The sequence below is a fragment of the Candidatus Eisenbacteria bacterium genome (assembly GCA_035577985.1).
GTDB lineage: Bacteria > Desulfobacterota > Binatia > DP-6 > DP-6 > DATJZY01.
The window spans coordinates 1-55,468 of record DATJZY010000010.1; the positions used below are offsets into that span (position 1 = coordinate 1).

Annotated in this window: 58 protein-coding genes; 26 read left to right on the forward strand and 32 right to left on the reverse strand. The window is 71.2% G+C overall.

What is annotated here, in order from left to right; all coding sequences use genetic code 11:
* The first annotated feature begins 34 nt into the window (after positions 1 to 34).
* From VMS22_00900 to VMS22_00910, 3 genes are read left to right on the forward strand one after another with little or no spacing between them, the layout of a single operon-like run.
* Complete coding sequence (locus tag VMS22_00900) at positions 35 to 670, forward strand: hypothetical protein (GenBank protein ID HXJ32570.1); 636 nt, start codon at positions 35 to 37, stop codon at positions 668 to 670.
* Between the two features lie 13 nt (positions 671 to 683).
* Positions 684 to 2,264, forward strand: a complete 1,581-nt coding sequence (locus VMS22_00905; protein HXJ32571.1) for a glycerol-3-phosphate dehydrogenase/oxidase — start codon at positions 684 to 686, stop codon at positions 2,262 to 2,264.
* Positions 2,261 to 3,658 (forward strand): FAD-binding oxidoreductase, encoded by a 1,398-nt coding sequence (locus tag VMS22_00910; GenBank protein HXJ32572.1) that lies wholly within the window; start codon positions 2,261 to 2,263, stop codon positions 3,656 to 3,658. The genes VMS22_00905 and VMS22_00910 overlap by 4 nt, the downstream gene beginning before the upstream one ends.
* Before the next feature lie 501 nt (positions 3,659 to 4,159).
* On the opposite strand, the gene VMS22_00915 is transcribed toward VMS22_00910, so the two are convergent.
* Positions 4,160 to 5,293 carry a 3-deoxy-7-phosphoheptulonate synthase gene (locus tag VMS22_00915; GenBank protein ID HXJ32573.1) on the reverse strand — a complete coding sequence of 378 codons (1,134 nt, stop codon included), beginning with the start codon at positions 5,291 to 5,293 and terminating at the stop codon, positions 4,160 to 4,162.
* Positions 5,294 to 5,383: 90 nt separating this feature from the next.
* Here VMS22_00915 and VMS22_00920 point away from each other — a divergent pair, with 90 nt between their 5' ends.
* From VMS22_00920 to VMS22_00935, 4 genes are all read left to right on the forward strand, one after another.
* On the forward strand, positions 5,384 to 6,847 hold the full coding sequence (locus tag VMS22_00920) for an FGGY family carbohydrate kinase (protein ID HXJ32574.1): 1,464 nt from the start codon (positions 5,384 to 5,386) through the stop codon (positions 6,845 to 6,847).
* The gene (locus VMS22_00925) at positions 6,844 to 8,223 is read left to right on the forward strand and encodes an MmgE/PrpD family protein (GenBank protein ID HXJ32575.1); all 1,380 of its coding nucleotides are present in this window, start codon (positions 6,844 to 6,846) and stop codon (positions 8,221 to 8,223) included. The genes VMS22_00920 and VMS22_00925 overlap by 4 nt, the downstream gene beginning before the upstream one ends.
* 146 nt (positions 8,224 to 8,369) lie before the next feature.
* The gene (locus VMS22_00930; protein ID HXJ32576.1) at positions 8,370 to 10,187 is read left to right on the forward strand and encodes a matrixin family metalloprotease; all 1,818 of its coding nucleotides are present in this window, start codon (positions 8,370 to 8,372) and stop codon (positions 10,185 to 10,187) included.
* A gap of 19 nt (positions 10,188 to 10,206) precedes the next feature.
* Positions 10,207 to 10,926, forward strand: a complete 720-nt coding sequence (locus VMS22_00935; protein HXJ32577.1) for a hypothetical protein — start codon at positions 10,207 to 10,209, stop codon at positions 10,924 to 10,926.
* A 10-nt stretch (positions 10,927 to 10,936) separates the two neighbouring features.
* Here VMS22_00935 and VMS22_00940 read toward each other — a convergent pair whose 3' ends face one another.
* Both VMS22_00940 and VMS22_00945 read right to left on the reverse strand, forming a co-directional pair.
* Positions 10,937 to 12,748 carry a DUF1302 family protein gene (locus VMS22_00940; protein ID HXJ32578.1) on the reverse strand — a complete coding sequence of 604 codons (1,812 nt, stop codon included), beginning with the start codon at positions 12,746 to 12,748 and terminating at the stop codon, positions 10,937 to 10,939.
* Between the two features lie 154 nt (positions 12,749 to 12,902).
* On the reverse strand, positions 12,903 to 13,481 hold the full coding sequence (locus VMS22_00945; GenBank protein ID HXJ32579.1) for a TetR/AcrR family transcriptional regulator: 579 nt from the start codon (positions 13,479 to 13,481) through the stop codon (positions 12,903 to 12,905).
* Between the two features lie 119 nt (positions 13,482 to 13,600).
* On the opposite strand from VMS22_00945, the gene VMS22_00950 reads away from it, so the two are divergent.
* Genes VMS22_00950 through VMS22_00960 form a run of 3 tightly spaced genes read left to right on the forward strand, consistent with a single transcriptional unit; the run spans position 13,601 to position 14,771 of the window.
* A complete protein-coding gene (locus VMS22_00950) occupies positions 13,601 to 13,819 on the forward strand; it encodes a PGPGW domain-containing protein (protein ID HXJ32580.1) in 219 nt (72 codons plus the stop codon).
* Positions 13,809 to 14,126: a zf-TFIIB domain-containing protein gene (locus VMS22_00955; protein HXJ32581.1), complete on the forward strand. Its 318-nt coding sequence runs from the start codon at positions 13,809 to 13,811 to the stop codon at positions 14,124 to 14,126. Before VMS22_00950 ends, VMS22_00955 begins: the two co-directional genes overlap by 11 nt.
* A 15-nt stretch (positions 14,127 to 14,141) precedes the next feature.
* Positions 14,142 to 14,771, forward strand: a complete 630-nt coding sequence (locus VMS22_00960) for a riboflavin synthase (protein ID HXJ32582.1) — start codon at positions 14,142 to 14,144, stop codon at positions 14,769 to 14,771.
* Here the strand turns inward: VMS22_00960 and VMS22_00965 are convergent.
* Entirely contained in the window at positions 14,724 to 16,028 is a 1,305-nt protein-coding gene (locus VMS22_00965; GenBank protein ID HXJ32583.1) for an ABC1 kinase family protein, read from the reverse strand. The genes VMS22_00960 and VMS22_00965 overlap by 48 nt on opposite strands.
* Before the next feature lie 81 nt (positions 16,029 to 16,109).
* Here VMS22_00965 and VMS22_00970 point away from each other — a divergent pair, with 81 nt between their 5' ends.
* Positions 16,110 to 16,289, forward strand: coding sequence for a hypothetical protein (locus VMS22_00970; protein HXJ32584.1), 180 nt, complete (start codon positions 16,110 to 16,112; stop codon positions 16,287 to 16,289).
* A gap of 2 nt (positions 16,290 to 16,291) precedes the next feature.
* On the opposite strand, the gene VMS22_00975 is transcribed toward VMS22_00970, so the two are convergent.
* From VMS22_00975 to VMS22_01015, 9 genes are all read right to left on the reverse strand, one after another.
* Positions 16,292 to 17,257, reverse strand: a complete 966-nt coding sequence (locus VMS22_00975; GenBank protein HXJ32585.1) for a hypothetical protein — start codon at positions 17,255 to 17,257, stop codon at positions 16,292 to 16,294.
* Positions 17,258 to 17,315: 58 nt separating this feature from the next.
* Positions 17,316 to 18,428 (reverse strand): glycine oxidase ThiO, encoded by a 1,113-nt coding sequence (gene thiO / locus VMS22_00980; GenBank protein ID HXJ32586.1) that lies wholly within the window; start codon positions 18,426 to 18,428, stop codon positions 17,316 to 17,318.
* On the reverse strand, positions 18,425 to 20,230 hold the full coding sequence (locus VMS22_00985) for an FAD-binding protein (GenBank protein HXJ32587.1): 1,806 nt from the start codon (positions 20,228 to 20,230) through the stop codon (positions 18,425 to 18,427). The genes thiO and VMS22_00985 overlap by 4 nt, the downstream gene beginning before the upstream one ends.
* A gap of 12 nt (positions 20,231 to 20,242) precedes the next feature.
* Positions 20,243 to 21,595: an FAD-binding oxidoreductase gene (locus VMS22_00990; GenBank protein ID HXJ32588.1), complete on the reverse strand. Its 1,353-nt coding sequence runs from the start codon at positions 21,593 to 21,595 to the stop codon at positions 20,243 to 20,245.
* 153 nt (positions 21,596 to 21,748) lie between these two features.
* Positions 21,749 to 22,087 (reverse strand): P-II family nitrogen regulator, encoded by a 339-nt coding sequence (locus VMS22_00995; protein ID HXJ32589.1) that lies wholly within the window; start codon positions 22,085 to 22,087, stop codon positions 21,749 to 21,751.
* 148 nt (positions 22,088 to 22,235) lie between these two features.
* Positions 22,236 to 23,591, reverse strand: a complete 1,356-nt coding sequence (locus VMS22_01000) for an MFS transporter (protein ID HXJ32590.1) — start codon at positions 23,589 to 23,591, stop codon at positions 22,236 to 22,238.
* Complete coding sequence (locus tag VMS22_01005; protein ID HXJ32591.1) at positions 23,588 to 24,820, reverse strand: cytochrome P450; 1,233 nt, start codon at positions 24,818 to 24,820, stop codon at positions 23,588 to 23,590. Before VMS22_01005 ends, VMS22_01000 begins: the two co-directional genes overlap by 4 nt.
* Positions 24,821 to 24,906: 86 nt before the next feature.
* Positions 24,907 to 25,380, reverse strand: coding sequence for a DNA starvation/stationary phase protection protein Dps (gene dps, locus VMS22_01010; protein HXJ32592.1), 474 nt, complete (start codon positions 25,378 to 25,380; stop codon positions 24,907 to 24,909).
* Positions 25,381 to 25,404: 24 nt separating this feature from the next.
* A complete protein-coding gene (locus VMS22_01015; protein HXJ32593.1) occupies positions 25,405 to 25,944 on the reverse strand; it encodes a peroxiredoxin in 540 nt (179 codons plus the stop codon).
* Positions 25,945 to 26,059: 115 nt separating this feature from the next.
* Here VMS22_01015 and VMS22_01020 point away from each other — a divergent pair, with 115 nt between their 5' ends.
* The gene (locus tag VMS22_01020; protein HXJ32594.1) at positions 26,060 to 26,992 is read left to right on the forward strand and encodes a LysR substrate-binding domain-containing protein; all 933 of its coding nucleotides are present in this window, start codon (positions 26,060 to 26,062) and stop codon (positions 26,990 to 26,992) included.
* Positions 26,993 to 27,004: 12 nt separating this feature from the next.
* On the opposite strand, the gene VMS22_01025 is transcribed toward VMS22_01020, so the two are convergent.
* The 11 genes from VMS22_01025 to yacG are packed head-to-tail and all read right to left on the reverse strand — an operon-like array spanning position 27,005 to position 33,944.
* The gene (locus VMS22_01025; protein ID HXJ32595.1) at positions 27,005 to 27,142 is read right to left on the reverse strand and encodes a CcmD family protein; all 138 of its coding nucleotides are present in this window, start codon (positions 27,140 to 27,142) and stop codon (positions 27,005 to 27,007) included.
* The gene (gene ccsA, locus VMS22_01030; protein ID HXJ32596.1) at positions 27,139 to 27,825 is read right to left on the reverse strand and encodes a cytochrome c biogenesis protein CcsA; all 687 of its coding nucleotides are present in this window, start codon (positions 27,823 to 27,825) and stop codon (positions 27,139 to 27,141) included. The genes VMS22_01025 and ccsA overlap by 4 nt, the downstream gene beginning before the upstream one ends.
* A 9-nt stretch (positions 27,826 to 27,834) precedes the next feature.
* The gene (locus VMS22_01035) at positions 27,835 to 28,500 is read right to left on the reverse strand and encodes a heme exporter protein CcmB (protein ID HXJ32597.1); all 666 of its coding nucleotides are present in this window, start codon (positions 28,498 to 28,500) and stop codon (positions 27,835 to 27,837) included.
* Position 28,501: 1 nt separating this feature from the next.
* Entirely contained in the window at positions 28,502 to 29,224 is a 723-nt protein-coding gene (ccmA, locus tag VMS22_01040) for a heme ABC exporter ATP-binding protein CcmA (GenBank protein ID HXJ32598.1), read from the reverse strand.
* Positions 29,225 to 29,230: 6 nt separating this feature from the next.
* Positions 29,231 to 29,551 carry a methionine--tRNA ligase subunit beta gene (gene metG / locus VMS22_01045; protein HXJ32599.1) on the reverse strand — a complete coding sequence of 107 codons (321 nt, stop codon included), beginning with the start codon at positions 29,549 to 29,551 and terminating at the stop codon, positions 29,231 to 29,233.
* Complete coding sequence (locus VMS22_01050) at positions 29,548 to 29,844, reverse strand: hypothetical protein (protein ID HXJ32600.1); 297 nt, start codon at positions 29,842 to 29,844, stop codon at positions 29,548 to 29,550. Before VMS22_01050 ends, metG begins: the two co-directional genes overlap by 4 nt.
* Positions 29,841 to 30,299, reverse strand: coding sequence for a cytochrome c-type biogenesis protein CcmH (locus tag VMS22_01055; protein ID HXJ32601.1), 459 nt, complete (start codon positions 30,297 to 30,299; stop codon positions 29,841 to 29,843). The genes VMS22_01050 and VMS22_01055 overlap by 4 nt, the downstream gene beginning before the upstream one ends.
* Positions 30,300 to 30,310: 11 nt before the next feature.
* Positions 30,311 to 32,293, reverse strand: a complete 1,983-nt coding sequence (locus VMS22_01060) for a heme lyase CcmF/NrfE family subunit (GenBank protein ID HXJ32602.1) — start codon at positions 32,291 to 32,293, stop codon at positions 30,311 to 30,313.
* A gap of 1 nt (position 32,294) precedes the next feature.
* On the reverse strand, positions 32,295 to 32,705 hold the full coding sequence (locus VMS22_01065; GenBank protein ID HXJ32603.1) for a cytochrome c maturation protein CcmE: 411 nt from the start codon (positions 32,703 to 32,705) through the stop codon (positions 32,295 to 32,297).
* 53 nt (positions 32,706 to 32,758) lie between these two features.
* Positions 32,759 to 33,571, reverse strand: coding sequence for an acyl-ACP--UDP-N-acetylglucosamine O-acyltransferase (lpxA, locus tag VMS22_01070; GenBank protein HXJ32604.1), 813 nt, complete (start codon positions 33,569 to 33,571; stop codon positions 32,759 to 32,761).
* Position 33,572: 1 nt separating this feature from the next.
* The gene (yacG, locus tag VMS22_01075) at positions 33,573 to 33,944 is read right to left on the reverse strand and encodes a DNA gyrase inhibitor YacG (protein HXJ32605.1); all 372 of its coding nucleotides are present in this window, start codon (positions 33,942 to 33,944) and stop codon (positions 33,573 to 33,575) included.
* Here yacG and VMS22_01080 point away from each other — a divergent pair.
* The 3 genes from VMS22_01080 to VMS22_01090 are packed head-to-tail and all read left to right on the forward strand — an operon-like array spanning position 33,836 to position 35,702.
* On the forward strand, positions 33,836 to 34,348 hold the full coding sequence (locus VMS22_01080) for a hypothetical protein (protein ID HXJ32606.1): 513 nt from the start codon (positions 33,836 to 33,838) through the stop codon (positions 34,346 to 34,348). The two genes, yacG and VMS22_01080, sit on opposite strands and share 109 nt — an antisense overlap.
* Positions 34,349 to 34,378: 30 nt before the next feature.
* Positions 34,379 to 34,894: a hypothetical protein gene (locus VMS22_01085; GenBank protein ID HXJ32607.1), complete on the forward strand. Its 516-nt coding sequence runs from the start codon at positions 34,379 to 34,381 to the stop codon at positions 34,892 to 34,894.
* Positions 34,895 to 34,898: 4 nt separating this feature from the next.
* Positions 34,899 to 35,702: a uroporphyrinogen-III synthase gene (locus VMS22_01090; protein ID HXJ32608.1), complete on the forward strand. Its 804-nt coding sequence runs from the start codon at positions 34,899 to 34,901 to the stop codon at positions 35,700 to 35,702.
* Between the two features lie 8 nt (positions 35,703 to 35,710).
* On the opposite strand, the gene VMS22_01095 is transcribed toward VMS22_01090, so the two are convergent.
* The gene (locus VMS22_01095; protein HXJ32609.1) at positions 35,711 to 36,430 is read right to left on the reverse strand and encodes a hypothetical protein; all 720 of its coding nucleotides are present in this window, start codon (positions 36,428 to 36,430) and stop codon (positions 35,711 to 35,713) included.
* 81 nt (positions 36,431 to 36,511) lie between these two features.
* Between VMS22_01095 and hemE the strand changes: the two genes are divergently transcribed.
* From hemE to VMS22_01135, 8 genes are read left to right on the forward strand one after another with little or no spacing between them, the layout of a single operon-like run.
* Positions 36,512 to 37,537 carry a uroporphyrinogen decarboxylase gene (gene hemE / locus VMS22_01100; GenBank protein ID HXJ32610.1) on the forward strand — a complete coding sequence of 342 codons (1,026 nt, stop codon included), beginning with the start codon at positions 36,512 to 36,514 and terminating at the stop codon, positions 37,535 to 37,537.
* An 8-nt stretch (positions 37,538 to 37,545) separates the two neighbouring features.
* Complete coding sequence (hemH, locus tag VMS22_01105) at positions 37,546 to 38,454, forward strand: ferrochelatase (GenBank protein ID HXJ32611.1); 909 nt, start codon at positions 37,546 to 37,548, stop codon at positions 38,452 to 38,454.
* Positions 38,451 to 39,830, forward strand: a complete 1,380-nt coding sequence (gene hemG / locus VMS22_01110) for a protoporphyrinogen oxidase (GenBank protein ID HXJ32612.1) — start codon at positions 38,451 to 38,453, stop codon at positions 39,828 to 39,830. The genes hemH and hemG overlap by 4 nt, the downstream gene beginning before the upstream one ends.
* Positions 39,831 to 39,838: 8 nt before the next feature.
* A complete protein-coding gene (locus VMS22_01115) occupies positions 39,839 to 40,762 on the forward strand; it encodes an LLM class flavin-dependent oxidoreductase (protein HXJ32613.1) in 924 nt (307 codons plus the stop codon).
* A 49-nt stretch (positions 40,763 to 40,811) separates the two neighbouring features.
* The gene (locus tag VMS22_01120) at positions 40,812 to 41,429 is read left to right on the forward strand and encodes a DJ-1/PfpI family protein (GenBank protein ID HXJ32614.1); all 618 of its coding nucleotides are present in this window, start codon (positions 40,812 to 40,814) and stop codon (positions 41,427 to 41,429) included.
* A gap of 55 nt (positions 41,430 to 41,484) precedes the next feature.
* Positions 41,485 to 42,378 (forward strand): hypothetical protein, encoded by an 894-nt coding sequence (locus tag VMS22_01125; protein ID HXJ32615.1) that lies wholly within the window; start codon positions 41,485 to 41,487, stop codon positions 42,376 to 42,378.
* A 58-nt stretch (positions 42,379 to 42,436) separates the two neighbouring features.
* Positions 42,437 to 43,648, forward strand: a complete 1,212-nt coding sequence (locus tag VMS22_01130; protein ID HXJ32616.1) for a CoA transferase — start codon at positions 42,437 to 42,439, stop codon at positions 43,646 to 43,648.
* A 2-nt stretch (positions 43,649 to 43,650) separates the two neighbouring features.
* Positions 43,651 to 44,835 (forward strand): hypothetical protein, encoded by a 1,185-nt coding sequence (locus VMS22_01135; protein HXJ32617.1) that lies wholly within the window; start codon positions 43,651 to 43,653, stop codon positions 44,833 to 44,835.
* Positions 44,836 to 44,871: 36 nt separating this feature from the next.
* Here the strand turns inward: VMS22_01135 and VMS22_01140 are convergent, their stop codons facing one another.
* Genes VMS22_01140 through VMS22_01170 form a run of 7 tightly spaced genes read right to left on the reverse strand, consistent with a single transcriptional unit; the run spans position 44,872 to position 52,725 of the window.
* Positions 44,872 to 45,672: a shikimate dehydrogenase gene (locus tag VMS22_01140; protein ID HXJ32618.1), complete on the reverse strand. Its 801-nt coding sequence runs from the start codon at positions 45,670 to 45,672 to the stop codon at positions 44,872 to 44,874.
* A gap of 16 nt (positions 45,673 to 45,688) precedes the next feature.
* Complete coding sequence (locus tag VMS22_01145) at positions 45,689 to 47,983, reverse strand: phospholipid carrier-dependent glycosyltransferase (GenBank protein HXJ32619.1); 2,295 nt, start codon at positions 47,981 to 47,983, stop codon at positions 45,689 to 45,691.
* A 7-nt stretch (positions 47,984 to 47,990) separates the two neighbouring features.
* A complete protein-coding gene (locus tag VMS22_01150; GenBank protein ID HXJ32620.1) occupies positions 47,991 to 48,701 on the reverse strand; it encodes a glycosyltransferase in 711 nt (236 codons plus the stop codon).
* Positions 48,698 to 51,328 carry a 6-pyruvoyl-tetrahydropterin synthase-related protein gene (locus VMS22_01155; GenBank protein ID HXJ32621.1) on the reverse strand — a complete coding sequence of 877 codons (2,631 nt, stop codon included), beginning with the start codon at positions 51,326 to 51,328 and terminating at the stop codon, positions 48,698 to 48,700. The genes VMS22_01150 and VMS22_01155 overlap by 4 nt, the downstream gene beginning before the upstream one ends.
* Complete coding sequence (locus VMS22_01160) at positions 51,328 to 52,137, reverse strand: hypothetical protein (GenBank protein HXJ32622.1); 810 nt, start codon at positions 52,135 to 52,137, stop codon at positions 51,328 to 51,330. Before VMS22_01160 ends, VMS22_01155 begins: the two co-directional genes overlap by 1 nt.
* Before the next feature lie 41 nt (positions 52,138 to 52,178).
* The gene (locus VMS22_01165; GenBank protein ID HXJ32623.1) at positions 52,179 to 52,397 is read right to left on the reverse strand and encodes a hypothetical protein; all 219 of its coding nucleotides are present in this window, start codon (positions 52,395 to 52,397) and stop codon (positions 52,179 to 52,181) included.
* A 58-nt stretch (positions 52,398 to 52,455) separates the two neighbouring features.
* Positions 52,456 to 52,725, reverse strand: a complete 270-nt coding sequence (locus tag VMS22_01170) for a hypothetical protein (protein HXJ32624.1) — start codon at positions 52,723 to 52,725, stop codon at positions 52,456 to 52,458.
* A 91-nt stretch (positions 52,726 to 52,816) separates the two neighbouring features.
* Here VMS22_01170 and VMS22_01175 point away from each other — a divergent pair, with 91 nt between their 5' ends.
* The 3 genes from VMS22_01175 to VMS22_01185 all read left to right on the forward strand — a co-directional run bounded on the left by VMS22_01175 (position 52,817) and on the right by VMS22_01185 (position 54,847).
* On the forward strand, positions 52,817 to 53,173 hold the full coding sequence (locus VMS22_01175) for a YciI family protein (protein HXJ32625.1): 357 nt from the start codon (positions 52,817 to 52,819) through the stop codon (positions 53,171 to 53,173).
* Positions 53,174 to 53,235: 62 nt separating this feature from the next.
* On the forward strand, positions 53,236 to 53,757 hold the full coding sequence (locus VMS22_01180) for an SRPBCC family protein (GenBank protein ID HXJ32626.1): 522 nt from the start codon (positions 53,236 to 53,238) through the stop codon (positions 53,755 to 53,757).
* An 88-nt stretch (positions 53,758 to 53,845) separates the two neighbouring features.
* Positions 53,846 to 54,847 (forward strand): prenyltransferase, encoded by a 1,002-nt coding sequence (locus VMS22_01185; protein ID HXJ32627.1) that lies wholly within the window; start codon positions 53,846 to 53,848, stop codon positions 54,845 to 54,847.
* The last annotated feature ends 621 nt before the right edge of the window (positions 54,848 to 55,468 follow it).

A 55,468-nucleotide genomic window follows, 5' to 3' on the forward strand; every position in this document is an offset into this window, starting at 1 on the left:
CCCCGGCGACGGTCTTGCATGATTCCGCCCTCACATGCGCCAGCGCCTGCTCGTGCGCGCCACTCTGCTGGGTGTGTGCCTGCTCCTGCTCGGTCGGCCGTGTTTCGCCGAGCCCACCGCGGCCGACCTGGCGACGCAGGCCATCTCCGAATGCGAGAAGGGTCGCCTGCTCCCCGATCGTGACGAGCGCGCGGCGTCCTTCGCGCGCGGCGAGAAGCTCGCCCTGCACGCCGTCGCGCTCGACGACACCTGCGCCGATGCCCACTTCGCCGTCTTCTGCAATCGCGGCGAGACGATGCGGCTCGATGGCGAGAGCATCACGGACGTCCTCGCGCTGCGCGGTCTGCTCGCCGAGCTCGACCGCACGCTCGAGCTGCGGCCCGACGATTCGCGCGCGCTCGCGGCCAAGGGCACGTTCCTCGTGCGCCTGCCGCGCCTGCTCGGTGGCGACGTCGAGCGCGGCGAGCAGATGCTGCGCCGCGTGCTCGTGCTGGACCCCGAGACGGTGACGGCCCGCCTGGGCCTCGCGCGCGTGTGCAGCTACCGCGGCCAGCGGGACGAAGCGCTCCAGTACGCGACCCGTGCGCTCGAGGTCGCCAAAGAGCTCGGACGCGCGGACAAGGTAGCCGAGGCGCAGGCGATGCTCGCCGAGCTCGGCGTGAAGCGCTGACCGCGAGGGCGGCGTGGCCCCGTCGCTCTCGCCCGCGTCGCGCGCCGCGGCCCTGCGCGACCTCGGGGCGAGCGAGCTCGACCTGCTCGTCATCGGCGGAGGCATCACGGGCGCCGGCATCGCTCGCGACGCCGCGCTTCGCGGGGTGCGCACCGGCCTCGTCGAGGCCGTCGACTTCGCCGCCGGGACGAGCAGCCGCAGCTCGAAGCTGATCCACGGCGGCATCCGCTACCTGCAGCAGGGCGACATCGCCCTCGTGCGCGAGGCGGCGACCGAGCGCGCGGTGTTGCGTCGCATCGCGCCGCACCTGGCCGAGCCGCTCCTCATGGTGATGCCGACCTACCGGATGGCGTCGCACCTGAAGCTGCGGACGGGCCTCTTCATGTTCGAACGCGTGGCGCCGGTCGACGCCGGCGATCGCCACCAGATGTGGGATCGCGCCGAAGCGCTGAAAGAGGAGCCGCTTCTGTCCGCCCAGGGCCTCTACGGCGCCGGCACGTTCACCGAGTACCTCACCGACGACGCACGCCTCGTCCTGGCGAACGTGCAGGGTGCGCACGCTTCCGGCGCTCTGGTCGCGAACCACGCCGAGGTGGTGAGCCTCGAAGCCGGCCGGGCGACGGTGCGCGATACGCTGACCGGCGAGACGTACAGGGTGCGCGCCCGCGTGGTCGTGAACGCGGCCGGCCCGTGGGTCGACGAGCTCCGGCGGCGGGCGGGGGCGAGCGGCGGGCGGCGGCTGCAGCTCACCAAGGGCATCCATCTGGTCGTGCCCCACGCGCGCCTGCCGGTCACCCACAGCGTGATCATGACCGCGTCGGACAAGCGCTCGATCTTCGTCGTCCCGCGCGACGGCATGACGTACATCGGAACGACCGACACGTTCTATCCCGACGCGGTGCTCGTCCCGGAGGTGACGCGCGCCGACGCCGACTACCTGCTCGAGGCGACGAACCGCACCTTCCGGGGCGTCGCGATCGCGACGGCGGACGTCACCGGCACGTGGTCGGGTCTTCGCCCGCTGCTCGCGGAAGAGGGCAAGTCGCCGTCGGAGATCTCGCGCAAGGACGAGACCATGGTCGACGCCGCGACCGGGCTCGTGTCGATCGCGGGCGGAAAGCTCACGGCCTATCGCCGCATGGCCGAGCGCATCGTGGATCTCGTCGGCGAGCGGCTCGGGCGCCGCCTCGCCCCCTGCACGACGAGCGACGTCCCGCTTCCGGGCGGCGAGGCGCCGGCGCCCGCGCTGCCGGGTGGGCTCGCTCCCCACGAGCAGAGCCGGCTGCGTCGCCTCTACGGCGGGCATTGTGCGCGCCTGCTCGCGCGCGACGCGAGCGGAGCGTGCGTCGATGGTCTCCCCGGCATCCTCCGCGTCGAGATCGAGCACGCGATCGACGAGGAGATGGCCCTGACGCTCGAAGACGTCCTCGAGCGCCGGACGCGCGCGCTCCTGTTCGACGCCGGGCAGGGGCTCGGCGGTGTTGCAGCGACCGCCGCGATCATGGCACGTCGCCTCGGCTGGGACGACGCGCGGACCGCGCAGGAGATCGATCGCTACCGCAGCCTCGCCGCCGGCCTGAGGAGCTTTGCATGACGAAGATCGGTGAGGTGCTCGCGAAGGCGCTCGGCGCGGATCGGGTCTCCGAGGCCAAGGAGGCGCTGGCCGCCCATCGCGTCGACTACTGGTTCCTCGCCCACCTTCGCGAGTTCCAGGGACGCGCCGGCCGCGGTCCCGCGTGCGTGGTCACGCCGCGCAGCACCGAAGAGGTCGCGACCGCCGTGCGGACGGCGCAGCACCACGGCGTCGCGATCGTCCCGTACGGCGGCGGCTCGGGCGTGCTCGGCGGGGCGGTGCCACCCGACGGCGCGCTCGTCATCGACCTCCGCGCCATGAATGCGCTCCTCGACCTCAACGAGACGGCGCTGACCGCGCGCGTGCAGGCGGGCATGATGGGCGACGTCTACGAAGCCACCATCACGGCCCGCGGCTACACCACGGGGCACTACCCGCAGTCGATCGCGCGCGCGACGGTGGGCGGCCTCGTCGCCACGCGCTCGGCCGGGCAGTTCTCCACCAAGTACGGCAACATCGAGGACCTCCTGCTCGGCATGGAAGCGGTGCTGCCGAGCGGCAGCGTGGTGCGCCTCGACACGTTCCCGCGCTCGGCCACGGGCCCACAGCTGCGCGAGCTCTTCCTCGGGTCCGAAGGTGCCTTCGGCATCGTCACCGAGGCGACGCTGAAGGTCTTCCCGCTCCCCGAGCGCCGCGAGGTGGCGAGCTTCGCCTTCCCGACCATGGCCGACGGCCTCGAAGCCATCCGGCGCATCGTCCGTCCGGGCTGGCGGCCGGCGGTCGTGCGGCTCTACGATCAGCTCGAGAGCGCCCGGCACTTCAGCGCACATGGTGCGCCCGCGGATCGCTGCATGCTGCTCGTCGTCTGCGAGGGACCGGCGGCGCTCGCGAGCGCCGAGCTCCGCGCCTGCACCGACGTCGCCGAGGCGATGCGCGCGACGTCGGTCGGCGCCGAACCGGTGACGCACTGGCTCGGCAACCGCAACAACGTGCCGTCCTGGGACTTCTTCCTCCAGAACGGCCTCGTCGTCGACACCATCGAGGTGGCCGCCACGTGGGATCGCGTGAGCGCCCTCTACGACCGGGTGGTGGCGTCGCTCGGAAAGGTGCCCGGCCTCATCGCCGGCAGCGCGCACAGCTCGCACAGCTACGGCCAGGGCACGAACCTCTACATCACCTTCGCGATCAAGCCCGACGACTACGCGGACGCCGAGCGGCTCTACCTCGCGGCGTGGGGATGCGTGATGGAGACGACGATCGCCGCCGGCGGCACGATCGCCCACCACCACGGGATCGGACGGCTGCGCGTGCCGTGGCTCGAGCGCGAGCTGAAGACGGCGTATCCCGTCCTGCAGGCGCTCAAGCGGGCGCTCGATCCTGCGGGGCTGATGAATCCGGGGACGCTGCTGCGGTAGCGTTTGGGTGCGCGCGGCGGGGGCGGGTCGTCCTCTTCGCTCGCGGTCCTCGGGCCACGCGCGCCTCGTAGGTCGCGGCATCACAGCCGCCAACCGCTACGCGCGCAGGGCCCTGCGGGCTCGCTCCGAGCGCAACCCGCCCCCGCCGCGGCTCGCTGCGCTCCCGCAACGACCCCCCGCCGCCTCAGCCACCCGACTCGAGCTGAATCGCCGCGGAAGCGATCCCATCCATCCAGCTACACGTGAGGCGACGTCGCGCGCCGACGCGCGTGCCGCGCTCGATGCGATCGAGCGCCAGCGAGATCGCGAGCGAAGACCGAAGCGCTCGTTCGGTGCGTAGTGCACCATGCCGCGGCGGGCGTGGGGGCGTCCTCAGAGCGAGCCCGCAGGGCCCTGCGCGCGCCCCGGTTGGCGGCTGTGATGCGGCGGCCTACGAGGCGCACGTGGCCCGAGGACCGCGAGCGACGAGGACGCCCCCACGCCCGCCGCGCGCACCGCCACTCACTTCCCGAAGAACCGCTTCCGGTCCTCGATCATCCGATCCTTGTAGCCGTGCTCGAGCGCCGACGACGCGATGTACGCACCGTCCAGCTCCCGACGGAGCTTCCACGTCGCATGCGCGGCCTTGACGAGCGCCACGAGCTGCTCGCGGAAGAGCCCCTGATGCCCGTCGGACTTCGCGATCAGCGGATTCGGGTGCGCTTCGACGAGCACGACGGACGCGCCGGCCATGATGCCGGCGAGCGTCGCCGGGTGGACGAGGTCGCGGATGCCGGTGCCGTGCGAGGCGTCGACCGCGATCGGGAGCGCCGAGAGCTGGTACCGGAAGGCGGCGACGGAGCCGACGTCGAGCGTGTTGCGCGTGTAGCGGTTGGCGCTCGTGATCCCGCGCTCGCACAGGATCACGTTCTCCTTGCCGCCGGTCATCATGCGCTCGACCCAGAGGAGGTACGCTTCGGTGTCGAGCGAGTTGCCGCGCTTGTGGATCACGGGGAGCTTCGTCGTACGCAGGCGGTTGAGCAACGCCTGGTTCTTGCTGTTTGGCTCGCCGATCTGCAGGCAGTCGACGCCGGCATCCTCGTAGAGCGGGACGTCCCCCTGATCGAGGATCTCGACGACGGTCGGCAGGCCGAACTCCCGGCCCGCCTTCACGATGAGGTCGAGCCCCTTGCGGAGCGACTCGGCGTCCGACGCGCCGAGGCCCTCCCAGCCGCTGTACGGGCTCGAGCGGTACTTCACGACGCCGCCGCGGAGCGCGTCGCAGCCCGCCTCCTTCACCATGCGGGCCGCGTCCATGATCTGGCGCTCGCTCTCGACCGAGCAGGGTCCCGAGATGAACGCGAGCCGGTCACCGCCGCAGGCGACGTTGCCGATCGCGACCGTGCGGAAGATCGGCTTCTCGGGCGTGCCCTTCTGCGCGACGCGCTTGTAGGCGCGCGAGATCGGGATCAGCTGCTCGACGCCGGGGAGCTCGGCGATCTCGCCGGCCGGGAGCTTGGAGATGTCTCCGTAGACGCCGACCAGCGTGAGCTCGGTTCCCTCGAGCCGGCCCGTCTTGAAGCCGAGGTCGTGGAGCTTGCGCTCGACGGTCTTCACCTCGTCGGGCGTCGCGTCGCGGCGCATCTTCACGAGCATGGGCCCACACAACCGCGCCTTGCCCCGCGGGTCAAGGGCGAAGCCGGCGAGTTTACGAAGCTGCGCGGGATGCCATAGAAGACGACGCCGATGTCGAGAGGATCCGCGCCGCTCGTCCTCGCGCTCGACGCCGGAACCACCGGCGTCCGCGCGATCGCTGTGGACGATGCGGGCCGGCTCGTGGCGGAACGCTATCAGGAGACGCTGCCACATCATCCCGCACCGGGTCTCGTCGAGCACGACACCGAAGCGCTCTGGCGCGCGGTGGTGGCGGTCCTGGGCGGCACGCTCTCGGAGGTCGACGCGTCACGCGTGCACGGGCTCGGCATCACCACCCAGCGCGGCACGGGTGTCGTGTGGGAGCGCGCCACGGGGCGCGCGCTGCACCCGGCGATCTCCTGGTCGGACTCGCGGGCCGAGGCGCGGTGCACGGAGCTGATGAGCCAGGGCGTGTTCGTGAGCCCGCTCATGGCCGCCTCGAAGATCGAGTGGATGCTCGACCGCGTCGACGCGGACCGCGCCGGCGTCGCGTCGGGACGCATCGCCTGCGGCACGCTCGACACGTGGCTCGCCTTCCGTCTTTCGGCCGGCGGCGTGTTCGCAACCGACCCGTCCAACGGCGTGCCGAGCGGCTTCTACAATCTCGTCACGCGCGACTGGGACGATGCGATCCTCTCGGCCCTCCGGATTCCCCGCAGCGCCATCGCGACGCTCGTCGACACGAGCGGCGTCGTCGGGCGCGTCGCGACCGACGGGCTCGCCGCGGTCCCGGTCGCGTCGCTCGTCGGCGATCAGCAGTCGGCGATGATGGGCCAGCTCCGGCTCGCGCCCGGCGAGGTGAAGATCTCGTACGGCACGGCCGCGATGCTGGACCTGAACGCCGGCACCGACATCCTCTGGGGCGGCAACGGCACCTATCCGCTGGCGCTGTGGCAACGCGGCGGGGTGCTCGAGTTCTGTCTCGAAGGGACGGCGATCACGGCGGGGGCGGCGATCACGTGGTTGCGCGACGGCCTCGGCATCATCGCGACGCCCGCCGAGAGCGGCGCGCTCGCAGCGTCGGTTCCCGACAGCGGCGGCGTGTGGGCGATCCCGGCGTTCCAGGGGCTCGGGACGCCATATCTCGAGCCGACGGCGCGCGCGGTGATCGGTGGTCTCACGCGCGCCGCGACGCGGGCGCACGTCGTGCGGGCCGTGATCGAGGGCGTGGCGTGGCGGTGTCGCGAGGTGTACGACGCGCTCCGCAGGGACTGCCCCCATCCGCCGCCCGACGTCCTGCGGGTCGACGGCGGCATGGCGCGCAACGACGTCCTGCTCCAGGCGCAGGCCGACGCGCTCGGCATTCCCGTCGAGCGACCGGCGATGTTCGAAGCGGCGGCGCTCGGCGCGACGTATCTGGCGGGGCTCGCGACGGGCGTGTGGGCGACGACCGACGAGCTCGCGAGCACGTGGCATCGCGACCGGATCTTCGAGCCGCGTCTCTCGGAGGACGAACGCGAGGAGCGCTTCGCGACCTGGAAGACGCACCTGCCGGCGGCGCGGGAGCCGTCGTGAGCGAGGCCGCCGCCCACGCGATCGCAGCGCGCGTCGACCGGATCCGGACCGGGCGCCTGCCGGAGGCCGTCGCGACCCGGGCCGCCGAGCTCCTCCTCGATTACCTCGGCGTCGCGCTCGGCGGCGCGGGGGAGGAGTCGACGGTGGTCCTCCGGCGCGGCCTCGCGGCGCTCGCGACCGCCGGCGACGCGACGATCATCGGCACGAACGAGCGGATGGCGCCGCCGCACGCCGCGATCGCGAACGGCGCCGCGGCCCACGCCCTCGAGATGGACGACACGCACCTCGGCGGCTCGATCCATCTGGGAGCCAGCGTATTCTCGGCGGCGCTCGCGGCGGCCGAGATCGCTCCCGCCTCGGGCGAGACGCTGCTGCGGGCCGCCGTCGCGGGCTACGAGGTGGCGGCGCGGCTCGCCATCGCGCTCGATCCGGCCGCGCACTACCGGCGCGGCTTCCATCCCACGGGGACCTGCGGCGCGTTCGGGGCGGCGGCCGCCGCCGGAGTCGTTATCGGCCTCGACGCGGACGCGCTCACGTCCGCGTTCGGCATCGCCGGAAGCCAGGCCGCGGGCTCGATGGAGTTCCTCGCCGACGGCGCATGGACGAAGCGCCTGCACCCGGGCTGGGCGGCGTGCGCCGGGCTCCACGCCGCCGCGCTCGCGCGCGCGGGGTTTCGCGGCCCGGCGACGATCGTCGACGGCCGCTTCGGCTTCCTGCACGCGTACGGCGAGGGCGCGTCGCGAGCGACGCTCGACCGGTTCGACGACTACGAGCTCATGCACACGGGCGTGAAGCCGCACGCCTGCTGCCGCTACGCGCAGGGTCCCATCGACGCCGTGCTCGCGCTGCGCGGTGAGCACGCGATCACACCCGAGCGCGTCGCGCGCATCGAGGTCGGGATCGTGAACGCTGGCTTCGCGATCGTCTGCGAGCCGCTCGATGCGAAGCGCCGGCCCGGCTCGGTCGTGGACGCGCAGTTCAGCCTGCCCTTCAGCCTGGCCGTCGCGCTCGTACGCGGTGCGGCGTCGCCGGCGGAGTTCGTACCGCGCAACTGGGACGACCCGCTCGTTCGTCGGCTCATGGACCGCGTCGAGCCCGTACGCGACGCTGCGCTCGACGCGATGTTCCCGCGCGTCTGGCCCTGCTGGGTGCGGATCACGCTCGACGACGGCGGGCGGCACGAGGCGCGGATCACGCATCCGACGGGCGATCCCGAGCGCTTCCCGTCGCCCCCGGAGCAACGGGCAAAATTTGCCGGTCTCGCCCGCCGCGCGCTCGCGCCGGATCGGATCGATGCGCTCGCCGCTGCGGCGACGCGCATCGCCGGCGCGAGCGACGTCCGTGCGCTGCTCGCCCTCACGCGCCCCGGCATTTAGTTGCCGACATTCGGCGGGTCGCCGGCTTTTCGACGCGGCGATCCGGCACATGAGACCGTGCTGACCGCGTTTTCCTCCACTGTGCGCCTGGCACCTGCGTTGCTCATGGCCAGGCGCGCATCGCGCACATGGGAACGGAGGAAGACGTGGGGAGAGGGATCGGGCTGGCCGTCGTCGCGTTCGTCGCTCTGGGCATCGCCGCCCCGGCGGGCCACGCGACCACCTTCGTCGCCATGAGCGAGCGCACGCTCGCCCGCGCCGCCGATGCGATCGTGGTCGGCAGGATCACGCACGTCGAGACCGTCGGGGGGCGCGACGGCGCGATCGACACGCTGGTCACGGTCCACGTCGAGTCGAGCCCCAAGGGCGCCATCGACGGCGAGATCGTGCTGAAGCAGCCCGGCGGCGAGCTCGCCGAGCGCGGGCTCGTGATCCCCGGATCGCCCGTCTTCACTGTCGGCGAGCGCGATCTCCTGTTCCTGTCGGCCGGGCACGACGGCACGGCGCGGACGACCGCGCTGGGGCTCGGGCAGTTCCATCTTGCGCCCGGCGCGGGCGGCGACGACGTCGCCGAACGCTCGGTCGCGGAACCGGTCATCGGCGGCAGCCCGGTCCGGCGTCTGAAGCTGCGCCGGCTCATGCGCACCATCGCGAAGGCGATCGCGTCTGGCGGGAGCGCCGGGGCGCCGCTCGTGCGGATCCCCGCCGAGGTGACGGCACCAGGGCTCGAACGTCTCTCCCCCACGGTCGAGCGGTACACGTTCATGGACAACCCGAGCGCGCGCTGGCACGAAGCCGACCTCGGGGAGCCGGTCGTCTACGGCGTCGACGCGGCGGGCGATCCGGCGCTCGGGCAGGAAGCGTCGTTCGCGGCGCTGGACGCGGCCTTCGCCGCGTGGACGAACGTCTCGGGCGCGAGCATCGTGCTCCAGCGCGGCGGCTCCGCGCAGCTGGCGCCGCTCCTGTGCGACGGCGCCTCGCAGATCCTCTTCGGCGACCCCTTCGACGAGATGCCGAAGCCGCAGAATTGCAGCGGCGTGCTCGCCCTCGGGGGCTACTGCACGAAGGGGCGTGGGACGACCGAGACGGACATCGTGAACGGCGTGCGCTTCCGGCGGATCGCCGAGGGCAACATCACGTTCAACGCCGGGTTCGGACCGTGCGGCTTCTGGACTCAGACGAACCTCGCCGAGGTCGCGACGCACGAGATCGGTCACACGATCGGGCTCGGGCATTCCTCGGAGCGCGACGACGAGCCGTCCCCGGCCCTGAAGGACGCCACCATGTACTACCGCGCGCACTTCGACGGCCGCGGCGCAGGCGTGCGGCCCGACGACGTCGCCGCCCTGCGGTTCCTGTATCCAGACCCCTCGAACCCCGTGGGCTCCGAGGACGCGGACGGCGACGGCATCGCCGACGACAAGGACAACTGTCCCGGCGACGACCCGGCCATGGGGCTCGCGAACACCGCACAGACCGACACCGACGGCGACGGCGAAGGGGATCTCTGCGATCCATGTCCGCTCGTGCCGATGACCGGCGGCCAGCAGAATTGCCAGCCGATCCAGGACAGCGAGGCGCGCGTCCTGGACGGCACGGGGCGCGGTGCGCTCGTGTGGCGCGGCGCGATCGGGCTGCCGGACGGCGTCGACGTCGAGACGGCGCGGGTCGTGCTCACGAGCGGTGGCGGCGTCCTCGTCGACACGGCCAACCCGGCGAGCACGCTCCGTCGCGTCGGCGGCAGGTTGCGGGGGCGGCTCCTGTACCGGAGCACGTCGGCGCGGATCGTCCTGCGACGCGGGCGGCACGGTGCATACTCGGTGCGGGTCGTCGCCCGCAACGTCGCGCTCGGCTCGGACGCCATGCCGGTCGTGAGCGCGAGCCTGCAGGTGGGCGCCCAGACGTTCACGACCTCGCTCTCGTGCCCGCCGCGCGGGCGTCGCCGCTTCACCTGCCGCGGGTGAGACGCTAGAAGAGGCCGCCATGAGCGGGCCCCGCGACGGGTTCTCTGCGGGGCGGCGCGCGGCGGCGTGGGGCGTGCACCTGCTCACGGCGTCGAGCGCGCCGGCGGGACTGCTGGCCATCCTCGCGACGCTGCACGGCGACGCGCGCACGGCCTTCCTCTGGATGTCCTACACGGTCGCGATCGACGCGATCGACGGGACGCTCGCCCGCGCCGTCCGCGTGAAGGAGGTGCTGCCGTTCGTCGACGGGAGCCGCCTCGACGACATCGTCGACTACTTCACGTACGTGGCGGTCCCCGCGTTCTTCATCGTCCACATGGGGCTCCTGCCGGGCGCGGTCGCGGTTCCCGTCGCGTCGCTCGTGCTGCTCGCGAGCGGCTACGGCTTCAGCCAGGTCGCCGCCAAGACCGCCGACCACTTCTTCACGGGGTTCCCGTCGTACTGGAACGTGGTCGCGTTCTACCTCTACGTGCTCGGGTGGCCGCCGGCGTTGAACGCCGCCGTCGTCACGACGCTCGCCGTCCTCGTGTTCGTGCCGCTGCGTTATCTCTATCCGTCACGCATGACGGAGCTGCGCGCGCCGACCATCGGCCTGGGCCTCGTGTGGGGCGCGGCGATCCTCTGGGCGCTCGCCAACTTCGACTCGGCACCGCGCGGCGTGCTCACCTGGTCGCTCCTCTACCCGGCGTACTACTTCGGGCTGTCGCTGTACTTCCAGGTCCGTCGCGCAGCGGACTAGCGACGCAGGCTTAGTTGAGCTGCAGCGTCATCCGCAGCTGGAGCATGTCGTGAGCGCTGAACGTGCCGATGCCCGCTTTGCGCCCCGTCGTCTGGATGGCGATGTAGTTCGCGCCGAGCAGCACGTTGTCGGTCAGGCGGTAGCTGAGCGACGGGTTCACGGCGAACATGCCGCTGATGTCCGCGATGAAGGTGAGGCTAGGCTCGAGCTTGCCGTGCATGTAGTCCGTGCGGACCGTCGCCTGCAGGAACCCTTCGTACTGGTACGCATCCTCGTAGTCGTGGGGGTCGATCCCGACGCACAGCGTGGGAATGGAGCAGTTCCACCCCTTGTGCGGGATGATGCGCGTGTTGGGGTGCCCGGGTTTGGTGTTCGGGTAGCGGAAGTCCTTCCCGCCCTTCTCGCTCAGGTTGAACTGGCTGTTGTACGACGCGACCAGGATGAAGCTGTTCGACGGGTTGAGCGGACGGAAGAAGAAGTTCCGATCGTAGCCGAGGACCCACCGGAGGTAGTTGGCCATCGCGACGGAGTTCGAGTAGCTCTTGTTGTCGCCGATCGCTCGGCGCAGCGCGGGGGGAATCTGCACGCGCGGATTCAGGTTCTGCGTCGGGATGAACGATGCCTCGTTGTTGAAGTACTCGATCTCGGTCTTCAAGATGCCGTTCACCGGCTGGCTGAACCACGTCGCGGAGATGCCGACGACGTTCTCGAGGCGCCGGTCGAGGAGGTTGACGACGGGTGCCTTGTTGCCGCACCGGCGCCCGGCGGGCGTGAGGCCGTTCCTGCAGATGGGGGTGCGGAAACCGCGGTTGTCGACTTGCGTCGTCTGCGGCGGATCTTTGGTCGTGAGACCGATGCCCGACTGGTTCAGGATCAACGGCGCCGGCGCCTGGTTGAAGGTGCGGAAGAACCAGCCCTGCACCGTATAGTCGCGCATGAAGACACCGGCGAGGCGTGCGCCCCAGCGGGTGTTCGACCAGTCGTTCTTCGGGAGCTTGTCGACGATGACCGTCTGCAGCGTGGAAGACTGGCCTTGTGCGATGATGTTCAACTGCGGGTCGGACTGGTCGGGGTTGAACGGGCTGATGCCGGCCGTGATCGGGTTGATCGGGACGGTCGTGTCGATCGGGCCCGGGACCATGTACATGTCGAGGAAGAGGCTCGAGATGTCCTTCCAGTTGTCGAGGAGCTTGATGGTCGAGCGCAGCGTCCAGAGGGGGATGCGCGCCTCGTCCACGTCTTGGAACAGCCCTGGCGCACCGAGCGTCAGGTCGAACGGGTTCGAGATGTCGAGGAGCGCGATCGTGTCGGACTCGCCCCATGAGATCGCCTGCCGGCCGACGCGGACGAAGAGCGGACCGTGGGTGTAGTCGAGGTAGAGCTCGTTGATGCGGTTGCGGCTCGCGTAGATCTTCCGCGGATTCTTGTTCTCGTCCTTGAAGAACTTCGATTGCAGCGCGGGATCGTCGGTTTGCGAGAAGCGCGCCAGGTACTGGCGCCGGTGCTCGTCCCAGGGTCCGTTCAGATAGTCGTACAGGCCGTCGTAGAAGCCCCACCACGCGAAGCGGAACTTGAAGTCGTCGGCGCCCGCCCAGCCCATGAAGTCCGTGAGGTTGGCGTCGAACTCGGGGTTGTAGAAGTTGCGCTCCTGTCCGAGGTCGCCGGCGTCGTAATTGGGCGGGCACGTCGTGTAGAGCTGGGCGTAGGCCTGCTGCTTGGCGGCGCCGGTCAGCGCGTTCACGCGCGCGAGATCGGCCTGGGTCGGACAGCCCTTCGTGTCCGACGATTGGGTCAGGATGCCGAGCTGTGCGTATCCTCGCAAACGGACATCGAAACGTCGCGCACTATCTAGATAAAGCCCCCAGGAAGACGGTGCGCACACCAGAACGGCCAACACCCCCAGCCAGCCAGCCCGATTCCGCATTGGGCGCGCCTATCGGAGATTCCCCAGCGGAAGTCAAGGCCGATGCGCTGTGTCAACGGCGCAGCGTGTCGACCAGCGTCGCCTTCAAGTGGTCGAGTTCGGCGGGAAAACGCTCCGGCGCCGCCCGGCCGAGGAAGCCCTGGACCAGGAGCCCGTGCAGCGCGCTGATGATGAGGCCCGCGTCGAGCTCGGGCTTCACGTTCGGCCGCAGGACCCCCTTCTGCCGGCCGCTGTCGATGACGTCGGCGAGCAGGTTGCGGTACATCCGCTGCAGCTCGGTCATGTGTGCCACGAGGTCGTCGGGGTGCTTCTCCTCCCGCAGCACGAGGCCGAGGAAGAACTTCACCGAGTAGATGTTCTTCGAGACGAACTCGTAGTACTCGTCGATCAGCCGCTTGATCTGGTCGACCTCGGTGAGCCCTTCGAGGTCGTCGACGACGTTGATGATGTAGGGCTCGAACGTGCGCTGGACGGCGGTGCGGAAGAGGCTCTCCTTGTTCTCGAAGTGCCAGAAGATGAGGGCTTTCGAGACGGTCGCCTCCTTCGCGACCTGCGAGAGCGAGGTGTTGCTGTAGCCCTGGGTCGAGAAGAGCCGCATGGCGGTCTCGATGATCTTTTCGCGAGCGTCCATCGCAGCGTCCGTCGTCCTTCGTGACCGAGCCGGACCCGTGCTGTCAACATCCCCACGGATGCCAGCAATTTCGCTGCATTGACCCCTCGGAGCGTGCATGGGACACTTCTCTGCTCCGGATGCTCAAGCACACCGTCCGCGCCGGCCGCGTCGTGGTGGGGCTCGTCCTGCTGATCGTCGGCTGCATCCTCTCCCTCCCGCTGGTACCGGGTCCGGGGCTGCTGCTGGTCGTGGTGGCCCTGTCGGTGCTGAGCCACGAGTTCGAGTGGGCGCGGCGCCTGCGCAACTGGGCGCATGCGGAGTACGAACGCCTGTCCAGGAGACGTCATGCCGGATGAGAAGGACCGCCTAGGAGACCAGCTGCACCAGCGGGAGAAGGCGGAGGAGGACCGCTACTTCTCCGAGCTCTCGAAGAAGCAGCTCGAAAAGCTCCGCGAACGGCACGCCAAGGCCGCCGCGGAGGGCTTTGCCCGCTGCCCGCGATGCGGCGAGAAGATGAGCGTCGTCCAGCGCGCGGACGTCGCCGTCGAGACCTGCCCGAGCGAGCACGGGGTGTGGCTCGATCGCAAGGAGATCGAGGACATCACGAAGCGCGAGGGGAGCAACCACTGGGTCGCTCGGTTGCTTCTCGGCAAGAAGGCCTGAGGAGGCTGCCGCCGCGTGTTCACCGGCATCATCGAGGCGACCGCGCGCGTCCTGCGCGTCGAGCCCAAGGGTGGCGGCACGCGGGTGACGCTCGAGGCGGCGGTGCCCCTGCCGCGGCTGGCGCTCGGAGAGAGCATCGCGATCGACGGCGCCTGTCTCACGGTGACGTCGTTCCGGGGCCGGCGCTTCACGGTCGAGGTCTCGCCCGAGACCCTCCGGCGAACGACCCTGGGTCGCGTGCGGACCGGGTCGCGGGTCAACCTCGAGCGGGCGCTCCGGCTCGGGGATCGGTTGGGCGGGCACGTCGTCCTGGGCCACGTCGACGGCGTCGGCAGGATCGAATCGATCACGCCCGATCGCGACTGGATGCTCTATCGCTTCCGGGCCCCGAAGGACCTGGCGCCCTACCTCGTCGAGAAGGGCTCGGTCGCCGTCGACGGGGTCAGCCTGACGCTCTTCGCCTGCCGCGGAACGAGCTTCACCGTGGCTCTCATCCCCCACACGCTTCGCAACACCACGCTCGGAACCCGGCGGCCGGGCGACGCCGTGAACCTGGAAGCGGACATCCTCTTGAAGCAGATCGCCGCGATGCTGCGCTCACGCGGCTCCGGTGGCGCCCGGCGCCGCGCCCGCAAGGTAGGGTAGGAGCAGCGCCGCCGGGTCGACCTCGGAGCCGAGCTGCTTCCCGATGCCGGAGAGCAGGCCCATCACGCGGCTCACGAGCAGGATGTCGCCCGGTACCTGGACGAGCGGATTGCTGCGCATGGCGCGCGGCAGCTCGTCGTTGAACTTGGCCATCATGTCGGCGTCCGCGTAGGCCCGGCCGGTGCGGAGGGCGAAGCCGATGAACGCCTCGCCCAGCATCGCGAGGCTCTCGTCCGAGTCCTTCTTCGTCCGGAAGCCGAGCGCCCGGAACCCGGCGGCGACGTCGCTCGGATTGCCTCCCATGATGGCGAGCGTCAGGCGCGCCATCGCGCTGCGGAAGTCGGCGGGCAGGGCCTTCGCGAGCCCGAAGTCGAGCAGCACGATGCGGGGACCTGGCTGGATCAGGATGTTGCCGGGATGGGGATCCCCGTGGAAGAAGCCGTGCACGAGGATCATCTCGGTGAAGATCTCCGAGAGGCGGCGTGCGACATCCTTCGGATCGACGCCGATGCGGGCCATGCCGGCGAGATCGGTGCACCGCACGCCCGGCGCGAACTCCGACACGAGCACACGGCCCGAGCTCCACTCGCGGACGACGGGCGGTACGAAGACGTCGGCACGGTCCTGCAGACAGACGGCCATGCGCTCGGCGTTGGTCGCCTCGTTGACGAAATCCAGCTCGAGGGGCACGAGCTTGGTCACCTCGTCGACCAGCACGCGGAAGTCGAAGTTGGGCTCCAGGCGCGCCAGCACGCCGACCAGGAAGGTGAAGTTCCGGATGTCGGTCGCGACCAGGCGCGCGATCTCGGGGTACTGGATCTTCACCGCGACGTCGCGGCCGTCGCGCAGCCGCGCGCGGTGCACCTGCGCGAGGGATGCCGACGCGATGGGCCGCTCGTCGAACTCCGTGAAGACGCCGGCGATGGATTTCCCGAGCCCCTGCTCTAGGACCGGGCGCATCACGTCCATCGGGCGCGGCGGCACGCGGTCCTGGAGCAGCGAGAGCACCTCGACGTACTCGTCGGGGAGCACGTCGGCGCGCGAGCCGAGGAACTGGCACACCTTGATCGGGAGGCCCTCGAGCCGCGTCGCCATGCGATACGTGGCTTCGGCGCTGCGGCGATGCTGGCGGGTGAGCGACGGATCGCCGCCCCCGACGCCGAGCCGGCGCGCGAGCTGGATGCGCTTGTAGCCCGCGTAGATGCGCGCCACGAGCCACGCCTGCGCGACGAAGCGCTCGGCCTGTCCGGTGATCATCGCGTCGATACTCACCGGCCGGCGGCCAAGACGCAATCGGTTTGCAATCCAGGTGGGCGAACGGCAATCTCCGCGTCCCGAATGGCACGAGACGGGATCCAGCTGGGCGACCGCGTCGTGAATCTGCAGGTGCCGGGCATCTTCACCGTGATCGATCGCAAGGGCCCGCTGCTCGTGATCCAGACGGCCAAGGGCCTGCAGATGACGGTGCTCGAGCAGCAGGTCCGCCGCGTCGACGAGGCCGGCCCCGCCGAGAGCTGAGACTACTTCCGTCGCGGCTCGGCCGTGAGGACCACGCCCTCGACCTGCTTGGTGAGCTCGCGGGGGGCGACGTGCCGGCCCGCGAGGTAGCGGCGGAAGAACGGCAACGCGTAGCGCAGGACCAGACGGTGGGCGGCGTCCTGCGAGATGTCGCCCGGGATGCAGAGGTCGAGGCCGAAGGTGGCGTTGTAGCAGTCGTCGACGACGCTCAGGTGATTGGCGGCCAGCAGCTCCACCAGGAACCGCGGCCCCGCCAGGCGATCGTACGCGCGCTGGGATTCGGCGAACCCGACCACCGTGTCGCGCTCGGAGCCGATCACCATCATCGGGATGCCGATGTCGCCCGGCATGAGGAACGCGGTGCCCCCGGGCACCAGCGCGAGCGCCGTCACGAAGCGCGGCTCCTCCTGGACGGCGAGGAGCGTCGTGAAGCCGCCGAACGACAGCCCGCTCATCGCGACCTCGTCGGGGCGCAGGCGCCGGAAGAAGGGCGACGAGCTGTCGTCGTTGGCGGCGAGCATCGAGTCGAGCGTGAAGCGCACGTCCGGCACACGGTTGGCGGCCGAATCGAGGAAGACCTCGTTCGTGGCGCAGGTGAGACCGTCGTCGATCGTGTTGCCGGGATGCGGCGGCGCGGCGACGACGTAGCCCTGGCTCGCCAGCGCCTTGGTGAAATAGGACGCCTCGGTCGGCCTGCCGCAGGTGCCGTGCGAGAAGACGACGAGCGGGAAGCGCCCGCGGCGAACGGTCGCGTCGCGCTGGCCGAACGCCTCCGCGATCCCCGTCTTCGGGACCGCCGGGTACCACACGACGGTCGTGAGCACGCGCGGCAGGCCGGTCGTCACCGAGGTCTTAGTGAACGTGAGGGTGGTGACACCGACGGCGCGCCCCGATGCGGCGCCCGCGGACGCCGCAAGGGCCAGGGTCGCCGCCAAGACCACGCCGACGAGAGTCTTCCGAATCGGCATTGCCGGGCCGGAAACCTACCCGGCGGCGGCCTACCGGTCCACGGCGATCTCGTGGGCTTCAGGCCCTGCCGGCCGGCACGAAGGGGCGCGCGGCCTGCGGTGGCGGCGTGCCGTCCACCAGGGCCGCGACGGTCCGTGCGGTCACGGGCGCCAGCAGGATGCCGTTTCGATGGTGTCCGGTCGCGACGAGCACGTTCCCGGCGTCCCGCGCGCGACCGATGACGGGCCCGCCGCCGGGAACCGAGGGGCGAAGGCCAGCCCAGGCGCGCACGATGGGCGCGCGGAGCGCCTCGGGCGTGAGGCGGGCCAGGTGCCCCAGGAGCTGCCGCACGCCGTCGCCGGTGACGGCGCACATGAAGCCGGCGTCCTCGAACGTCGCGCCGACCCACACCTCGCCGTCGCGCCGCGGAATGAGAAACGCGTCGCCGGCGGTGAGGACGTGGCCGCAGACCGGACGCTCCGGACGTAGCGCGAGCATCTGGCCCCGGACCGGCACGACGGCGACCCCGGGGTCGACGCCGCTCGCGGCCGGTGTCCAGGGCCCGGCGGCGACGATCACCTCGCGTGGATGGATCCACTCGCCGCCCACCCGAACCCGTTCGATCCGATCGCCGCCGCGCTCGTACGCGAGCACCGGGACCCCGGGGACGATGCTCGCGCCGCGGCGCCGGGCCGACGCCGCGAGCGCTTGCGTGAAGGCGGCCGCTTCGAGCTGGGCGTCGTCCGGGAAGAGGGCCGCCCCCACGGCGGCGTCGTTCGCTCGAGGTTCGAGCGCTCGAACCTCGGCGGCGTCCAGCCATTGCGCTCGCAGCCCCTGCGTGCGACGGCGAGTCACGCGATCGGCGAGGCGGGCGGTATCGCGCTCGTCGAACGCGAACGCCAGCACGCCGCGCGTCTCGAATCCGACGTCGAGCCCCGTCTCCTCGTGCAACGACGCGACCAGATCGGGGAAGGCCCCGAAGCTCGCCCGCCGGAGCTCGAGCCGCTCGCCCTCGTCGCTCCCGCTCGCCACCCCGAGGGCGCCGGCCGCGGCCGAGGACGCCTGCCCGCCGATGGGGCCGCGATCGACGACCACGACCGAGCGACCCGCTCCGGCGAGCTCCCGCGCGATGGCGCAGCCGATGACCCCACCACCGACGACGAGGACGTCGGGCGTGCGCGGGACCGTCACGGGCGCAGCGCGCTCTCGATCAGCGGCAGCACCGCATGCACGTCGGCCACCAGGCCGAGGTCGGCGACCTTCAGCACGGGCGCCTTCGGGCTCTTGTTGATGGCGACGATGGTTCCGGCGCGCCGCAGGCCGACCATGTGCTCCATGGCGCCGCTCAAGCCGAAGCCCACGTAGAGCCTCGGAGCGATCGCACGCCCCGTGAGGCCCACCTGGTGCTGGCGCGGGAGCCATCCGGCATCGGTGACCTCGCGCGTCGCGGCGACGGCGGCCTCCAGCCGCTCGGCGAGCGCGATCACGGCCTCGACGCCGTCGGGACCACCCACGCCGCGCCCGACGCCGAGGACGAGGGACGCCGTGTCGAGCGCGGCCGCGGTGTCGTCGGAGCCCGCCGCCTCGCGGACCACCCGCACCCGGCCGGCGATCTCCGGCACCGCGAGGCGCTCGACCACGGGCTTCCGTGCGGGGTCCGGACGGGCGGGGTGGAGCATCCCAGGGCGCACCGTCGCCATCTCGGGCGCCGTCTTCGAGAGGATCGGCGCCACGATCGTCCCGCCGAAGGCGGGTTTCATCTGCCGTACCCGGTCCTCGGCGTCGACCTGGAGGTCGATCGCGTCACCCGTGAGGCCGAGCCCGAGTCTGCCGGCCACCCGCGGCGCCAGATCGCGCCCGCGCGCGGTCGACCCGAGCAGGACCAGGCGCGGTTTGCGGGCACGGATCGCGTCGGCGAGCACCGCCGCGTGCGCCTCGGTCGTATACGGGACGAGCGACGATCCCTCGGCGACGAGGATGCGATCGGCGCCGGCGGCGGCGAGCGCGTCCGCATGCTCGCCGCCGCCACCGATCACGATCGCCTCGACGGGACCGCCCAGACGGACCGCCAGCTCGGCCGCCTTGCCGAGCAGCTCCAGGGTCACCCCGCGAAGGCCGCGGCCCGCCGGCTCGACGACCACCCAGAGGGCGGGCCCCGTGCGGGCGGTCGCCGCGGGCAGGATCGGACGATCGTCGTGCGCGGTCGCGAGCGCACCCAGCGCGCGCAGGCGCTCGGCGAGCGCGTCCACCTGCGCCTGCGGGGTGTCGCCCGCGACCAGCTCGCCGCGTCGCGCGACGTCGACCTGCTCGACGCCGGCGACCCAGGTCGGCGAGCCGGCGGTGCCGACCAGCGCCGCGTCGACGCCGAGGTCGGCGAGCGTGACGACGGCGATCGGCTTCTCGGCCGCCGCCTGCCGCTCCGCCTTGTTCGGGAATCGCTCCGGGGCGATGTCCTCCGCCGCGGTCACGAGCGCCGGCAGCGGCACGCGCACCGTTTCGTAGCCGTCGTCGGTCTCGCGTTCGGCGTCGAACGTCCGCGCCGTCGCGTCGAGCGTGATCTTGCGGACGGCCGTCGCCTGCGGGAGATCGAGCAGCTCGGCGACCTCCGGCCCGACCTGCCCCGTCTCCGCGTCGGTGCTCGCCCGCCCGACGAGCACGAGGTCGGGCGCCTCGCGCCGCAACGCCGCCGCCAGCGCGCGCGCCGTCGCGAGCGTGTCCGACCCGGCGAGCGCGGGATCCATCACGTGCACGGCGCGATCGGCCCCGAGCGCGAGGCAGACGACGAGGCTCTCGCGCGCGACCGGTGGCCCCATGGTGAGCGCGACCACCTCGCCGCCGTGTCGCTCGCGCAGCGCCGTGGCCGCACCGAGGGCGCGCTGGTCGAACCCGCTCACCTCGCCGGGCACGCCCTCACGGACGAGCCGCCGCGTTTCGGGATCGAAGCGGAGCGCGGACAGGACGGGGACGTGCTTCACGCAGACGACGATGCGCATGGGGCTCCGGTTTCACCACATCTTCCCGGGGTTGAGAATCCCGTGCGGGTCGAAGAGGCCCTTCAGGCCCTGCATCAGCGCGAGCGCGGCCCCGTGCTCGCGGGCGGCATAGCGGCGATTGCCGAGCCCCATGCCGTGCTCGCCCGAGCACGACCCGCCGAGGCCGATCGCCGTCTCGACGAGCTCGTCGCGCGCCGCCTCGGCGGTCGGGAGCTCGGAGGGATCGGCGAGGATCAGCGCGTGCAGGATGCCGATGCCCGCGTGCCCGAAGCAGTGGACGACGACGCTCCGCTCGGCGGCGATCCGCTCGCACGCGCCGACGAGCGCCGGCAGCGCGCCGATGGGAATCGCCAGGTCGGAGCGGACGGTCGCCGCGCCGGGACGTTGCGCTTCGACCGCCCGGGTCGCGAGCTCGCGGACGGCCCATGGATCGGGGAGGTCGATCGGTGTTCCGCCCGCCCCTCCCGCGACCTCGGCGACGCTCCCCCACACCTCGTCCACGCCGCTGCGACTCCCGTGCGCCTCGACGAGGAGCGACGGCGCCTCGCGCAGGCCGAAACCGCGGAAGCGATTCAGGGCGGCGATCGTCGGCGCATCGAGGAACTCCACCGCGGCGACATCGAGGCCGTGGCGCGACATCTCCGCCGTCGCGCGCGCGGCCGAGACGGCGTCCGGGAACGCGAACCCGCCGCGTCGCCGCTCGGCGGGCAGGCCCGCGAGCGCGAGCGTCAGCTCGGTCATGACGCCGAGCGTCCCCTCGGAGCCGACGAGAAGCCCCAGCAGGTGGTAGCCCGACGCGCTCTTGCGGGCCCGGTTGCCGAGGCGGAGGACGTCGCCGGCTCCGGTGACGACGGTCGCGGCCCGCACGTGGTCGCGCGTGCCGCCGTACCTGACCGAGTAGATGCCGCTGGCGTTGTTCGCGACCATGCCGCCCACGGTCGCGACGTCGGCGCTGCCGCCCGGCGAGGGCGGGAAGAAGAGCCCGTGCGGTCGCAGGATGCGGTTCAGCGTCGCGTAGACGACGCCGGGCTCCACGTCGACCTGCAGGTCGTCGGCGCGCACGCCGATCACGCGTGTCATGCGCGAGCAGTCGAGGACGATCCCACCGCGCGCCGGAATGGGATTTCCTTCGAGGCTCGATCCGGCGCCGCGCGCCGTGAGGGGGACTCCCGCGCGCGCGCAGGCGCGCACCACGAGAACGACCTCGTCGGTCGTGAGCGGCCACACCACGGCACCCGGACGCGAGGCGGGCTGCGAGGAGGCGTCGTGCGATGCGATCTCGAGGTCGCCCGGCCGCGTCGAGCAGCGATCCCCCAGCGTGGCGGAGAGCTCGCGGACGATCGCGGACAGGTCCTGTCCCGTCATGCTGCGCGCTTATCGCCACCACCGCGCCGCCTCAAGCCGGCCCCGAACGCGCGAAGGCCGACGGGACTCGCGTTCCGTCGGCCGTGGGGGGACACACACCGGACCGATCCGCTGCCGCAGGCCTGCCCGGCGTTCCGCGCTGCTTATGGCATCTCAGAGGGCGTTCGGACCGCGCTCCCCGGTCCGGATGCGCACGGCGTCATCCATCGGCGACACGAAGATCTTGCCGTCGCCGATGCGTCCCGTTCGCGCCGCTTCGATGATCGCTTCGACGACCGACGCCGACTTGGCATCGTCGACCAGCACCTCGATCTTCACCTTGGGCAGGAACTCCACTCGGTACTCGGCACCGCGATAGAGCTCCGTATGACCCTTCTGCCGCCCGAATCCCTTGGCCTCCGTGATGGTGAGGCCCGAGACGCCGGCGCGGTCGAGCGCTTCCTTCACCTCGTCGAGCTTGAACGGTTTGATGATCGCCTCGATCTTCTTCATGTGCATCCTTTCCGGTGATGCTCAGCAACGTCGGTGCCAGCCTCGGGCGGTACGCGGGCGGGCGTCTGCGGAGAGAAGGCCTCCCCGCTGATGCCCGGCCGGGCATGCCGTGCCCAGATTCCCGGCAGGGTCGCCCGAGAGGCTCGGATCAGGCGGTCACGGCCCGCCGGGCGATCTCTTCGCGCAGCGCCGCCTGTCGCTCCGGCGTGATCGGGAAGCGCCAGATGGCCCAGATCGAGACGAGCCAGATCGCAACGGGAAGCAGGCAGAAGAGCCCGCTCAGCACCCAGAGCTGCGTCGGACCATTGGGGCCAGCCGTCTTGAAGCCCACCAGGTCCAGCACTGGCAGCGCCACGCCGATGCCGAGCGCGAGGGCGAGCTTCGTGCCGATGCCCCACAGCGAGAAGAAGAGGGCCGCGCGGGGCTCCCCGCTCTCGATCATGTCCAGGTCGACGACGTCGGCGGCCATCGATCCGCCGAGCACCGCCGGCACGGCCATGCTGACGCCGGTCATGACGTTCAGCACCGCCACCGGGAGCATCTGCTCGGCCGGGAGCCAGGGCGCGACCAGGAACCATGCGCAGCTCCACAGCCCCGAGATCGCGAGGGCCCGGTGCTTCGTGATGCGCTTGCTGAGGTTCACCCAGAACGGGATCGCGAGCACGCCGACCAGGAAGTAGATCAGCACGAGGGCCTGGGCGGAGGCGGGGAGCCGGAGCACGTGCACGTAGAAGAGCACCGCCACCGCCTGGTTGATCGCCGCCGCGAGCCCACCCAGGACCGACGCGATGAGCAGGCGGCGAAAGGGCTCGTTCCGCCACACGATCCCGAGTCCCTGACGCCACGCGAGGATGGTCGTCGCCGACGGTGGGCGCGGCGGCTCGCGCAGGGTGGCGAGCAGGAGCAGCGTGCCGATCGGGAGCAGGACGACGGTCAGCACGGCCAGCGCACGCAGTCCCGGGGCGAGTCCGGGCGGCCCGCCGAGCGCAGCGACGTACGGCACCACCGCCGACACGATGAGCCCCAGCACCGAGAACGCTTCGCGCGCACCGGTGATGCGCGAACGCTGGTGGTAGTCGGTCGACATCTCGGCGCCCCAGGCGGCGTACGGGATGCTCAGGAGGGACCAGCCGACGTACAGCACGAAGATCCAGAGGAGGAGGTAGCCCGGGCTCGCTCCCGGCAGAGGCACGGGAACGAACAGCCTCCACGTGCCGATCATCATCACGACCATGCCCGCGAGGATCCAGGGACGTCGCCGCCCCCAGCGCGTCGTGCGCCGGTCCGAGAGAATCCCGATCATCGGATCGACCACGACGTCGGCGACACGGGCGAGCATGATGACCACGCCGACGGTGGTGAGCGGGAGCCCCACTTCCGCCGCGTAGAAGGGCGCGATGTAGATCGCGAGCGGCAACCCCGTGACGGCGAGCGGCAGCGTGAGGAACCCGTAGACGAGCAGCTCCCGTGCCTTCGGCGGCGCCGGCGCGTGCGGCGAGCTCAACGGTGCGCCCCGAGCCGGATCGGCAGGTGGCGCAGGCCCGTGTGCTTGTTGCTCCGCGTCCACTCGGGCGCCCCGGTGAGCTCGAGGGTATCGAAGCGTGCGAGCAGCTCCTCGTACAGCACGCGCAGCTCGAGCCGCGCCAGGTTCGCGCCGAGGCAGTGATGAACGCCGTGCCCGAACCCCAGGTGCGGATTCGGGTCACGCGCCACCTGGAAGCGCATCGCATCGCCGAACACGCGCTCGTCGCGGTTGGCGGAGGCCTCCCAGAAGACGACCTTGTCACCGGCCGCGATCGCCCGGGTGCCCAGCATGGTCGGGCGCGTGGCGGTGCGCCGGTTGTAGGCGGCGGGGCTCGTCCAGCGCACCATCTCCTCGATCGCGCTGCCGAGCAGCGCCGGCTCGCGCTGCAGGCGCCGGAGCTCGTCCGGGTGCTGCACGAGCGCCAGGAGACCGCCCGCCGCCGTGTTGCGCGTCGTGTCCGATCCCGCCGCGAACAGGAGCGAGAAGAAGAGATGCAGCTCCTGGTCGGTCAGATGGGGCGGGTCCTGGTCGTCGAGCCGCGCCTGCGTCACGATCGACAGCATGTCGTCGGTCGGATGCGTGCGCTTCTCGGCGATGAGCGCGATGCCGTAACCGTAGAGCTGCGCCATCGCGGTGCGGAACTCGTCCGTCTCGGCGAAGGCCTCGCCCTCGCGGAAGTCGAAGCAGCGATCGGTCCACTCGAACACCCGGTGCCGATCGGCCTCGGGCACGCCCAGGAGGATGCAGATCGCCTGCATCGGCAGCTCTCCCGCGACGTCCGTCACGAAGTCGATCTCGCCGCGGCTCGCCGCGATCTCCAGCAGGTCGCGCGTGCGGCGGCGGAGGTCGTCGCCGAGCCGAGCGATCGTGCGCGGCGTGAGGCCGCGCGAGACGAGCTGGCGGACGCGGTGATGGCGCGGGTCGTCCATCATGTTGAGGACCTGGCCCGCTGCCGGCGAGTCGGGGAGGATCGTGCCGCCGTACGGGCGCGCCCCACCCGTCTCCGACGAGTAGGTCGCGGCGTCGCTCATCACCGCGAGCGACTCGGCGTGGGTCGCCACCGACCAGAAGCCCTCGCCGTCGGGCGTGTGCGCGGTGGGGGCGTGCCAATGGACGGGCGCCTCGCGGCGGTGGACGGCGAACAGCTCGTGCGGAAAGCCGTTCGCGAAGTTGTCGAGGTCGGTGAGGTCGATGTCCGCGAGCGGCACCCTGCCCGGGACAGTAGTGGCGGCGCCAGCGGACCGTCAACGCCGCGGGGTGCCGGAGACCACCCCGCGGCGACCGTTCGGCCGAACTACTGGAGGTGCGCCTCCACGAACCAGAGCTGCTTGTCGGCGGCGCGCGAGATCTCGGTGAACAGGTCCGAGGTGTCGGCGTCACCGGCCTCGGCCGCCGTGGCGATCGCGGCGCGGAGGTTGCGCCCGTAGGCCGCGAGCGCGTCGGCGATGCGCTTCACGTGGTCCTTGCCGGCCGACACGTTGAGCGGATACGGCGCGAGCGTCGTCCGCTTCACGACCGTCTGCAGCGTGCCGTTCGCGGTGCCGCCGAGCTCGACCGCGCGCTCGGCGATCTCGTCGACGCCTTCCTCGACCGACTCGGCGACCTTGTCGAACAGCTCGTGCAGGGCGATGAACTGCATCCCCTTCACGTTCCAGTGGGCCTGCTTCACCTGCGCGTAGAGGTCGATCGCGTCGGCGAGGCGGGCGTTCAGGAGGTCGATCATCTTCGTCCGGGTGGGCTTGGGCAGATCGTTGCGGGTCTTGTGCATGGGGCTCCTTTCCGGGGCGTGGGGTCACGCCGCGCGCAAATTAGGGTCTCCCGGCTTCCAGTTGCAAGGTGTGAGACCGCCCGTCTGCAGCGCGGCGAGGATCCGGAGGGTCTCGTCGACGCTGCGCCCGACGGCCAGGTCGTTGACGCTCGCGTGCCGGATCGTGCCCTCGGGGTCGACGATGAACGTCGCCCGCAGCGCGACGCCCTCGCTCGGGTGCAGCACGCCGAGCGCCGTCGCGAGCTCGCGCTTGGTGTCCGCGATCATCGGGAAGGGCAGATCACGGAGCATCGGTTCGTGCGTGCGCCACGCGAGGTGCACGTAGTGGGTGTCGGTACTGACGCCTAGCACCTCGGCGCCGCGGGCGCGGAAGTCGGCCGTGCGGCGGCCGAACTCGGCGATCTCGGTCGGGCAGACGAACGTGAAGTCCATGGGCCAGAAGAAGACGACCTTCCACTTGCCCGGGTACGCCTTGTCGTCGATCTCCTGGAACTCGCGGCCGGGCTCGGTCGAAACGACCGCCTGGAGCCGGAAGGCCGGAAGCTTGTCACCTACGCTACGCATGTCGGATCTCCTCTCGTCTTCGGGCGGCCTCCTGGTCGCCCGGAGCACAGGGTAGGGCCGGGGCGGTGATCCGTCCAAGACAAAGTTTCGATCGGTGTGATAGGTGGATCCTATCATGCGCTGGTCCCCGCATCCCTGCACCCTCCGCCAGCTCCAGTACGTCGCCGCCATCGCCGAGACGCGCAGCTTCCGGCGGGCCGCCGACCTGTGCGCCGTCTCGCAGCCGTCGCTCTCCGCGCAAGTGGCACAGCTCGAGCGCGCGCTCGGCGTGACGCTGTTCGAGCGCACCAAGCGCCGCGTGCTGCCGACGCGCGCCGGCGAGGAGCTGCTCTCCCGCGCGCGCGACGTCCTGCGCGAAGCCGACGACCTGGTCGAAGCCGCGACGCGCCTCACCGATCCGTTCGCGGGCACGCTGCGCCTCGGCGTGATCCCGACCATCTCACCCTACCTCGTGCCCGAGATCGCGCCCGTGCTCCGCACCCGCTACCCGCGGCTGCGCCTCCAGTGGACCGAGGACAAGACGGCCGTGCTGGCGGCGAAGCTGCGCGCCGGCGATCTCGACGCCGCGCTGGTCGCGCTCGAGGCCGACCTCGGCGACGTGGAGCACGAGGTCGTCGGGCGTGATGCGTTCGTGCTGGCGACGCCGCTCGGCCACCGGCTCGGGGTGAAGATGACGCCGGCCACGCCGAAGGACCTCGACGGCGAGAGCGTGCTCCTGCTCGACGACGGACACTGCTTCCGCGACCAGGCGCTCGCCTGGTGCACGCGTGCGCACGCCGAGGAGCTCGACTACCGGGCGACGAGCCTCGCGACCCTCACGCAGATGGTCGCGAGCGGCGCCGGCGTGACGGTGCTGCCGGAGCTGGCCGTTCCGATGGAGAACCGGCGCGGCACGCTGCGCGTGCGGCCGTTCGCCAAGCCGACGCCGGGACGGACGATCGCGCTCGTCTGGCGGCCCGGGACGCCGCTCGCCAAAGCGCTGCGCGCGATCGCGGGCACGATGCGCGACGTCTACACGCGCCTGGAGAAGACGGTGCGACGGCGGTGAGGGGGGTCGGGCTCAGCGGCCGCGGCGCTGGCGGATGTCGTGCAGCTCGTCCTCGAGCTCGCGCGTGCGCCGCTCGATCGAGCGCACGTACGCGATGATGCCGATCCACACGGCCGCGTAGGCCGCGAACAGATAGCCGAGATTCGTCACACCCCGCCCCCTTCCTCCACCTCACGCCTCAGCACAGCCACCTCCGCCGCGAGCCGCTCCGTGCGAACCCGGAGCGCCACCAGCCATCCCCCCACAAGTAGCATCGTGACCGATGCCACGTACAGCGTCGTCCGCATCATGGGATCGACCAGGCCCGATCCCCCGCCCTGCTTCTGGGTCAGCACCGAGGGATGGATGCCCTCCAGGAGCCGCACGGCATAGTGGATCACGGGGATGTCGATCACCCCGACGATCCCGAGGACCGCGGCGTACCGGGCCACCGCCTCGCCCTCGCCGCCGAACGCCCGCAGCATCAGGTAGGCCACGTAGATCGCCCACAGGATGACGGTCATGGTGAGACGCGGGTCCCAGGTCCACCAGACCCCCCAGATCGGACGCGCCCAGATGGGCCCCGTCACGAGCACGAGGGTGCAGAAGAGGACGCCCACCTCGGCCGCGGCCACCGCCAGATGGTCCGCCCCCGGCCATCCCTTCCACAGGTAGACCGCGCTCGCCCCGGCGACCGTGAAGAACCCGGCGAACGCGACCCACGCGCAGGGCACGTGGAAGTAGAAGATGCGCTGGACGATGCCCATCTCCGCTTCGGTCGGGACGACGCAGAAGATGAGATAGAGCGTCACGAGCATGGCGGCGCTGGCCGCCCATCCGAGGACACCCCGCATCGTCAGCCCCTAGTCGCGCACAACATACGTGAAGAGGAGCCACCCGGCCACCGTGAAGATGACGTCGAAGGCGCCCAGCACGGCGAGCGCGTCGCCGGCCCGCGCGAGCCCGCCGGCGAGGACCGCCTGGGTCGCCTTCACGCCCGCGATGAGCACCGGCAGCACGAGGGGCAGCAGCAGCAGCGGCAGGAGCACCTCGCGCGCGCGCGTGCGGACGGCGATCGCGGTGAAGAGGGTCGCTCCGGCCGCGAAGCCGAGGTTTCCGAGCGTCAGGACGACGAGCAGGCCGGGCAGCACCGGAAGGAAGTCGACGTGCAGGAGGAGGCCCACCATCGGGACGACGATCACCTGCATGGCGCCGAGCAGCACCATGTTCGCGGCGAGCTTGCCGGCGAAGATCGCCGCGGGATCGATCGGCGCCAGGAGGAGGCCGGCGAGACAGTCCTGCTCGCGCTCGAGGAGGAAGCTGCGTTGTACGCCGAGGAGGCCGGTGAAGACGAACGTCGCCCACAGCACGCTGGGAGCCAGCAGCGGCGCCTGGTCCGGCGTGGGATCGTGCGCGATCGTGAACACGACGAGGAGCAGGATGCCGAGCGCGACCAGCCCCGACACGCTCTCGCGCGTCCGCCACTCGATGCGGAGGTCCTTGCGGAGGATCGCGACCGCGGCGCGCACCTCAGGCCCTCCGCACCGTCGCGATGAGCGCGTCGAAACGGGCGGCGATCGCGACCCCGGCGCCGGCTCCGCCGTCCCCGCTCCAGTCGATCCGGCCGCGGTGGAGGATCGCGACCCGCGTCGCGAGCGCGGAGGCGCGCGGGACGTCGTGGGTCGAAAGTACGATGGCGTGGCCCGCCGCCCGCAGCTCGCGCAAGAGGCCCTCGAGGCCCGCCGTCGCCTGCGGATCGAGCCCGTTGAACGGCTCGTCGAGCAGCAGCAGCTCGGGGCGGTGCAGGAGCGCCCGCGCGAGCGCCAGGCGCTGCGTCATGCCGCGCGAGAACGTCCGTATCGGCCGCCGTGCGGCGTGGTCCAGCCCCGCCCATTCGACCAGCTCGGCGACGCGAGCCGCCGCCCCCGCGATGCCGTAGAGATCGGCGTAGAAACCGAGGTTCTCGGCTGCGGTGAGATCGCCGTAGCACGCGCTCTCGTGGCCCACGTAGCCGATGCGCGCGAGGGCGCGCTCCGGACGGCTCGCGGCATCGTCGCCGAAGAGCAGCAGGCGGCCCCCGCTCGGGCGAAGCAGCGTGGCGAGGACGCGCAGGAGCGTCGTCTTGCCGGCCCCGTTGGCGCCCAGCAGCGCCACGCACTCGCCGCCCTCGACGACGAGGTCGACGCCCGCGAGCACGGTCACACCCGCGAACGTACGCCGCAGCCCCTCGGCGACGACGGGAGTCGGCGGCATCGAGGCCTAGCGTACCACGGCGCCGGCGGGCATCGGAGCGTCGGGCCGAACGACGGCGAGCTTCCCATCCCCCGAGGCCGCGAGGAGCATGCCCTGGCTCTCGACGCCGCGGAGCTTGGCGGGCTCGAGGTTCGCCACCACCACCACCTGCGTGCCGACGAGCGCCGCCGGGTCGTAGTGGGCGCGGATGCCCGCCACGATCTGGCGCTGCTCGGTGCCGAGGTCGACCCGGAGGACGAGCAGCCGGTCGGCGTTCGGGTGCGGCTCGGCGGCCGTCACCGTCGCCACGCGCAGCTCGACGCCCTGGAACTGCTCGATCGTGATCATCGCCGGCCTCCTCGTTCGAGCGCCGCCATGGCTTCGAGCGCCTGACCCTCGAAGCGGGCGCGCATGCGATCGAAGTCCTCCTGCGACAGCTTGCCCATCTGGTGATCGAGCTCGGTCTCCTTGATGGCCGCGATCGCCTGGCGCTTCTGGCGCTCCCACCGCTCGCGCTCGGAGGGCGCGGCCGGATCGACCGTCAGCTCGGGCGCGCCGAAGAGGGGCGCCGCGACGAACACGGCCACCACGACGACGAGCGCGAGCCCGACGAAGAAGATCGCGATCGTGACCGGCGTCATGACTCGCGGTCGAGCTCCGCGAGCTCGCGCGCGAGCTGTGCGCGGAGCGGATCGGTCGACGGCGGCCCGGCGGCGGGCGGGGGCAGCGCCGCCGCGGTCGCCACGGCGCGCCGGCGCACGACGATCGTGAGGATCGTCCCCGCGACGAGGAGCGCCGCGAAGGGCGTCACCCAGGCGAACCAGTTGAAGCCCTGCATGGTCGGCGACGAGAGGACCTTCTCGCCCATGCGCTGCGTGAAGGCCGCGAGGATCTGCTCCTTCGTCTCGTTGCGGGCGAGGCGCTCGGCGATCTCCTTCTTCATCGGCTCGCCCGAGCCGCACTGGATGTGGTTGCAGGAGTGGACCGTGAGCCCGCACCCGCACTGACAGGTGAGCGACTCCTCGATCTCCTGCTGGGTCGGGGCGGCCAGGACCGGCGCCGCGCCCAGGAGGAGGAAGAGGAGGACGAGCCGCATCGCCGGCCGCGTCACTCGGCGGGCACCGCGCCGGGCACCGCGACCTCGGCGCGGCGCTCCGCGGCCGTCGGCCAGACAGCGATCGCCGTGCCCATCGCGAGGACGAGCCCGCCGATCCAGATCCACACCACCAGCGGGTTCACGTAGGCGAGGATCGTCGCGAGCTTCGTCTGCGGATCGTACGAGCCGAGCACGAGGTAGAGGTCCTCGCGCAGGGTCGAGCGGTTCGCGACTTCCGTGGTCGGCTGCTTCGGCTTCTTGTAGAAGCGCTTCTCGGGCTTGAGCGTGTCGATCTGCACGCCATCCCGGAAGACGCTCATGACGGCGGCGCTCGACGCCATGTGGCCGTCTTCGTGGTTCTCGATCCGCTCGAAGCGGAGCGTGTAGCGGCCGGCGGTCATCTCCTGCCCTGCGGCGAGGGTCTGCTGCGCCTCGACGCGGAACATGCTCGACGACGCGATGCCGACGAACATCATCACGATGCCGACGTGGATCACGTAGCCGCCGTAGCGCCGGCGGTTCTTGCCCACCACGCGCGCGAGCGCCCGCGGCGCGCTCTCGGTGAGCAGCGCTTGCCGGGCTCGCATACCGCGCCAGAACTCCTGCACGATCGTGCCCATCACGAAGACGCCGATCGCGAAGGTCGCGTACGCGTAGCCGAAGGGCACTCCGACGAGCGGCAGCACGACCGCGGCGGCGAGCCCGGAGCCCACCGGAAACGCAAACGCACGCCAGAGGTTCTTCGGCGTCGCACGGCGCCAGGCGATCACGGGGCCGACGCCCATGAGGAAGAGGAGCGCCACCCCGAGCGGCGCGTTCACGCGGTTGAAGAACGGCGGCCCGACCGTGATCTTCACGCCCCGCACCCATTCGGAGAGGACGGGGAAGACGGTCCCCCAGAAGACCGCGAACGCGATCCCGACCAGGATGAGGTTGTTGAACAGGAACGCCGCCTCGCGCGACAGGAACGACTCGATCGTCCCCGTGGTGCGGAGCTCCGGCAGCCGGTAGGCGACGAGCCCGCCCGCGACCAGGAGCACGAGGATGAGGAAGCCGATGAAGAACGGCCCCAGGCCGGACTGCGTGAACGAGTGCACGGACGAGATGACGCCGCTGCGGGTGAGGAACGTCCCGAAGATCGTCAGCGTGAACGTCAGCAGGACGAGGACCATGTTCCAGACCCGGAGCATGTCCTTCTTCTCCTGGATCATGACCGAGTGCAGGTACGCGGTGGAGACGAGCCACGGCATGAACGCCGCGTTCTCGACCGGGTCCCACGCCCAGTAGCCGCCCCAACCGAGCACCTCGTAGGCCCACATGGCGCCGAAGAGGTTGCCGAGCGACAGGAAGAACCACGAGAAGAGGGCCCACCGGCGCGTCGAGCGGATCCACTGGTCGCCGAGCCGTCCGGTCGCGAGCGCGGCCATGCCGAACGCGAAGGGCACCGACGCGGAGACGTAGCCCGTGTAGAGCGACGGCGGGTGGATCATCATCCAGTAGTTCTGGAGCAGCGGGTTCAGGTCCGCGCCCTCCATCGCGGGCACCGGCAGGCGCTCGAACGGATCGGTGATGAAGGTGACGAGCCCGAGGAAGAACACCGCGACGATCATGAGCGTCGCCGTCACGTAGGGCATCAGCTCGCGGTTCCGCTCGCGGTTCTGCCACTGCACGATGGTCGTGAAGAGCGTCAGCATGAACGCCCAGAACAGGAGCGAGCCCTTCTGCCCGCCCCACAGCGCGGCCACCGTGTAGTTGGTCGGCAGCGTGCTCGACGAGTAGGCGGCCACGTACTCGAGCGAGAAGTCATGGGTGAGGAGCGCCTGCAGGAGGATGCCCGCGGCGAGCACGACCAGGGCGAAGGTGGCATAGGCGGCATGCTCGCCGGCCCGCACGAAGTCGCGGCGGCGGCGAAGCGCGCCCGTGAGCGAGGCTCCGACCGAGAACGCGGCGCACAGGAGCGCGAGGCAAATGGCGAGGCGACCGATCTCCGGCATGTCAGGCCCCCGGGGGCTGCCCGTCCTTGTTGGCTTCGTACTTCGACGGGCAGCTCGTCATGATCTGCTTGGCGCGCAGCCCCGGCACCTCGTACCGGCCCTCGACGACGACCTCGCGACCTTCGGCGAACATGTCGGGCAGGATGCCGTTGTAGGCGACCGGGATGGGGCTCGAGCCGTCCTTGCGGGCGAGCTCGAAGGCGAGCGCGTTCGTGGTCGCATCCCACTTGATGCTGCCGCTGCGGACCCAGCCCTTCACGCGGAGATCTTCCCCGGCGTGCGCCGTGCGCCGTGCGAGGAACTCGTCCATCTCGAAGTAGTAGATCGAGGTGGTCTTGATGCCGGCGTAGACGAGGTAGGAGACTGCCGCGGCGATCAGCACGGCACCGACGATGAATCGGCGTTGGTTCAACATCGCAGTCGAAGGAGCCATTCCACCCTAGGGAAGGGCCCTCCGATTGGCAACTACTCGTCGTCCGCGTCGCCGTCGGCCGCGCCGCCCCGGGGCGGCCCCATCGCAACGCCGCGCTTGGCCTCGCGAATGAACGCCAGCAGCTCGTCGACGTCGGGCGAGCGGCACTCGGCCTCGACCCGGGCCATCGCCTCGCGGAGATTCGTACGCACGCGGAAGAGAATGCGGAAGGCGTTCGCGAGCGCACGCACGCGTGCGGCGTCGAACCCCGCGCGACGGAGCCCGACCCGATTGATGCCGCGCACGGTGTGCGTGCCGTCCATGATCGAGAAGGGCGGCACGTCGCGGCTCGTCCGCGAGAGGCCGCGCAGGATCGCGAGGCGTCCGATGCGGGTGTACTGGTGCACGACGCAGTTGCCGGAAACGAACGCTTGATCGCCGACGCTGGCATGGCCGGCGACGAGCGCGCCGCTCGCGATGACGGTCTGGTTCCCGATCGTGCAGTTGTGGGCCACGTGCGACCGGGTCATGAAGTAGTTGTCGTCGCCGACGACCGTCCAGGTGTCGGGAGCCGTCGCCCGCTGGATCTCGGCGTGCTCGCGGATGACGTTGCGATCCCCGATCCGGAGGCCCGTCGGGGCGCCGGCGTACTTCACGTCCTGAGGCTCGTGCCCGATCACCGCCCCCGGGTGGATCACGTTGTCGGCGCCGATCTCGGTGCGGGGGCCGGTGAGGAACGCATGCGCCATGACCCGCGTTCGGGACCCCACCCGAACGGGGGAGTCGACTACGACGAAAGGGCCGATGTCGGCGGTGGGGTCGATGCTCGCGCGCGGATCGACGACGGCGGTCGGGTGGATCGGCACGTCAGGACGGCTCGTCGTCGGCCGGGTCGCGAGCGGACAGGGGCTCGCCGGCGATGCGGTAGCGGTCCGAGATCCACGCCGACAGATCGAGGAGACGGCACCGCTCGGAACAGAAAGGTCGGTGTGGTTCTTCCTTTGACACGATCTCTCTGCGGCAGATCGGGCAGCGGCGGGGTTGCACTTCGGAAAGTCTACCTCCCGCGCCGCGCGCCTGCCAAACCGGATTGACAGCGCGTCCGTTCGCGGAGCACCGTACGCCGGAACATGAGTTCCGGGGATCGCAATCCGACCAACACGCTCGGCACGCTCCAGGACGTCGTCGCCTCCGCAGCGCGGATCGCGCAAGATCTGCTGCAGGATCCTCTCCTCGCACGCCTGCTCGACATCTTCGGGCGCATGCCGCCGGAGGATCGCCAGACGATCGTCGACGTCCTCGAACGCGAGGTCGACCTCCGCCTCCTCACGAAGGAGGGGAAGCACGGGCCGATGACGGGCATCAACGTGACCAGGCCCAACCCCACCGCCCGGCTCTACTTCCGCTTGGTCGACAAGGAGACGGTGCCGTACGTGTCCCCGGAGGAGATCGTGCAGGCCGTGATCCGGGCCGCGGGCGTCATGCACCGCGCATTTCAACGCGGCTCCGACATGCAGGCCATCTGGGAGCCCGCGATCGTGGCCGGGCTCCGGCAGGTGGATCCGAGCGAGCGCGAGACCCTGCGTTGGTACTACGAGCGCATGATGACGCTCGTGCGGGAAGCCGACCGCGATTCCGATTGACAGCCGACCCCGGTCGGTCGAAGCTCCGGCATGGCCGCCGGCTCCTCCGCCGCCCAGCTCGACGCCCTGCAGGCGCTCCTCGCGACCGCGCGGCGGCTCTCGAACGATCTCGCCGCCGACCCGACGATCGGGCGCATGCTGCGCGCGTTCGTGACGCTGCCCCCGGAAGATCGCGACGTCATCGCCGGGCTCGTCGAGCGCGGTACCGCGTGGCGGCGCATCACCGAGAATACGGCCGACGTCACCGGCGTCGCGCTGCGCGCCAACCCGCATGCGAGCCTCTTCGTCCGCGTCGTCGACGCACGCGACGGCGAGGAGCACATGCAGCAGGACCACGCCGAGATCCTGCTCGGCTCGCTGCGCATCATGAAGCAGATCCCGCTCCTGCTGCGCGCGGACGTGGCCGACCTGTGGCGCCAGCCGGCCGTCGAAGCGTTCGGCATGCTCGAGCCCGCCGAGCGCGAGGCGTGCCGCCGGTTCGCGAGCCTCATGCTGCAGCTGATCGCGGACGTCGACGCCAGGCAGCGCAAGCGACCACCCGACTGACCGGATGTCCGCGGGCCTCCGCATCGTCGCCTTCGAGGCGCGCCGCGCCGAGGAGCTGGCGAGCATGCTCGAGCGCCACGGGGCGATCGTCACGCGTGCGCCCGCGTTGCGCGAGGCGCCGCTCGCCACGTCGCCGGCGACCGACGCGCTTCGCCGTGGGCTCGAGCAGGGGGCCGTCGGCGCCCTGGTGCTCTTGACCGGCGTCGGCACGCGGGCGCTCGCACGCCTGGTTCCCGACCTGCCGGCACTCGTCGCGCGGACCCCGATCGTCGCCCGCGGGCCGAAGCCGCTCGCCGCCCTGCGCGAGCTCGGCATCCCGGGTGCGATCGCCGTCCCGTCGCCGAACACCTGGCGCGAGGTGCTGCCGGTCGTGGACGGGCTCGGGCTGGCGAGCGGAAGCCTCGTCGCCGTGCAGGAATACGGCTCGCCGCCGCGCAACCTCTACGACGGCCTCGCGGCCCGTGGCCTGCGCGTGCTGGCGGTTCCCGTCTACGAATGGGCGCTTCCCGAGGACACGCGCGCGCTGCGCGCCGGCATCGACGCCATCGTGCGAGGCGACGCCGACGTGGCCGTCTTCACGAGCGCCGTGCAGATCGCGCACGCCTTCGCAGTGGCCGGCGACGTGGACGCGTTGCGCCGCGAACTGGGACGCGTCGTCGTCGCGTCGGTGGGGCCGGTCTGCTCGGAGGCGTTGGACGCGCACGGGGTCGCCGTCGATCTCGAGGCGAGCCCGCCGAAGCTGGGCCCGCTCGTCGCCCTCGTCGCGCGGGAGGCGGTCGCGCGCGCCGCGGCCAAGCGACGCGCCTAGAGCAGCTGCTAGGCCGTCAGCTCGAAGTCGAACGCGAAGCCGGCGCCGTTCTCGAGCGGCGACACGGCACGCAGGGCACCGCCGTGACGCACGGCCGCGAGCCGCGCGTAGCGTAGCGGCAGCGTCGTGAAATACTTCTCGAGCGCCTCGATGGCGACGGCACGCCCGGGATGCGCGATGCGGACGCGGAAGCGGTTCTCGGCGATGCGCGTCCCCTCGACGTCCACGGTGCTGCCGTCGGGCGTCATGCCGATGGCATGGTCGAGGAGCGCGGTCACCGTTCGCTCGACGATCGTCGCGTCGCACGTGAGGGCGGTGTCGGACGGGCCCAGCTCGCGGATCGTGACGCCCTTGGTGGCCGCGATCGCCACGGCGGCTTCGACGACCGGCGTCACGACGATCCCCCAGCGGGACGCCGCCGGCGTGAGGGGCATCGCGTCGCGCTGGAGCTGATCGACGTCGACCAGGGCGCGCACGAGGATGCCCATGCGATGCGTCGCCCGGCGCATCATCGCGTACATCGACGGCGCGAGGTCCGGCGCGTCCTCGATCATCGTCAGAGCCGAGTCGACGATCCCGATCGCGTTGCGGATGTCGTGCCCCGCCAGCACGAGGAGCTCGTCGCGCTGCGAGCGCGACTGGGCGAGCGCGTCGCGCACGGCGCGCGCCGCGGCCTGCGACGCCGTAAGCGCCTCCTCGCCGGTCCGCGCCGCGGGCCCCTGGCTCACGGCTGGATTCTCGGCACGATCGCCCCGGGACTTGAGGCGGCCCTTCCTTGATTCCCCGGGGGCTTCCGCATACTCCCAAAGGTGGTGCAGCCGCCCCCGTTCCTCGCGGCCTGCCGCCGCGAGCCCGTCCCGTTCACCCCGGTGTGGCTCATGCGGCAGGCGGGCCGGTACATGGCCGAGTACCGGAGCGTGCGTGCGCGCTACGGGTTTCTCGAGCTCTGCAAGACGCCCGAGGCGGCGGCCGAGGTGACGGTGACGGCGGTCGAGCGCCTCGGCGTCGACGCGGCCATCATCTTCGCCGACATCCTGCTCGTGCTGGAGCCGCTCGGGGCGTCGATCGAGTTCACGGCCGGCGACGGCCCCGTGATCCGCACGCGCATCGCGAGCGCGGCCGACGTCGATCGCTTGCGGCCGGTCGCGCCCGGTGCGCTCGAGTACGTGGCCGAGTCCGTCCGCCGCGCGCGCGCCGCTCTCGAGGTGCCGCTCATCGGGTTCGCGGGCGCGCCGTTCACGCTCGCGTCGTACCTGATCGAGGGCGGCAGCTCGCGGAGCTTCCTCGCCACCAAGCGCTTCATGCACGACGATCCCGGCGCGTGGCGCGCGCTCATGGAGCGGCTCGTGGTGGCGGTGCGCGACTACCTGAACCTGCAGATCGCCGCCGGCGCCGACGCCGTCCAGCTCTTCGACAGCTGGGTCGGCTGCCTCGCACCGGCCGACTACCGCACGTTCGTGCTGCCGCACATGCGCGAGCTGATCGCCGGCATCACGCGCGGCGTGCCGGTGATCCACTTCGGCACCGACACCGCGGGCCTTCTCGATTGCCAGCGGGCGGCGGGCGGCGACGTCATCGGCCTCGACTGGCGCGTCGACCTCGACGCGGCCTGGGCACGGCTCGGCTACGACGTCGCCGTGCAGGGCAACCTCGATCCCGCCGTGCTGTTCGCCCCCCTCGCCGACATCCGCCGCGCCGTCGCGCGCATTCTCGGTCAGGCCGCGCGGCGTCCCGGGCACGTCTTCAACCTGGGGCACGGCATCCTTCCCGACACGCCGGTCGCGAACGTGCAGGCGCTGGTCGAGATGGTGCACGAGCTCTCGGCGGTGCGCTGAGCGGTCCGATGCCGGCCGACGCCGTGCTGCTACTCGCCTTCGGCGGGCCGACCGCGCCCGACGAGATCCGCCCGTTCCTCGAAAACGTGACGCGTGGGCGGCGTATCCCGGCCGAGCGACTCGATGCCGTGGCGCATCACTACGAGCTCATCGGCGGGCGCTCGCCCATGAACGAGCTGACCTTCCGGCAGGCCGACGGCCTCCGCCGCGCACTGGGGTCGCTTCCCGTCTACGTCGGCATGCGGAACTGGGCGCCGTACATCGCCGACGTCGTGGCGGAGATGACGAGGAACGGCGTGCGGCGGGCCGTCGGGCTCGTGCTCTCGCCGCACGCGAACGAGGCGAGCCGCGAGCGCTACGTCGAGGCCGTCGCCGAGGCGCGAGCCCGTGCCGGCGCGCGGGCGCCCGAGGTCGCGTGGGTCTCGACGTGGCACGTGCACCCGCGATTCATCGAGGCCGTCGCCGCCTGCGTCGCGACGGCGCGCAGCACGCTCCCCGCCGACCGGCGGACCGCTGCGGCGGTCGTCTTCACCGCCCACAGCGTCCCGGTCGCGACCGCCGCCGTCTCGCCCTACGAGCGCGAGATCGCCGAGACGGCCACGGCCGTCGCCGCGGCGCTCGGCGTATCCGACTGGCAGGTCGCCTATCAGAGCCGCAGCGGCAATCCCCGCGATCCCTGGCTCGAGCCCGACGTCAACGACGTGCTGCGCGCGCTCCGGGCCCGCGGGGCGCGCGACGTCGTCGTGGCGCCGATCGGCTTCGTGTGCGACCACGTCGAGGTGCTGTACGACCTCGACGTCGAAGCGCGGCAGACGGCGTGCGACGTCGGGCTCGGCTTCGTGCGCGCGAGCGCGGTCAACGACCACCCGGCGTTCGTCGCGATGCTCGCCGACGTCGTGCGGAGCGCCGGCGGGTGACGCGCGTCGTCGTCGTCGGAGGCGGCATCGCCGGGCTCGCCGCGGCGCTGCGGGTCGCCGAGCGCGCGCCGGACGCGACGCTGACGCTCCTCGAAGCGGGGGCGCGTCTCGGCGGCACGATCGCGACCGTCCGCGACGGCGGCTTCACGATCGAGACCGGTCCCGACTCGTTCATCACCGAGAAGCCGTGGGCGCTCGAGCTCTGCGACCGGCTCGGCATCGCGGGCGACCTCGTGGGGACGCGCGAGGACGATCGCCGGACGTACGTCGCCCGCGGCGACCGGCTCCATCCGCTGCCGGACGGGTTCTTGCTGCTGGCGCCGACGTCGCTCTGGCCGCTCGCCCGATCGTCGCTCTTCTCGTGGCCGGGGAAGCTGCGCATGGGACTCGATCTCGTCCTGCCGCGCCGGCCGAGCGACGGCGACGAGACGCTCGCGTCGTTCGTCCGCCGCCGGCTCGGGCGCGAGGCGCTCGACCGGGTCGCGGATCCGCTCGCGTCGGGCATCTATACCGGGGACCCCGAGCGTCTGTCCGTGGCCGCCACGATGCCCCGCTTCCGCGACCTCGAAGCGAAGCATCGCAGCATCATCCTGGGGCTGCGGCGCTCGACCGCGACGCGCGGCGTGGCCGGTGCCCGCTACGGCCTGTTCGTCGCGCACCGCGACGGAATGGGCGCGCTGATCGACGCGCTCGCGGCGCGTCTTCCGCGCGGCGTCGTGCGGACCGACGCCCGCGTCGACACGCTCGCGCGCGAGGGCGGCGCGTGGGCGCTGCGGGCCGGCGGCGAGCGCGTCGTCGCCGACGCCGTCGTCCTCGCATGCCCGGCGTACGTGGCCGCGGCGCTCCTCGGTGCGACCGCGGCGCCGCTCGCCGACGCGCTCGGCACGATCGCCTACGCATCGTCGGCCATCGTCACCCTGGGCGTCCGGACGCGGGATCTGCCGAACGGACTGCCGGGCTTCGGGTTCGTCGTGCCGGCCGTCGACCGCCGGGACATCCTCGCGTGCACCTTCTCGAGCCGGAAGTGGCCGGGCCGCGCGCCCGAGGGGTTCGATCTCCTGCGCACGTTCGTGGGCGGCGTGCGACGTCCCGAGCTCGTGGCGGCCGACGACGCGACGCTCGTCACCGCCGCGCGGCGCGAGCTCGGTCGTTTCCTCGGTCTCACCGCCGAACCCGTGCTGGCGCGCGTCGACCGCTGGCCGCGCGCGATGCCGCAGTACGACGTGGGACATCTCTCGCGCATGCAGACCATCGTCGGCCAGGTGGCGACGCTGCGCGGGCTCGCGCTCGCGGGCGGCGGCTATCACGGCATCGGCATTCCGGACTGCGTGCACAGCGGCGAGAGCGCGGCCGACGCCGTGCTCGGCCCGCGGTGAGCCCGCGCATGGAGGTCGGCGTCTACCTGCCGCAGGTCGGCTACACGTGGGATGCGCTGCGCGAGCGCGTGGTCGCCTGCGATCACGAGGGCATCGGCTCGGTGTGGTTCATGGACCACCTCTATCCGCCGGCGTTCCCGCGCGTGCCGTCGTTCGAAGCCTGGACGACGGCGGCGGCGCTCGCGGTGGTGACGCGTCGCATTCGCCTGGGGCACCTCGTGCTCGCGAACGGATTTCGCCACCCCGCGCTGCTCGCCAAGATGGCGACCACGCTCGACCACGCGAGCGGCGGTCGCCTGTCGCTCGGGCTCGGCAGCGGCTCGTACGCGCAGGAGTTCGGCGAGTTCGGCCTGCCGTTCGGCTCGGACGCCGAGCGCGCCCAGGAGCTCGACGAAGCCCTTACGGTGGTGCGGCGCTTGTTCACCGAGGACGTCGTCACCTTCCACGGCCGCCACTACCGCCTCGACCGTGCGCCGAGCTTGCCCCGCCCGGTCCAGCGCCCCCATCCGCCGATCCACGTCGGCGGCGCGGGCCCGAAGCGCACGCTTCCCGTCGTCGCGCGCCACGCCGACGTCTGGAACTGCCCCACGTACGCCCTGGGTGTGCTCGAGGAGCGCCGCGCACGGCTCCACGACGAGTGCCGGCGCATCGGCCGCGATCCGGCGACGCTGCGCGTGACCGAGGAGGCGGTGCTGGCGCTGGTTGCGCGCCGCGACCAGGTCGACGCCGCACGCGCGGACGCCCTGCGACGGTTCGGCGGCCCCGGATGGGCCTTCGAGACGCACGGCTACTGCGGCACGCCCGACGACGTTCTCAGACGACTCGAGTCACGCCGGCGGATCGGCGTCGACGGCGTCGTGTTCTTCCTGCACGATCGGGGCGAGGGGGAGACGATCCGCCTTCTCGCGCGCGAAGTGATCGGAGCGCTGTAGGGGCGCCCGGCCGCTGGACTGCTACGAATCGCCCGTCACAATGGCCGCCATGTCGCAGCCAGGCCCCCCGCGCACCCTCGGCGTCCTGCTCTTCCCCGACTTCGAGCTGCTCGACGTGTTCGGCCCCCTCGAGGCGTTCGGGAATCTGGTCATGCGGGAGCACTATCGCGTCCTGCTGGTCGCCGAGCGGGCGGGGCCGGTCGCGAGCGCGCAGCTCGCCCGCGCCGTCGCGGATCACGGCTTCGCCGATTGCCCGCGGCTCGACGTGCTCCTCGTGCCCGGCGGCCTCGGCACGCGGCGCGAGGTCGACAACGCCGCGCTCACTGAATGGATCGCCGCGCGTGCCGTCGAAGCGGAGATCGTGACCTCCGTCTGTACCGGGGCGGCGCTGCTCGCGCGGGCGGGCGTGCTCGACGGCCACCGCGCCACGACCAACAAGCGCGCCTTCGAGTGGGTCGTGTCGCAGGGACCGCGGGTGCAGTGGGTGCACCGCGCGCGGTGGGTGGACGACGGAAAGTTCGTCACCTCGTCGGGCGTGACGGCCGGCATCGACATGGCGCTCGCCCTGATCGCCCGCACCGTCGGCGAAGCCGCGGCCGAGCGCATCGCGCGCCTCATGGAATACGAGTGGCACCGCAACCCCGACGATGATCCGTTCGCCCGCTGAATCGCCGATGAGTTTGACGGACAGGTCCACGCCCGGTATCGACAATGCAGTGCGGATGGTGACGCGGGCGCTCGCTCTCATCACGCTCGCGACGGTTGGGCTGCCGGTCCCTGCGGGCGCGGTGCCGTCGTGTCTCGAGCAGTGCAACCTCTCCAAGAACTCGAAGAGCGACTGCTGTCTCATCGAGCCGTGCCTGGTCGCGCCCTGCTCGGACTACCTCGGGTGCCGCGGTGGGGCGCAGCAGGATCTCGACGACTGCATCAACAGCAGCCTCGATTGCCGCCCCATCAGCGCCGGGCGTTGCACGATCGTCCGCGCGTGCGTGAAGCGGTGCGAGGGTATCTACAAGCAGCAGGTGAAGCAGTGCGAGCGCGACGCGTTCGGCATCGTGCCGGGATGCAGCGGCGGCGACTGCGATCTCGGCACCAAGCGCGCGCGCAAGCAGGCCGCGAACGTCTGCAACGCCTGCACGTCCGTCTCGACGACGAGCACATCGACCACGACCACCTCGACAGTGACCACCACGACGATGGCGGGTGCTACGACGACCACGGTGGTCACGACGACGACCGTCGTCACCACGACCACCGCTGCCACGGGGTCGTTGGACGATCCCTGCTTCCAGCCATGCCTCAACCGGATGCCGAGCATCCGGAAGTGCTACGGAAAGTGCACCAGCCGCTGCAACGGTACCAAGCGCGCCGAGAGCATCTGCCGGCAGGCATGCCGCAACTTCCTGTGCTCCTCCATCAAGGCGCGCTGCACGACGCCCGAGACCGGCGTCAGCCTCGACACCGACCCCCAGTACCTGCAGTGCTGCACGCGCAAGGATTCCTGCACCACGCGCGACGCGGCGCCCTGCAAGGTCACGACGACGACCACGTCCACGTCCAGCACGACGACGCCGTCGACCACCTCGTCCACCAGCACCACCACGACGCTGGGTTGAGCCCGTCGCGCGCACGGCCGTCTGGCATGCGCGAAGGGCGCTGTGCTAGGCACACCCGATGGCTCGTGCACTCGAAGGCGTTCGCGTAGTCGAAGTCGCGCAGTGGTGGTTCGTACCCTCCGGGGGCGCGGTGCTCGCCGACTGGGGCGCCGACGTCGTCAAGATCGAGCACCCCGTGACCGGCGATCCGCAGCGCGGGCTGGTGACGTCCGGGTACTTCCCACCCACCGGCGGGGTCAACTTCATGATGGAGCAGTCGAACCGCGGCAAGCGCAGCGTCGGGCTCGATCTCGCGCATCCGCGCGGGCGCGAAGTGCTCTACCGGCTCTGCAAGGACGCCGACGTGTTCCTCACGAACTTCCTGCCGGCCGCGCGCCGCAAGCTCGAGATCGACGTCGAGCACATCCGCAAGGTGAACCCGAACATCATCTACGCGCGCGGCCACGGCCACGGCGTGCGCGGCCCGGACGTCGAGAAGGGCGGCTACGACGCGGCGTCGTTCTGGTCGCGCGGCGGCATCGCCCACGCGCTCACGCGTGCCGACGCCGCGGCGCCGACCATGCAGCGCGCTGCGTTCGGCGACTCGGCGGGCGGGATGACGACCGCCGGTGGCATCGCCGCCGCGCTCTTCCGGCGCGCGCGCACGGGCGAGCCGTCGATCGTCGACGTGTCGCTGCTCGGAACGGCGATGTGGATCCTCGCGCCCGACATCGTGCTGGCGCGGTTCACCGACCAGGAGATGCCGGCCTTCGACCGCACGCAGGCGCCGAACCCGATCGTCAACAGCTACAAGACGAAGGACGGGCGCTGGCTCTTCCTCAACATGCTGCAGCCCGATCGCTTCTGGGCCGATCTCTGCCGCCACATCGACCGGCCCGACATGATCGCGGATCCCCGCTTCGAGAACGGCATGGCGCGCTTCCAGAACCGCGAGGAATGCGTGCGCGAGCTGGAGAAGACCTTCGCGTCGCGCACGCTCGACGACTGGCGCCGCAAGCTCGACGACGTCGAGGGCGTGTGGGCGCCGATGCAGACCGCCAAGGAAGTCGGGCAGGACGCGCAGGTGATCGCGAACGGCTACCTCTCCGAGGTCGACGTCGGCGACGGCACGAAGTTCACGCTCGTCGCGAGCCCCGTGCAATTCGACGAGACGACGCCGGCGCTGCGGCCAGGTCCCGACATGGGCCAGCACACCGAGGAGGTGCTCCTGGCACTCGGCTACTCGTGGGAGGATCTCGCCTCGCTCAAGGAGGCGGGCGCGATCTCGTAGCAGTGGCGCTCCTCACCCCGCTCAGCGAAGACGAACGCACGACGTTCTTGGTCGTGTCGCTCTCCGACGAAGCACTGCGCAAGCTCGTCGTCCGCCTCGGCACGGCGCCGAAGGGCGTGCGCATCGACTCGCTCTCGGTGTGGGAGCTGGCCGACACGCTCGTCGACTACTACGCGGACGACGCCGAGGTGTGGTCGGAGGTGGACCGTGCGCTGCGTCGGGAGATCGGCGCCTCGCCGCTCGGCCCCGCCGTCGCCGCGGACGGCGGCGCCGCGGCGGTGACGGCGCTCGTCATGGACTCGCGCGATCCGGCGCGCGACCTCGCCTGGGCGTTGCTCGGCGCCGAGCGGGACGAGGACCGTGCGCAGGCGAGCCGCCTCGTGCAGACGATCATCGCCGAGTTCGACGAGGCCGACGAGCGCGCGAAGGCGTCCACCGACGCGCCGAAGGCCGAGAGCCAGCTCGTGCGCGAGACCACCCGCCTCGCGCGCAAGGCGGAGAAGGAGGCGGCGCGGGCCGACAGCCAGCGCGAGCGCGCGCTCCAGCGCGTGGACGACCTCAGATCGCGCATCGCCGAGCTCGAGCAGAGCGTGGCGGTCGCACGCAAGGACCTGCGCGAGAGCGAGCGGGCGCGCGAGAAGGTGGGCGCCGAGCGTGACAAGCTGGCGCGGGACCGCGACGCCCTGCGCGGCCGCGTACAGTCGGGCACGGCGGCCGAGGTGGCGCGGCTCACGGACGAGCTCGAGGCCGCCGAGCGTCGTGCGCGCTCGCTCGACGCGGCGCTCGAAGAGGCGCGGGCGCGCGAAGACGAGCTCGCGGCGCGCGTTCGCACGCTGGAGCAGGCGGGTCCGGCACGGCCGGCGACCGAGTCGGCGCCGGTCGAGACGACCACCGGCGCCGTGTGGAGCATGCCGGTCTTCACCAGCGAGTTCTACGATTCGCTGCGCGGTTGGGACCGCCGCATCGTGCGCAGCACCTTCGAGAAGATCGCCCGGCTGTGCGACGACTGGCGTCACCCGAGCCTCCGCGCGATCGCGCTCGAGGGTCTGCCGGACTGCTACCGCATCCGGATCGCCACCGACGTACGCTTGATCTATCGCCCGGTCGACGGGAACCGCATCGAGATCCTCTCGCTGATCGACCGGGAGGACCTGCAGCGGTACATCCGGCACGCGAAGGGGGCGTGAGCGGCGAGCCGCTCGTCGACCGAGCCGGCGCGGCGCTCACGCCGGTGGCAGCATGAAGTCGATCGCGAGGTCGATCTGCGCCGCGAGCATCGGCTCGCCGTGGTGGACGGCGCACCCGCGCTTCGCGGCCTCGGCGAGAAAGGGCGTCGGCTCCGGACGGATCACGACCTCGGCCGCAACCGTGCCGGGCGTGAGGCGCGTCACGTCGAGCGGCAAGGCGTCTCCCGGCTGCATGCCGAGCGACGTCGCATTCACCACGAGATCGTGATCCGACGGATCGGGGCCCCCCGTGGCGACGGCGAGCGCCGGCCAGGCCGCTCGCACGCGCGCAGCGAGGGCGGTCGCCTTCGCGGCGGTGCGATTGTGGATCGTGAGCGCGGCGGCGCCGTGCTTGCCCATGGCGAACGCGATGCCCGACGCCGCGCCGCCGGCGCCGGCGAGAAAGACGCGCTTGCCTCCCACGTGGTGGCCGGCCGCACGCAGCCCGCCGACGAAGCCCTCGCCGTCGAACATGGTGCCGACGAGCCGCCCGTCCGGCTCGCGCCGCAAGACGTTGCACGCGCCGACCTGGCGTCCCTCGCGCAGCACCTCGTCCAGCAGATCCACGAGGACGGTCTTGTGCGGCATGCTGACGAGGGCGCCCCTGAAGGTGTGGATCGCGCGCAGGCCGGCCAGCACCGGCTCCAAGTCGCCCGCCTTCACGCGCAGGGGCACCATGACGGCGTCCCGTTCGCGAGTGGCGAGCGCCGCGTTCACGAGCGCCGGCGATCGCGCCTGCGAGACCGGATCGGCGATGATGACGAGGAGGTCGGTGCAGCCGGTGATCGTACGGTCCATCTGCGCCGACCCTAGCTCACGGGCTCGGCTGAGGCGCCTGGGCCTGGGCGAGCGCCGCGAGCTGCCGGCGGGCCTCCTGGCCCCACAGCGTGTCGCCGTGGCCGCCCGCGAGCTCCGACAGGACTTGGCGCGCCTCCACCGGCTCGATCGGCAGGCGCGCCATCGCGTCGCGATAGGCGAGCTCGGCCCAGAAGGCGTCCTCGCCGTACGCCGACCGGTACGCCTCCGCTTCCTTGCTCCCCTCGGCGGTCTTGTGCTGGGCGATGAGTGCCAGGGTGAGGAAGTAGTGCGCGCGCTGGCGGCGCTCGGCGGCCTCGTCGGTGCGGTCGCGGATCTCGCGAAGGAGCGCTTCCGCCGCCCCGAAACGCTGGTGCTGATAGAGCGCCACGCCTTCGTTCAGTCCCGAGAGCACGTCCTCGAGCGCCGAATCCGATCGGGCGCCCGGGAAGCGGGCGCGGTAGCGCTCGGCCGCCTCCCGTCGCGCCTGCGCGAGCCCCGCCGTCCCCGGCTTCGCGAGCGCGACCAGCGCCTGCCACGCCTCCTCGGGGCTGAGCGGCTGTTCGAGCGCCTCGGTGTAGTACTTCTCCGCGCAGCGTGGCTTGCCCGTCTTCGAGCACGCGAGCCCGGTCAGGTACATGACCGATCCGAGCGGCTGCAGGCCCTGCTCGACGAGACGACGTCCGACCTCCGCCGCGGTCGCGAAGTCCTTCACCTCGACGAGGTTCCGCAGGAGCGCCAGGCGTCCGGGCTCGTCCTGTCGCTTCTCGAGCAGCCGGGTCGCGCGCAGCACCGAGGGCGACACGCGCCAGATGCGCAGCGGCTCCTTGCGGTAGGGCCCGAGCGGGGCCTCGCCGTACATGGTGACGAGCGTCCACGTCGGCGGCGGCGTGAAGGCCGAGATGGACGTGGCGCACCGGATGCAGCCGTACCAGGGCAGGCGCCCGCCGCCGGTCACGACGACGCCGTCGGTCACCGTGCCGAGCGCGGCTGCCTGCCCCACGGGCTCCTCCGGGCGCAGCTCGCGGATGCGCGAGAAGCCGCGCCCGTCGGGCGCGAAGCTCGCCAGGCGGTTCAAGAACCCGAAGTCGGACGCCACCACCTCGTCGGGGAACGCCGACAGGATGAGCGCGTTGGCTCGCCGCTGCTCGCCGAACGCGTCGCGCGTCGGCCACGTGAGCTGCACCCCCTGCACGATCGTCCAGACGGCGAGCGCCGCCGTCGCCACGAGCCCCACCCGCGGCCACGACCGCACGAGCTCGCGCAGGTACGCCGTCAGCGCGAGGCAGAGGGGGATCGAGAGGAAGCAGAGGTACCGGAAGATGTGCGGGAACAGCATCACCCACTGGCCGTTCTCGCGGTGCGACGGCATCGCCGAGAGGCTCGCGAGCTGGACGAGGAAGTAGAGGAGCCACTTGCCCGCCGAGGCCGCGCGCGCGGCGAAGAGCAGCGCCAGCACGACGAGCGCGTGCGGATACCAGCCGCCGAAGTACGTGCCGTACTGGCTCGGGAGGAGCAGCATCTTCGAATAGTCGAGCACCAGCTCCCAGCTGTGCGGCTGGAACCACGCCGCCTTGCGGACCAGGTGCACGTCGTAGATGAGGTCGCCGAACCTGACCCACTGCCACGTGAAGTAGGCCGCGACGAGCAGGGCGAACGTGCCCGCGCAGAGCGCCGACACGCGCCACGTCTCGCGCACGCGACGCACGGCCTCGAGCGCGAAGAGCGACCCCACGAGCACGCCCCACTGCTTGGCCGAGTAGCCGAGGAACAGGAACACGCCGCCGAGGACGGCCGCGACCATGCGGACGCGCGAGCCGTGGGCGTCGTCGCGCGCCACGCGGTAGAGCCAGAAGCCCGTGTAGCAATACGTCGCGAGCGGTATGTCGATCACGAAGAGCGTGCTCGAGCAGACCTCGAGCGGCAGGATCGCGATCGTGGCCATCGCGACCAGCGCCCACTCGCGCTCCCATTCCTGGCGTGCGAGCGCGTAGGCGAGCGGCATGTTGAGGATCGAGCACAGCGTGACGAATCCGACGAAGCCCCACTCGGTCACGCCGACGAGCTTCATGAGCCCGACCACGGGCACCCAGAACGCGAAGCGGAAGTCGTACGGGACCTCCCGGCCCCACGTGCCCGACTGATAGATGCCGTGGTACGCCGAGAAGTAGTTCGGGTCGTCGCCCAGGCCGTAGCCGCTGAAGAGCAGGACGCGGAGCGCGACGCCGATCGCGAACACGCCGAGCCAGAGCACGGGCCACGGGAGCCACGGTCGCTCGCGTGCGGACGCCGTCACGACCGTCTCGACCGCCATGCGCCCGTCAGCGGGTTCCGCGCCGTCCCCTCAACCACAACCGCACGAGGTGCGAATACTTGTAGAAGGCCTCGTGCCACAGGTTGAACTTCGACTGCCGCCAGTCCTCGCAGGTGACGGGGACCTGCACGATGCGTCCGCCGGCGAGCTTCGTGAGGTAGCAGATCTCGAGCACGTACGACGAGCCGACGTTGATGCGATCCATGAACCGCCGCAGGATCTCGACCCGGAATCCCTTCGCGGCAAGCGAGTAGTCGTCGTACGTGAGCCCGAGCAGCAGGCGCGTCGCGTGCAGGAAGGAATCGGAGCCGAGCTTGCGGAAGAGCGAGCGCTGCTGGTTGCCCATCTTCTTCGAGCCGACGACGATGTCGTGCGTCTCGAGGAGGTCGACCGCCGTCGCGATGAACGCGAGCTCGACCGAGAGGTCCATGTCGACCGAGACCAGGAATGGATGGCGCGCGCGCCGGACGAACTCTTTGAAGGCGAGCCCGACACCCTTCTCCGGGATGTGGAAGAAGGAGACGCGCGGGAAGCGGCGCGAGAGATCCGCCCCGAGCGTCGTCGTGGAGTCGGTCGAGCCGTTCGAGCCGATGATGACCTCGTAGTCACGGCCGAGCGTGTCGAGATGGGCGAGGAGGCGCTCGGTGTTCGGGACGAGGATGGCCTCCTCGTTCAGGACCGGGATGCCGACGGTGAAGGGGGTGGGACCCGCGCTCATTTCTTCTGCTCGGCGAGACGTTCTCCGGCATACTTCGCCCACGGTGTCGAAGGGAAGCGCTGTTGCGTCTCCTCCCACTTGGCGATCGCGCCGGGCATGTCGCCGAGCTGCGCCTTGCACAGCCCCACGTGATAGAGCGCCTCGGGCGACGACGGCCCTTCGGGGAAGCGGTCGACGAGACGCTGGAACACCTTCTCGGCCTCCGCCAGCTCCTTCTCGCGGAAGAGCGAGATGCCCTCGAAGTACGTTGAGTGGATCGCGGTGTTCGAGAGCGGCGAGAGGCGCTGCGCGGCCTGGAAGTACGGAATGGCCTCGCGGAGGGCGCCCGTGTTGTAGATCGCGAGCCCCTTGTTGTACGAGCCGTCCGCGTCGAGCGAGCGCGCGGCGATCGCGGCCTCGGTGAACAGGACGGCGCCGACGGCGAGCCCGCCCGCGAGCACCAAGCGACGCGTGCGGAGCGGCCACTCGCCCGTGCGGCGCACGAGCGCCACGACGCCGGCCACCCCGGGGAGCTCGAGGAGTCCCTCGCCAGCCCTCCGCAGGAGGCCGCGCGTCGGCAGCACGGCGAGCACGAAGAGGAGCCAGCCCAACGCCGTGCAGGCGCGTCCGAGGTAGACCGTCGGGCTACCGCCGAACGCGAGCTCGACGCGATCGCCCTTCGGGAAGACGAGCATGAACGTCGGGCCCGCGAGCCAGACCTTCTCGCCCGTGAGCGCGTGCCAGCGCGGGTGATAGGAGATGCGCACCAGGATCGGATGGCCCGGCGTGCAGCCGGTGATCGTGATGCGATCGTTCCCCATCACCTCCTGGATCGGCGGTGGCGGCCCGAGCGGCTTCGTCGGGAAATCCTTCGGGAGCCCCTCGCTGACGGCGGCGAAGAGCTGCTCGTCGCCGGGCTCGACCTTGTCCGTGAACACCGGGAGCACGTCCTCCGGCGTCGCCGTCTTGAACCACTGGTACGACGTCTCCTTCCACGCGTCGCTACGGACGAGGACGGGCGCCGTGGTGAGCGGGATCGCGTAGCGGTTCGCATTCTCCTTCACGCGATAGATCTGGTAGTCGCCGACGTTCGACTCGAGCTCCAGGCCCGGGTGCTTCGCCGCCGCTTCCTTGATGGGCTTCGACTTCACGATGTACTGCGAGACGTTCATCATGCGCAGGTGCGCCACGCCGCGCTCGAGGTTCGGGCGCGAGCAGCCCCAGTCCGGGAAGGGGCACGACATCACGTTCGAGACCTCGGACTGGATGAAGAACACGAACGGCGCCGTCGGCGAGCCCTGCATGTAGAGCCCTTCGAGCGTCGAACGGCCCGTGAAGTAGGGGAGGTTCTCGAACACGCGGATCGTGCCGAGCTGCTCGTGGTCGGGCGAGTGCTCGTAGACGACGCGCGGATCGCCGACGTTGCCGCGGAGCTTGTCGATGATGCCCTTCAAGGTCGGGTACGTCGCCTTCCGCTCGAAGCCCGAGTAGTTCCACTTGACCCACGAGGGGATGAACGAGACCTGCTTGCCCACCACGAACGGCACGACGAGCGCGCCCACGATCGGCCAGATCTCCGGCGCCGGCAGCGTCGCGAAGAGGAGCCCCAGTCCCACGGCCGCCGCGAGGCAGAGGCCGAGCTGGAAGAAGGGGAAGAAGCGGATGTCGACGACGTGGAACGCCTTGGCCGTGTAGTAGAAGAGGATGCCGATGCCCGTCGCCCACCAGATGAGGCCGAGGATGCGCGGGAACGGTTTCTCGGCGAAGACGGCGAGGGCCACGTGCGCGAGCAACGTCGCGACGGCGATGCCGGCCGGGATCCACAGGATCGGCGGCAGGACCTCGCGCCAGCTCTTGATGATCCACACGTGGCTGTACGACGTCGTCCACGGCGCGTAGACGAGGAGCGGGAAGAGCCAGAACGCCATGATGAGGATCGCGAGCCCGTGGATGGCCGTGAGCGCACCGACCCGCCGCCACCAGTCGCGCGTCGTGACCAGCTCGTAGGTGGAGAAGAGGCCCGCCCACAAGAGGGTGTACCCGTGCGCCATGCCGATGATGGCGACGAGGAGCCCCGCCCACGCGTAGCCGCTTCGCCGGTCGATCGAGCGGCGGAGCACGCCCATGAACAGGACGGCCAGCGCGAACCCGAGCGAGAACGCGAACTCGCCGGCGAGCGTCGACGGGATGTTCCCGCCCCACATGGAGTTCGCCTCCATGAACAGGAACGGCAGCGTCGAGAGCGCCGCCAGCGCGGGCGCCGGGAACGGTGCGGCGGCGAGGCGCACCGCGAAGTAGGCACACACGGGCAGGAGGAACGTGCCCATCACCGTGCCGATCTTGAACGCGACGGTGAGCGGGATCAGGTGCGAGAGGAGCGCGATCAGGACGAACGGCAGGAAGAAGTAGAACTGGAAGAGCGGGAAGCCGCAGTAGTTGCCGGGACACCACCCGGTGACGGCGCCGTGCGGCAGCAGCACGTCGCGCATGTACTCGGCGGCGTAGTAGTGCGTGCCCATGTCGCCGCCGTTGGTCACGGTGTCGGCGAACATGACGTCGGCCGGGAACTTGTCCCGGATGAGCCAGAGCGCGGCCCCGACGGCGACGACGTCGCAGAGGCTGCGCACGACGCGCAGCCGATCCCGCATCAAGTCGCGCGGCTCGTCGCTCTGCGGACGACGAGCCCCAGCCACAGGACCACGAGGATCCCGGCCCCGATGAACAGGGTCATCTGATTGCGCTGCCAGAAGTCGCTCGGCGCCACGATGTCGACGATGCCCTGCGCGACGACACCCTGGTGCACGCCACCATCGTCGTACTCGATCGACACGAAGACCGGATAGCGGCTGCCCGCGAGCGCCGTGCGGTTCACCACCGACACCGACTCCGTCGCCTCGGCCCACGCGGCCAGGTGGACGGTGCCGGTCGGCTGCGATGCTTCGAGGCCCTCGGGCACGGCGATCCGATAGCTCGAATCACGCTCGGTGGCCGAGAGGTTCTTGAAGCGGATCTTGAGCGTTCCCGATTCGGCGATCCCGCTCGACGCGATCTCCGGCACCGACACCTTGGCGGGCGGCGGGTTGCCCTGCACGAGCGTCGTCACCAGGAGCGCCTGGAACGGGTACTGGTTGGCGTCGGCGTAGTCGACCGACACCTGGAAGGGCCACCGGCCTTCGCCGAGCTGGCCGGCTTCGAGCGTGAGCTCCTCGTCGAACGTCGTGTTCGGCTGGAGCTCGGGACGCATCTTGCCGCGCGCCTGCTTGTCGGCGAAGCGGAGCGTCGGGGCCACGGACTTCGCCGCCTCGTCGCCCGTGTTGCCGATCGTGACCGTCGACGCGAGCGTCGTGCCGCGCAGCTCGGTCTTCTGCGCGATCGTGATGCTGATGGTCTTGGCGCGTGCCGGTGCGGCCCCCAGCACCGCGACGCCGCACGCGAGCGCGAGAAGCATCCTGCTCATCCGCGCCACCCTGTCAGAAGGCCGTGAAAAAGGAAACCGATTCACGCGCCTCCACCGGGCCTGAGCTTCGCATCGAGCCGGCTGCGCAGGTTGCGCAGGTAGAGCCACGTGACGGCCGTGGCCGCGGCGCCGCCGGCGATGCCGGTCACCTCGCCCTGGCTGATCGCCCAGACGGTATACGCGAGCGCGCCCAGCAGCGCCGTGACGATCGTGATCCGATGCACGACGGCGACGGGACCTGGACCGGGCTGCGCGGGCACCGCGCCGACTTAGCAAAGACGCACCGCCGCGGCTACGCACCTGCGGCGCGCTCCCGCGCTATCGCGGTTCCTGCGGATCGGGCCGCCGCTCGCCGTACCAGAGGTTCTTGCCGTCGCGGCTGCGCAACCCCGCCTCGCCGGAGAGGAGCAGCCGGAAGAGGATCCCGAAGAGCTCGCGCCCGGAATACGTGCGCAGCCGCCGCCCGGACGTCGTGACCGATTCGCGCAGCACGACGAACCGCCCCGCCCGGTGGAGCGCGCGGCTCATCGCGGCTTCCTCGGCGGCGAACAGCGCCTCGTTGAAGGCCGGCACGACGAAGGAGATCACTCGAAGTGAACGGACGGTCGTGCGGCCGAAACATTCCGCCCCCCTTCCCGCAGCACGCGGCCACGGCTACACGGACCGCCGGAGGAAATCCATGGCGTACATGCTGCTCGTCATCGAAGAACCCGAGATGCGGCGCCGCCGTGCGATCGCCGAAGGGCGCCAGCTCTACGACCGCATGGTCCAGTTCGGGGAGGGCCTCAAGGCGCGTGGCCTCTTGCGACTGAGCGAGTCCCTGCGGTCCGACGTCGACGGCGTGCGGGTTTCGCTCCGCGGCGGCAAGCGCAAGCTCGTCGACGGTCCGTTCGCGGAGTCGAAGGAGATGGTGGGCGGCTTCTTCCTGCTCGATTGCAAGACCAAGGAAGAGGCGGTTGCGATCGCCAGCGAGTGCCCGGCGCTCGAATGGGCCACGATCGAAGTTCGGGAGGTGGCTCCCTGCTACGAGGGCTGACGCCCCCCGCGCGATTGTCGATCCCGCCCGGCGTCGTTCGTCCAGATGCTGAAGGAGGTCGAATGCTCAAGACAATCGCCATCCTGGCGCTCGTCCTGGTCGCGGCCGTGCTGGTGCTCGCGGCCACCAGGCCCAATTCGTTCCGCATCGTCCGCAGCACCACCATCAAGGCGCCGCCCGAGAAGATCTTCGCCTTCATCAACGACTTCCGCCGCTGGTCGTGGTCGCCCTACGAGCACCGCGATCCGGCCATGAAGCGGACCCTCAGCGGCGCCCCGGCCGGCAAGGGCGCGATCTACGAGTGGGACGGGAACAAGGACATCGGCAGTGGACGGATGGAGATCATCGAGGTCTCGCCCTCCCAGACCACCATCCAGCTCGACTTCATCTCGCCCTTCGAAGCGCACAACGTCGCGGAGTTCACGGTGGAGCCGCGGGGCGACGCGACGAGCCTCACCTGGTCCATGCGTGGCCCGAGCACGTACATGACGAAGCTGATCGGCGTCTTCATCAGCATGGACAGCATGGTCGGGAAGGACTTCGAGACCGGGCTCGCGAACCTGGAGTCGGCGGTGGAGAAATAGCGTCGCGCAGACGTACACGCGTTGCGCTGCGAGTGCAACGGCGCCGACGCGCTCGCCGCCGTACCTCGGCCGGGCTAGATTGGTCCGCATGGCCTCCGCGGTGCAGAACTGGGCCGAGATCCTGCGCACGCAGAACCTCGCCGCGGACCGCGCGATGGACGGCGTCTCGCGCTGGCTCCTGATCACGCGCGCGAGCGTGTTCCCGATGACGGTGCTCTCCGCGGCGATCGGCGGGCTCTTCGCCGCGCGCGCGCCCACGGCGCACTGGGGCTACTTCGTGCTCTGCCTCGTCGGCCTCGTGCTCGCACACGCCGCGAACAACATGATCAACGACTACTTCGACCTCGAGACGGGCGTCGACACCGACTCCTACGTGCGCACGCAGTACGCGCCGCACCCGGTGCTCTCGGGACTGGTGTCGAAGTCGGGGCTGCTGCTCGCGATCGCCGTCGTCAACCTGCTGGACCTCGGGATCCTGCTCTACCTGACGGAGCAGCGCGGCTGGCTCGCGGCGCTCTTCGCCCTGCTCGGAATCTTCGTCAGCGTCTTCTACGTCGCGCCCCCGCTCCAGCTCAAGCACCGCGGTCTCGGCGAGCCGGGTGTCTTCGTCGTCTGGGGGCCGCTGATGATCGGCGGCACCTACTTCGTCACGACGGGCCAGTTCGCGCCCTGGGTGATCGTCGCGAGCTTCCCGTACGCGATGCTGGTCTCGGCCGTCTTGATGGGCAAGCACATCGACAAGCTCGACGCGGACGCGGCGAAGGGGATCCACACGCTGCCGGTGCTGCTGGGCCGCGAGCGCGCGACCTTCCTCACCCAGGAGCTGCTCGTCGGATTCTTCGTCTTCGTCGTCTGCCTGGTGCTCGTCGGGACGCTCGGCGTCTGGACGCTGCTCTCGCTGCTCGCCCTGCCGCGGCTCGCGCAGGTGCTCCGCGTCTACGCCCAGCCTCCCCCCACCGCCGCGCCTCCCGGATACCCGCTGTGGCCGCTGTGGTACGTCTCGTGGTCGTTCCTGGTGACGCGCCGGGCGGGGGGCCTGTTCGCGATCGGTCTGTTGCTCGACGCGGTCTACCCGATCCACCTCGCGTGACCGGTCGGCGTGGTCGTCGAAGCTCGTTGGTGTTGGTGGATGGGCTCTGCTCGGCTGCGGTCGCCCGCGCGGGGCCCGGGGCTTTGATGTGGAGACTTCCCGATTTGACTCCGCTCGCCTGCGGCTCGCTGCGCGCGGAGCGCTGTCGCGCTCCGCTTGCAGGGACGATCCGAGCCGTTGCTTCGGGGCCCTGAGGGGTCCGACCTTCGGAGACGGTCCTTGGGGAGCCTGCGGGGCGCAGGTCTCCTGGACTCGCTTCTCCGAGCGTTCCCGAGGCGTTCCGAAGCACGGGCTCTGCCCTACCTCGGGGCTCTCTGGCCGGGCTCCTGGCAAGCGGAGCGCGCAAGCGGTCCGCGCGCAGCGAGCCGCAGGCGAGCGGAGTAAGATGAGGCGGAAACCCGTTCAGGCGACCCACAGCCGGGTGAACCACCAACTCTCGACGCAGCCGAGGTACACGGTGCTTCGACGCAGCCGAGGTGCACGATGCCCGAAGCCCTGATCATCGATGCGGTGCGCACGCCGCGGGGGCGCGGCCGGGCCGGCGGGGCGCTCTCGGGGATCCACCCCCAGCATCTGCTGTCGCAGTGCCTGAGCGCGCTGCGCGAGCGCAACGGGATCGAT

Coding starts and splice junctions, on each gene's coding strand:
- VMS22_01140 (HXJ32618.1), bottom strand. CDS start 45,672: ATGGACCGTACGATCACCGGCTGCACCGACCTCCTCGTCATCATCGCC.
- VMS22_01015 (HXJ32593.1), bottom strand. CDS start 25,944: ATGCGTAGCGTAGGTGACAAGCTTCCGGCCTTCCGGCTCCAGGCGGTC.
- VMS22_01090 (HXJ32608.1), top strand. CDS start 34,899: ATGTCCGCGGGCCTCCGCATCGTCGCCTTCGAGGCGCGCCGCGCCGAG.
- VMS22_00920 (HXJ32574.1), top strand. CDS start 5,384: ATGTCGAGAGGATCCGCGCCGCTCGTCCTCGCGCTCGACGCCGGAACC.
- VMS22_00965 (HXJ32583.1), bottom strand. CDS start 16,028: ATGATCACCGGACAGGCCGAGCGCTTCGTCGCGCAGGCGTGGCTCGTG.
- VMS22_01160 (HXJ32622.1), bottom strand. CDS start 52,137: ATGAGCAGGATGCTTCTCGCGCTCGCGTGCGGCGTCGCGGTGCTGGGG.
- VMS22_01130 (HXJ32616.1), top strand. CDS start 42,437: ATGGCTCGTGCACTCGAAGGCGTTCGCGTAGTCGAAGTCGCGCAGTGG.
- VMS22_01060 (HXJ32602.1), bottom strand. CDS start 32,293: ATGCCGGAGATCGGTCGCCTCGCCATTTGCCTCGCGCTCCTGTGCGCC.
- VMS22_00985 (HXJ32587.1), bottom strand. CDS start 20,230: ATGCGCATCGTCGTCTGCGTGAAGCACGTCCCCGTCCTGTCCGCGCTC.
- VMS22_01180 (HXJ32626.1), top strand. CDS start 53,236: ATGCTCAAGACAATCGCCATCCTGGCGCTCGTCCTGGTCGCGGCCGTG.
- VMS22_00990 (HXJ32588.1), bottom strand. CDS start 21,595: ATGACGGGACAGGACCTGTCCGCGATCGTCCGCGAGCTCTCCGCCACG.
- VMS22_01150 (HXJ32620.1), bottom strand. CDS start 48,701: ATGAGCGCGGGTCCCACCCCCTTCACCGTCGGCATCCCGGTCCTGAAC.
- VMS22_00910 (HXJ32572.1), top strand. CDS start 2,261: ATGACGAAGATCGGTGAGGTGCTCGCGAAGGCGCTCGGCGCGGATCGG.
- VMS22_00975 (HXJ32585.1), bottom strand. CDS start 17,257: ATGCCGATTCGGAAGACTCTCGTCGGCGTGGTCTTGGCGGCGACCCTG.
- VMS22_01120 (HXJ32614.1), top strand. CDS start 40,812: ATGTCGCAGCCAGGCCCCCCGCGCACCCTCGGCGTCCTGCTCTTCCCC.
- VMS22_01055 (HXJ32601.1), bottom strand. CDS start 30,299: ATGCGGCTCGTCCTCCTCTTCCTCCTCCTGGGCGCGGCGCCGGTCCTG.
- VMS22_01085 (HXJ32607.1), top strand. CDS start 34,379: ATGGCCGCCGGCTCCTCCGCCGCCCAGCTCGACGCCCTGCAGGCGCTC.
- VMS22_01080 (HXJ32606.1), top strand. CDS start 33,836: ATGAGTTCCGGGGATCGCAATCCGACCAACACGCTCGGCACGCTCCAG.
- VMS22_01175 (HXJ32625.1), top strand. CDS start 52,817: ATGGCGTACATGCTGCTCGTCATCGAAGAACCCGAGATGCGGCGCCGC.
- VMS22_00955 (HXJ32581.1), top strand. CDS start 13,809: ATGCCGGATGAGAAGGACCGCCTAGGAGACCAGCTGCACCAGCGGGAG.
- VMS22_00950 (HXJ32580.1), top strand. CDS start 13,601: ATGCTCAAGCACACCGTCCGCGCCGGCCGCGTCGTGGTGGGGCTCGTC.
- VMS22_01020 (HXJ32594.1), top strand. CDS start 26,060: ATGCGCTGGTCCCCGCATCCCTGCACCCTCCGCCAGCTCCAGTACGTC.
- VMS22_01155 (HXJ32621.1), bottom strand. CDS start 51,328: ATGCGGGATCGGCTGCGCGTCGTGCGCAGCCTCTGCGACGTCGTCGCC.
- VMS22_00945 (HXJ32579.1), bottom strand. CDS start 13,481: ATGGACGCTCGCGAAAAGATCATCGAGACCGCCATGCGGCTCTTCTCG.
- VMS22_00970 (HXJ32584.1), top strand. CDS start 16,110: ATGGCACGAGACGGGATCCAGCTGGGCGACCGCGTCGTGAATCTGCAG.
- VMS22_01125 (HXJ32615.1), top strand. CDS start 41,485: ATGGTGACGCGGGCGCTCGCTCTCATCACGCTCGCGACGGTTGGGCTG.
- VMS22_01115 (HXJ32613.1), top strand. CDS start 39,839: ATGGAGGTCGGCGTCTACCTGCCGCAGGTCGGCTACACGTGGGATGCG.
- hemH (HXJ32611.1), top strand. CDS start 37,546: ATGCCGGCCGACGCCGTGCTGCTACTCGCCTTCGGCGGGCCGACCGCG.
- metG (HXJ32599.1), bottom strand. CDS start 29,551: ATGATCACGATCGAGCAGTTCCAGGGCGTCGAGCTGCGCGTGGCGACG.
- VMS22_00995 (HXJ32589.1), bottom strand. CDS start 22,087: ATGAAGAAGATCGAGGCGATCATCAAACCGTTCAAGCTCGACGAGGTG.
- dps (HXJ32592.1), bottom strand. CDS start 25,380: ATGCACAAGACCCGCAACGATCTGCCCAAGCCCACCCGGACGAAGATG.
- VMS22_01145 (HXJ32619.1), bottom strand. CDS start 47,983: ATGGCGGTCGAGACGGTCGTGACGGCGTCCGCACGCGAGCGACCGTGG.
- VMS22_00900 (HXJ32570.1), top strand. CDS start 35: ATGCGCCAGCGCCTGCTCGTGCGCGCCACTCTGCTGGGTGTGTGCCTG.
- ccmA (HXJ32598.1), bottom strand. CDS start 29,224: ATGCCGCCGACTCCCGTCGTCGCCGAGGGGCTGCGGCGTACGTTCGCG.
- VMS22_00935 (HXJ32577.1), top strand. CDS start 10,207: ATGAGCGGGCCCCGCGACGGGTTCTCTGCGGGGCGGCGCGCGGCGGCG.
- ccsA (HXJ32596.1), bottom strand. CDS start 27,825: ATGCGGGGTGTCCTCGGATGGGCGGCCAGCGCCGCCATGCTCGTGACG.
- VMS22_00915 (HXJ32573.1), bottom strand. CDS start 5,293: ATGCTCGTGAAGATGCGCCGCGACGCGACGCCCGACGAGGTGAAGACC.
- VMS22_01050 (HXJ32600.1), bottom strand. CDS start 29,844: ATGACGCCGGTCACGATCGCGATCTTCTTCGTCGGGCTCGCGCTCGTC.
- VMS22_01185 (HXJ32627.1), top strand. CDS start 53,846: ATGGCCTCCGCGGTGCAGAACTGGGCCGAGATCCTGCGCACGCAGAAC.